54 protein-coding genes and 1 riboswitch (1 of these 55 running past the window's edge) are annotated in these 57,671 nt (G+C 44.1%); of the genes, 11 read left to right on the top strand and 43 right to left on the bottom strand.

Annotation, left to right across the window (positions count from 1 at the left end; all coding sequences use genetic code 11):
- From cbiQ (ADA01nite_RS08405) to ADA01nite_RS08360, 10 genes are all read right to left on the bottom strand, one after another.
- Positions 1 to 701, bottom strand: the 5' portion of a protein-coding gene (gene cbiQ / locus ADA01nite_RS08405) for a cobalt ECF transporter T component CbiQ (RefSeq protein ID WP_146809502.1). It extends 82 nt beyond the left edge of the window; the window shows 701 of its 783 coding nt (coding positions 1-701); the start codon lies at positions 699 to 701; the stop codon falls past the left edge of the window.
- On the bottom strand, positions 685 to 996 hold the full coding sequence (locus ADA01nite_RS08400; RefSeq protein WP_146809501.1) for an energy-coupling factor ABC transporter substrate-binding protein: 312 nt from the start codon (positions 994 to 996) through the stop codon (positions 685 to 687). The genes cbiQ (ADA01nite_RS08405) and ADA01nite_RS08400 overlap by 17 nt, the downstream gene beginning before the upstream one ends.
- A gap of 2 nt (positions 997 to 998) precedes the next feature.
- On the bottom strand, positions 999 to 1,757 hold the full coding sequence (locus ADA01nite_RS08395; protein WP_146809500.1) for an energy-coupling factor ABC transporter permease: 759 nt from the start codon (positions 1,755 to 1,757) through the stop codon (positions 999 to 1,001).
- 109 nt (positions 1,758 to 1,866) lie between these two features.
- Complete coding sequence (locus ADA01nite_RS08390; protein WP_146809499.1) at positions 1,867 to 3,030, bottom strand: AAA family ATPase; 1,164 nt, start codon at positions 3,028 to 3,030, stop codon at positions 1,867 to 1,869.
- Positions 3,031 to 3,100: 70 nt separating this feature from the next.
- The gene (locus ADA01nite_RS08385) at positions 3,101 to 4,150 is read right to left on the bottom strand and encodes an aliphatic amidase (RefSeq protein WP_146809498.1); all 1,050 of its coding nucleotides are present in this window, start codon (positions 4,148 to 4,150) and stop codon (positions 3,101 to 3,103) included.
- Positions 4,151 to 4,228: 78 nt separating this feature from the next.
- A complete protein-coding gene (locus ADA01nite_RS08380; RefSeq protein ID WP_146809497.1) occupies positions 4,229 to 4,603 on the bottom strand; it encodes a nitrile hydratase accessory protein in 375 nt (124 codons plus the stop codon).
- 10 nt (positions 4,604 to 4,613) lie between these two features.
- A complete protein-coding gene (gene nthA / locus ADA01nite_RS08375; protein WP_146809496.1) occupies positions 4,614 to 5,240 on the bottom strand; it encodes a nitrile hydratase subunit alpha in 627 nt (208 codons plus the stop codon).
- Positions 5,241 to 5,264: 24 nt separating this feature from the next.
- Positions 5,265 to 5,942 (bottom strand): nitrile hydratase subunit beta, encoded by a 678-nt coding sequence (gene nthB, locus ADA01nite_RS08370; protein WP_146809495.1) that lies wholly within the window; start codon positions 5,940 to 5,942, stop codon positions 5,265 to 5,267.
- 82 nt (positions 5,943 to 6,024) lie between these two features.
- The gene (locus tag ADA01nite_RS08365) at positions 6,025 to 7,455 is read right to left on the bottom strand and encodes an amidase (RefSeq protein WP_146809494.1); all 1,431 of its coding nucleotides are present in this window, start codon (positions 7,453 to 7,455) and stop codon (positions 6,025 to 6,027) included.
- Complete coding sequence (locus ADA01nite_RS08360) at positions 7,445 to 7,633, bottom strand: hypothetical protein (RefSeq protein WP_146809493.1); 189 nt, start codon at positions 7,631 to 7,633, stop codon at positions 7,445 to 7,447. Before ADA01nite_RS08360 ends, ADA01nite_RS08365 begins: the two co-directional genes overlap by 11 nt.
- Before the next feature lie 446 nt (positions 7,634 to 8,079).
- Between ADA01nite_RS08360 and ADA01nite_RS08355 the strand changes: the two genes are divergently transcribed.
- A complete protein-coding gene (locus tag ADA01nite_RS08355) occupies positions 8,080 to 10,965 on the top strand; it encodes a transporter substrate-binding protein (protein ID WP_146809492.1) in 2,886 nt (961 codons plus the stop codon).
- 404 nt (positions 10,966 to 11,369) lie between these two features.
- Here ADA01nite_RS08355 and ADA01nite_RS08350 read toward each other — a convergent pair whose 3' ends face one another.
- Positions 11,370 to 12,137, bottom strand: coding sequence for a serine/threonine-protein kinase (locus ADA01nite_RS08350; RefSeq protein ID WP_146809491.1), 768 nt, complete (start codon positions 12,135 to 12,137; stop codon positions 11,370 to 11,372).
- A gap of 402 nt (positions 12,138 to 12,539) precedes the next feature.
- Here ADA01nite_RS08350 and ADA01nite_RS08345 point away from each other — a divergent pair, with 402 nt between their 5' ends.
- Together ADA01nite_RS08345 and ADA01nite_RS08340 are read left to right on the top strand one after the other, a co-directional pair.
- Positions 12,540 to 12,833: a hypothetical protein gene (locus ADA01nite_RS08345; RefSeq protein ID WP_146809490.1), complete on the top strand. Its 294-nt coding sequence runs from the start codon at positions 12,540 to 12,542 to the stop codon at positions 12,831 to 12,833.
- A complete protein-coding gene (locus ADA01nite_RS08340) occupies positions 12,830 to 13,492 on the top strand; it encodes a PspA/IM30 family protein (RefSeq protein WP_146809489.1) in 663 nt (220 codons plus the stop codon). The genes ADA01nite_RS08345 and ADA01nite_RS08340 overlap by 4 nt, the downstream gene beginning before the upstream one ends.
- 93 nt (positions 13,493 to 13,585) lie before the next feature.
- Here the strand turns inward: ADA01nite_RS08340 and hbs are convergent, their stop codons facing one another.
- A complete protein-coding gene (gene hbs / locus ADA01nite_RS08335; protein ID WP_146809488.1) occupies positions 13,586 to 13,864 on the bottom strand; it encodes a non-specific DNA-binding protein Hbs in 279 nt (92 codons plus the stop codon).
- 382 nt (positions 13,865 to 14,246) lie between these two features.
- Here hbs and ADA01nite_RS08330 point away from each other — a divergent pair, with 382 nt between their 5' ends.
- Positions 14,247 to 14,465, top strand: coding sequence for a hypothetical protein (locus tag ADA01nite_RS08330; protein ID WP_146809487.1), 219 nt, complete (start codon positions 14,247 to 14,249; stop codon positions 14,463 to 14,465).
- A 55-nt stretch (positions 14,466 to 14,520) separates the two neighbouring features.
- Here the strand turns inward: ADA01nite_RS08330 and cobA are convergent, their stop codons facing one another.
- From cobA to ADA01nite_RS08250, 16 genes are all read right to left on the bottom strand, one after another.
- The gene (gene cobA / locus ADA01nite_RS08325) at positions 14,521 to 15,996 is read right to left on the bottom strand and encodes a uroporphyrinogen-III C-methyltransferase (RefSeq protein ID WP_146809486.1); all 1,476 of its coding nucleotides are present in this window, start codon (positions 15,994 to 15,996) and stop codon (positions 14,521 to 14,523) included.
- Positions 15,993 to 17,414, bottom strand: coding sequence for a cobyrinic acid a,c-diamide synthase CobB (locus ADA01nite_RS08320; protein WP_246147265.1), 1,422 nt, complete (start codon positions 17,412 to 17,414; stop codon positions 15,993 to 15,995). The genes cobA and ADA01nite_RS08320 overlap by 4 nt, the downstream gene beginning before the upstream one ends.
- 22 nt (positions 17,415 to 17,436) lie before the next feature.
- Entirely contained in the window at positions 17,437 to 18,567 is a 1,131-nt protein-coding gene (locus ADA01nite_RS08315) for a cobalt-precorrin 5A hydrolase (protein WP_246147268.1), read from the bottom strand.
- An 11-nt stretch (positions 18,568 to 18,578) separates the two neighbouring features.
- Positions 18,579 to 19,355 carry a precorrin-4 C(11)-methyltransferase gene (gene cobM, locus ADA01nite_RS08310; protein WP_146809484.1) on the bottom strand — a complete coding sequence of 259 codons (777 nt, stop codon included), beginning with the start codon at positions 19,353 to 19,355 and terminating at the stop codon, positions 18,579 to 18,581.
- Complete coding sequence (gene cobI, locus ADA01nite_RS08305) at positions 19,352 to 20,059, bottom strand: precorrin-2 C(20)-methyltransferase (RefSeq protein ID WP_146809483.1); 708 nt, start codon at positions 20,057 to 20,059, stop codon at positions 19,352 to 19,354. The genes cobM and cobI overlap by 4 nt, the downstream gene beginning before the upstream one ends.
- Entirely contained in the window at positions 20,060 to 21,268 is a 1,209-nt protein-coding gene (gene cbiE, locus ADA01nite_RS08300) for a precorrin-6y C5,15-methyltransferase (decarboxylating) subunit CbiE (RefSeq protein WP_146809482.1), read from the bottom strand.
- The gene (locus tag ADA01nite_RS08295) at positions 21,247 to 22,353 is read right to left on the bottom strand and encodes a cobalt-precorrin-5B (C(1))-methyltransferase (protein WP_146809481.1); all 1,107 of its coding nucleotides are present in this window, start codon (positions 22,351 to 22,353) and stop codon (positions 21,247 to 21,249) included. The genes cbiE and ADA01nite_RS08295 overlap by 22 nt, the downstream gene beginning before the upstream one ends.
- A 6-nt stretch (positions 22,354 to 22,359) precedes the next feature.
- Positions 22,360 to 23,010 carry a precorrin-8X methylmutase gene (locus ADA01nite_RS08290; protein WP_146809480.1) on the bottom strand — a complete coding sequence of 217 codons (651 nt, stop codon included), beginning with the start codon at positions 23,008 to 23,010 and terminating at the stop codon, positions 22,360 to 22,362.
- On the bottom strand, positions 22,994 to 23,788 hold the full coding sequence (gene cobK, locus ADA01nite_RS08285; RefSeq protein ID WP_146809479.1) for a precorrin-6A reductase: 795 nt from the start codon (positions 23,786 to 23,788) through the stop codon (positions 22,994 to 22,996). Before cobK ends, ADA01nite_RS08290 begins: the two co-directional genes overlap by 17 nt.
- 1 nt (position 23,789) lies before the next feature.
- Complete coding sequence (locus ADA01nite_RS08280) at positions 23,790 to 24,728, bottom strand: sirohydrochlorin chelatase (RefSeq protein WP_146809478.1); 939 nt, start codon at positions 24,726 to 24,728, stop codon at positions 23,790 to 23,792.
- A 67-nt stretch (positions 24,729 to 24,795) separates the two neighbouring features.
- Positions 24,796 to 26,442: a precorrin-3B C(17)-methyltransferase gene (gene cobJ, locus ADA01nite_RS08275; RefSeq protein WP_146809477.1), complete on the bottom strand. Its 1,647-nt coding sequence runs from the start codon at positions 26,440 to 26,442 to the stop codon at positions 24,796 to 24,798.
- Positions 26,443 to 26,447: 5 nt separating this feature from the next.
- Positions 26,448 to 27,311, bottom strand: coding sequence for an energy-coupling factor ABC transporter ATP-binding protein (locus ADA01nite_RS08270; RefSeq protein ID WP_246147264.1), 864 nt, complete (start codon positions 27,309 to 27,311; stop codon positions 26,448 to 26,450).
- A gap of 5 nt (positions 27,312 to 27,316) precedes the next feature.
- Positions 27,317 to 28,099, bottom strand: a complete 783-nt coding sequence (gene cbiQ, locus ADA01nite_RS08265; protein WP_146809476.1) for a cobalt ECF transporter T component CbiQ — start codon at positions 28,097 to 28,099, stop codon at positions 27,317 to 27,319.
- Entirely contained in the window at positions 28,083 to 28,394 is a 312-nt protein-coding gene (locus tag ADA01nite_RS08260) for an energy-coupling factor ABC transporter substrate-binding protein (protein ID WP_146809475.1), read from the bottom strand. Before ADA01nite_RS08260 ends, cbiQ (ADA01nite_RS08265) begins: the two co-directional genes overlap by 17 nt.
- A 2-nt stretch (positions 28,395 to 28,396) precedes the next feature.
- A complete protein-coding gene (locus ADA01nite_RS08255) occupies positions 28,397 to 29,155 on the bottom strand; it encodes an energy-coupling factor ABC transporter permease (protein ID WP_146809474.1) in 759 nt (252 codons plus the stop codon).
- Positions 29,156 to 29,311: 156 nt separating this feature from the next.
- Positions 29,312 to 29,530: riboswitch (cobalamin riboswitch) on the bottom strand.
- A gap of 90 nt (positions 29,531 to 29,620) precedes the next feature.
- Positions 29,621 to 30,754, bottom strand: coding sequence for a zinc-dependent alcohol dehydrogenase (locus tag ADA01nite_RS08250; protein ID WP_146809473.1), 1,134 nt, complete (start codon positions 30,752 to 30,754; stop codon positions 29,621 to 29,623).
- 545 nt (positions 30,755 to 31,299) lie between these two features.
- Here ADA01nite_RS08250 and ADA01nite_RS08245 point away from each other — a divergent pair.
- The 3 genes from ADA01nite_RS08245 (at position 31,300) to ADA01nite_RS08235 (ending at position 35,195) form a co-directional block, all read left to right on the top strand.
- On the top strand, positions 31,300 to 31,971 hold the full coding sequence (locus ADA01nite_RS08245) for a response regulator transcription factor (RefSeq protein WP_146809472.1): 672 nt from the start codon (positions 31,300 to 31,302) through the stop codon (positions 31,969 to 31,971).
- Between the two features lie 37 nt (positions 31,972 to 32,008).
- Positions 32,009 to 33,964, top strand: coding sequence for a 7TM diverse intracellular signaling domain-containing protein (locus ADA01nite_RS08240; protein WP_146809471.1), 1,956 nt, complete (start codon positions 32,009 to 32,011; stop codon positions 33,962 to 33,964).
- A gap of 136 nt (positions 33,965 to 34,100) precedes the next feature.
- Positions 34,101 to 35,195, top strand: a complete 1,095-nt coding sequence (locus tag ADA01nite_RS08235) for an HD-GYP domain-containing protein (RefSeq protein WP_170230200.1) — start codon at positions 34,101 to 34,103, stop codon at positions 35,193 to 35,195.
- A 248-nt stretch (positions 35,196 to 35,443) separates the two neighbouring features.
- Here the strand turns inward: ADA01nite_RS08235 and ADA01nite_RS08230 are convergent, their stop codons facing one another.
- The 11 genes from ADA01nite_RS08230 to ADA01nite_RS08180 form a co-directional block, all read right to left on the bottom strand.
- Positions 35,444 to 36,112: a YdcF family protein gene (locus tag ADA01nite_RS08230; protein WP_146809469.1), complete on the bottom strand. Its 669-nt coding sequence runs from the start codon at positions 36,110 to 36,112 to the stop codon at positions 35,444 to 35,446.
- 61 nt (positions 36,113 to 36,173) lie between these two features.
- Positions 36,174 to 36,947, bottom strand: coding sequence for an acyltransferase (locus tag ADA01nite_RS08225; RefSeq protein ID WP_146809468.1), 774 nt, complete (start codon positions 36,945 to 36,947; stop codon positions 36,174 to 36,176).
- Positions 36,947 to 38,209 carry a glycosyltransferase family 4 protein gene (locus ADA01nite_RS08220; RefSeq protein ID WP_146809467.1) on the bottom strand — a complete coding sequence of 421 codons (1,263 nt, stop codon included), beginning with the start codon at positions 38,207 to 38,209 and terminating at the stop codon, positions 36,947 to 36,949. Before ADA01nite_RS08220 ends, ADA01nite_RS08225 begins: the two co-directional genes overlap by 1 nt.
- Positions 38,206 to 39,432, bottom strand: a complete 1,227-nt coding sequence (locus tag ADA01nite_RS08215; RefSeq protein ID WP_146809466.1) for a glycosyltransferase family 4 protein — start codon at positions 39,430 to 39,432, stop codon at positions 38,206 to 38,208. Before ADA01nite_RS08215 ends, ADA01nite_RS08220 begins: the two co-directional genes overlap by 4 nt.
- On the bottom strand, positions 39,392 to 40,732 hold the full coding sequence (locus ADA01nite_RS08210) for an O-antigen ligase family protein (protein WP_146809465.1): 1,341 nt from the start codon (positions 40,730 to 40,732) through the stop codon (positions 39,392 to 39,394). The genes ADA01nite_RS08215 and ADA01nite_RS08210 overlap by 41 nt, the downstream gene beginning before the upstream one ends.
- 6 nt (positions 40,733 to 40,738) lie before the next feature.
- Positions 40,739 to 41,995 (bottom strand): oligosaccharide flippase family protein, encoded by a 1,257-nt coding sequence (locus ADA01nite_RS08205; protein WP_146809464.1) that lies wholly within the window; start codon positions 41,993 to 41,995, stop codon positions 40,739 to 40,741.
- Between the two features lie 20 nt (positions 41,996 to 42,015).
- A complete protein-coding gene (locus ADA01nite_RS08200; RefSeq protein WP_146809463.1) occupies positions 42,016 to 43,359 on the bottom strand; it encodes a nucleotide sugar dehydrogenase in 1,344 nt (447 codons plus the stop codon).
- 5 nt (positions 43,360 to 43,364) lie between these two features.
- A complete protein-coding gene (locus tag ADA01nite_RS08195; RefSeq protein ID WP_146809512.1) occupies positions 43,365 to 44,423 on the bottom strand; it encodes a DegT/DnrJ/EryC1/StrS family aminotransferase in 1,059 nt (352 codons plus the stop codon).
- Positions 44,424 to 44,513: 90 nt separating this feature from the next.
- Positions 44,514 to 45,542, bottom strand: coding sequence for a Gfo/Idh/MocA family protein (locus tag ADA01nite_RS08190; RefSeq protein WP_146809462.1), 1,029 nt, complete (start codon positions 45,540 to 45,542; stop codon positions 44,514 to 44,516).
- 9 nt (positions 45,543 to 45,551) lie between these two features.
- Positions 45,552 to 47,000, bottom strand: a complete 1,449-nt coding sequence (locus ADA01nite_RS08185; RefSeq protein ID WP_146809461.1) for a tyrosine-protein kinase domain-containing protein — start codon at positions 46,998 to 47,000, stop codon at positions 45,552 to 45,554.
- A gap of 9 nt (positions 47,001 to 47,009) precedes the next feature.
- Positions 47,010 to 48,143, bottom strand: a complete 1,134-nt coding sequence (locus tag ADA01nite_RS08180) for a glycosyltransferase family 4 protein (RefSeq protein WP_246147263.1) — start codon at positions 48,141 to 48,143, stop codon at positions 47,010 to 47,012.
- Positions 48,144 to 48,878: 735 nt separating this feature from the next.
- Between ADA01nite_RS08180 and ADA01nite_RS08175 the strand changes: the two genes are divergently transcribed.
- The 4 genes from ADA01nite_RS08175 to ADA01nite_RS08160 all read left to right on the top strand — a co-directional run bounded on the left by ADA01nite_RS08175 (position 48,879) and on the right by ADA01nite_RS08160 (position 53,209).
- The gene (locus ADA01nite_RS08175) at positions 48,879 to 50,774 is read left to right on the top strand and encodes a polysaccharide biosynthesis protein (RefSeq protein ID WP_146809459.1); all 1,896 of its coding nucleotides are present in this window, start codon (positions 48,879 to 48,881) and stop codon (positions 50,772 to 50,774) included.
- 17 nt (positions 50,775 to 50,791) lie between these two features.
- Positions 50,792 to 51,946, top strand: coding sequence for a DegT/DnrJ/EryC1/StrS family aminotransferase (locus ADA01nite_RS08170; protein WP_146809458.1), 1,155 nt, complete (start codon positions 50,792 to 50,794; stop codon positions 51,944 to 51,946).
- Between the two features lie 91 nt (positions 51,947 to 52,037).
- Positions 52,038 to 52,658, top strand: a complete 621-nt coding sequence (locus tag ADA01nite_RS08165) for a sugar transferase (protein ID WP_146809457.1) — start codon at positions 52,038 to 52,040, stop codon at positions 52,656 to 52,658.
- Between the two features lie 80 nt (positions 52,659 to 52,738).
- Entirely contained in the window at positions 52,739 to 53,209 is a 471-nt protein-coding gene (locus ADA01nite_RS08160; RefSeq protein WP_146809456.1) for a type II secretion system protein, read from the top strand.
- Positions 53,210 to 53,548: 339 nt separating this feature from the next.
- On the opposite strand, the gene ADA01nite_RS08155 is transcribed toward ADA01nite_RS08160, so the two are convergent.
- From ADA01nite_RS08155 to ADA01nite_RS08140, 4 genes are all read right to left on the bottom strand, one after another.
- Complete coding sequence (locus ADA01nite_RS08155; protein ID WP_146809455.1) at positions 53,549 to 54,589, bottom strand: phage tailspike polysaccharide lyase family protein; 1,041 nt, start codon at positions 54,587 to 54,589, stop codon at positions 53,549 to 53,551.
- On the bottom strand, positions 54,516 to 55,286 hold the full coding sequence (locus ADA01nite_RS08150) for a glycosyl hydrolase family 28-related protein (protein WP_170230199.1): 771 nt from the start codon (positions 55,284 to 55,286) through the stop codon (positions 54,516 to 54,518). The genes ADA01nite_RS08155 and ADA01nite_RS08150 overlap by 74 nt, the downstream gene beginning before the upstream one ends.
- 291 nt (positions 55,287 to 55,577) lie before the next feature.
- Complete coding sequence (locus ADA01nite_RS08145; protein WP_371863546.1) at positions 55,578 to 55,967, bottom strand: carboxymuconolactone decarboxylase family protein; 390 nt, start codon at positions 55,965 to 55,967, stop codon at positions 55,578 to 55,580.
- A gap of 37 nt (positions 55,968 to 56,004) precedes the next feature.
- Positions 56,005 to 57,645, bottom strand: coding sequence for a thiamine pyrophosphate-binding protein (locus ADA01nite_RS08140; RefSeq protein WP_146809453.1), 1,641 nt, complete (start codon positions 57,643 to 57,645; stop codon positions 56,005 to 56,007).
- Between the last annotated feature and the right edge of the window lie 26 nt (positions 57,646 to 57,671).

Here is a 57,671-nt window from a genome sequence, read left to right as displayed (position 1 = left end):
AACGTTCCAACGGAGATAACCCGCAGCTCACCGTCAAATCCACGGGCCGTAAGACCAATGGACAGCTGCTGGTAACGCTGCATCGTCCGGGTAAACAATCGGGTAACCAACCAGCCGGCATTTCGCATCTTCCACTTAAATCCATGTCCACCGCCTCGTGCCTGCTGGGCAATCCACAACTGCTCTACCGTCTCCAAAAACACGAAAATAAAGCGGTACATCACCAGCAGCAAATCCGTTACAAGCGATGGAATCCCGATTCTTCGCAATATCGCCAGCATCTCGGTAAACGGTACAGTCAACAATATGAAATACAGACAGGATACGGACGCAAGCGAACGAAACAGCAGCACACCCGCCGCCTTCACCCCTTCTTCGCTTGCATACACATGCCAGGATACAATGGAAAATTGAAACAACATTGGCTCTCCGGGTGGAAAAGATGAGATCTCCAGCACAAGTGGCGGTAATCCGAACAGCAGAAATAACGCGACTGCCCCCATCATTCCTGCATATGCCCGGGCTGAAATCCCTGCGTAGCCGATAATCCATACACTCATCCATACCAATACAGTGACATGCACCGACGTATGTGCCAGCAGCACAAAACATAAGAGTCCGAACCCAAACCATAATTTCTGCGCGGGAGAAATATGGCGTAGCCGGTTCATATAAGCAAGCGTATCAAGCTGAATCTTCATCTGAACATTCCTGCCTTATAGATCGGCCTTTGTAATACCCAATCCCGTAACCGATAATACCGGCCCCCAGTGCAGCCTGTAGTGCAAACAGCAGGCTTTCTGTCTCACTGCCTGGTAGTTCGATGAGCGGCTGGCTCCAAGGTTTATACTCGGGAGCCACCTCAGAAATTGCTTCTTCTGCCACCCCATCCGCACCACCAAAATCCGAATTCTTCACAAGCAGAAGCGGAAGTACGATAAGCACCACAACTGCCAGTATGAGAAAAATATTCAACCATCCTTTTGATTTGTTCATCGCTACACTCCCCGTTTGATAGATTGCAGTTGTGCTAATTCCCTTCCGTTATAGGTGACAAGAAAATTCCATACCAGTACGGTTAACAGCCCTTCACTGATAGCCAATGGCACCTGAGTCACGGCAAAAATACCAGCAAATTTCATGAAAGAAGCTGCTATACCACCGCTTGCTGCAGGAAATGCAAGGGCAAGCTGGATAGATGTGACAAGATAGGTAGTCATATCTGCCAGGGCAGCAGCCGTAAAAATCGCCAGACGCGGCTTTCCTGTCGAACGATCCATTGCTCGATACACGAAATATGCCACAACCGGACCTACCACCGCCATCGAAAACGCATTCGCTCCAAGCGTAGTCAGTCCCCCATGTGCCAGCAGCAGTGCCTGAAACAACAGTACAAGCGTACCCAGGACCGTCATTACTAGAGGACCAAATAGCGCCGCACCTAATCCGGTTCCGGTCGGATGCGAACTGCTTCCTGTTACTGAAGGAATTTTTAACGCGGATAAAACGAATGCAAACGCACCCACAAGGCCTAACAGCAGCTTCGTCTCCGGTCTTTCTTTCGTCAACTTCGTCAGCGAACGAAGTCCCAGCAAGAAGAAGGGCAAAAACACCGCCCACCAAAACAATGCCCATTTCACCGGCAGAAAGCCTTCCATGATGTGCATCGCATACACAGTCTGCGGCTCGTTCGATACAAAATACAGCACGAGACCCACAACCGCACCGATACCGGAAAGCATACGCTTGTTTTTCATCTTTGTACCCTCCCTATCTCCTGTAGACTTCTGACCGCGTTGTTTTTTATGGCAGGTCTCCTGACCTCGAGTCATCGCACTATCACTTCCTTCCATCCTCTCTCCTCTTTTATAAGTCAATGAATTCATTTGTTGCTTCTGATGGTATTTTCCCGCTTATAGGGTTCTCCTTTTTCTCCGCGGCAAAGTGTAGCTTGCCATCCTGCATCCTCACAATAAATACAACAGATACCTCCCCCTGCATTCGTTGACTAATTTGGGCTGCTAAGGGAATCTCGATATGTCTTCGGATGGCTCTTTTGAGGAATCTGGCTCCGTATTGTTTATTAAATCCCTCTTCAATCAGAAATTTTCGAGCTGATTCCTTAAGATGTAGTTGACATCCATGCTTTTGGATCCGATGATTGAGGGATTGAATGTTCCTATCAAGAATTTGTCCTAACACCTCCTGATGCAGCCATTGAAAGACAAAAATATCATCAAATCGATTAATAAATTCAGGACTAAATCGTTTCTCTAGCTTCTTAAGTACAAAATCGCGAAGAAAATCCTGCTCATTCCTCCCCCAATTAGAAGGCCGGAAGAACCACAGCAGCTTTCTAAGGGAGTTCTTCAAACTTCCATGAGCATAGTCCATAATTTCCCGGGCACCAAGGTTGCTGGTCATAAAAATTAGAGTATTACGAAAATTAATTACTTTATCCCCGGAGGTCATGGCCATCAGCCCATTATCCATTACGTTCAGGAGAGAATAAATGACTTGATCATTTGCTTTCTCTAACTCATCAAAGAGAACGATACCAGGCTTACTATATGAACCTTCAATTTTCTCTATTTGAAAAAGTGAAGCTCCTTCCTTACTTCCTATATAACCTGGAGGGGCTCCAGTCAGAGAAGCAGCATAATGCTCTTGTGTTAACGTATTCATATCGATTCGGCATAAGGCCTCTGGATTTCCGTAGATAGCCTCACTCAAGGCTCTAACCATTTCAGTTTTTCCAACACCTGTAGGTCCGAGAAATAAGGCGACATATAATGGTCGATCCGATTCCGTTATATCCGACCAGATAATTCTCAACATTTCTTCCAGTCGATGAAGTGTCTCCTCTTGCCCAAAGATTTTTGAGCGAACATGCCGCATCACTTGGTCGACGTCAAATCGAAAGCGGGTTACCAGACGGCTTCCCTCTGATGGTTCTTTGATTTCAAGTTCCGGAGTATGTTGATGCTGACGTTCGTTCAGGGCCTTTAACTTAGTTGTAATAAAGGACATATACTCCTCCTCTGGTTACAGAGGAGGTCAGGCAACTGTGCCTGCCTGACCTTATCCCCCATTTTTTACGTTACTTCGCACCGGCGGTCTTTTCTATTCCTTCATGAGGAATTCCCGATATTGGACATTCGGCTGTTCCCACGGTAGAACGGGTCAATTTCTCCACATTCTCGCGCGCTTTCTCTGCATCGAGTACCCATGTGCGATAGAAATCAAATGGACACTCAGCTACGCCACGATCACCTTCTCCAGAATTAATCAGCCCGGTATAGCCGCGATGAAGCAGCTTGAATAGATGGTTTTGCGACTGCGCGTTACGGCGGAAATCGCGGATTTGCGAAACAGAAATCTCAGCATATTGAACACCGTTCTCCTCTGTTCCGCATTCCCCGAGTGTACGACCGTCAAAACCGATAATTGCGGAGTGACCAAAGTAGGAATATACGCCGTCAAAACCGCTCGCATTAGCTACAGCCACATACGTATTGTTCGCCCATGCCATAGCTTTGGCCATCATAATTTGTTGTTCTTTGGCTGGATACATGTAGCCCTGACATCTAACAATAAGCTCCGCGCCTTTCATCGCGCAATCGCGCCAGATTTCAGGATAGTTCCCGTCATCGCAAACGATGAGGCTCACCTTAATGCCCTTCGGTCCTTCGGCTACATACGTACAGTCGCCTGGATACCATCCCTCAATGGGGCACCAGGGAATGATTTTACGGTATTTCTGAACAATTTCCCCTTCATTGTTCATCAGAATCAGGGTGTTATAAGGGGCTTTGTTCGGGTGCTCCTCGTGTCTTTCTCCAGTTAAAGAGAATACTCCCCATGTATTGGCTTTTCGGCAAGCCTCCGCGAAAATGGCCGTTTCCTCACCCGGAATCGCGGAAGCTGTTTCGTACATTTCTTGTTCGTCGTACATAATGCCGTGCGTGCTATACTCAGGAAAAACAATGAGATCCATACCCGGTAATCCCTGCTTAATCCCTACAATCATATCCGCAATTTTCCGGCAATTATCCAGCACCTCCGCTCTGGTATGCAGACGTGGCATTTTGTAATTAACCACCGCTACGCCTACTGTGTCATGACTGCTAGAAATGTCTCCATGTCTCATTCTAAAAACTCCTTTCTTCTTTGTTTGTGTAATAAATAGGACAACGTAATGTTGTCCTATTTATTACATACTTTTTTGTTAATAAAAAACCTCATCACGTTTCCCAGCGAGAAATTCGTTGGCACGGATATCGACGTCACGCTTGTCTACCATTCCTGTTTCCACCACGAGTCGCTCCAAGGCTGCCAGCCAGTGCTCATAGTAGTTCCAGGCAGGGTTATCCTTATGATCAGTGTTCTCCGTCTCCCATACAGCGATCTGCTGGATCAAGCGACTTCGGAAATCTTCCCATGAGGTAAAATGCTTTTCCTCATACAAAGCAAGAGCCATACCAAAAGAGCGACTTTCCCATGGTTCTTGGAATTCTAATTCTCCGTTTTTTCTGGGCGGTGCGACTGCCTCGGGCATATACGCAATCATGGAATCAACAGAATTACTCTCACAATTTTTCATAGGGTTCCTCCTATCTCACAGTAGCCGTAGGCGGCTGTACTGTGGCGACACCAATCATGGAATCTCGCGTAACGATTTCTGCAAGTTCCTCCTCCGTCATTCCTTCCGTACCTGCAGGTCTTTGCGGTAATACCATAAACCGTACTTCTGAACTGCTGTCCCATACCCGGATTTCTACTGTATCGGGCAAGTCTACACCAAATTCCCGCAGTACCTCTCTTGGCTCTTTGACAACCCGAGACCGGTAGGCCGGTTCTTTGTACCACGCAGGCGGTAAACCAAGCAAGGGCCAGGGATAGCATGAACATAGGGTGCAGACCACCACATTGTGTACAGTATCCGTATTTTCCACTACCTTGATATGTTCTCCCTGCAGACCAAAATATCCGAGTTCCTGTAATACAGCCTCTGAATCCTCTAGCAATCTTTGTTTGAAAGCGGGATCTGTCCAAGCCTTAGCGACGACCTTGGCTCCGTGCATCGGTCCAAGTTCATGTTCGTAATGTTGGACAACCCTGTCGATCGCGTCAGAGGAAAGGAGTCCCTTCTCGATAAGTAGTGATTCGAGAGCTTTTGCCCGTGCCGACCAAAACGATTCCGGATGTGGATGGTGATGCCCTTTGTGATCAGTAGTCATAATAAACTCCTCCTTTACAAACTATTAGTGTGAAGCAGGTTCCAAATAACTTTCCCAAAGATCGACATAGACTGCATCCTTCTGCTTTACTCCCCATAATTCTTCGGCCTCAAAACGTACGCGATAAAGATATTGCGGGTTTTCTCCTCTTCCATGAGCGCTATCATCAGGGAAAACATGGGCCCCATACACCGTATCGATGACACCATACTTATCACGGACATAACGAGGGAATCTTGTATGACCGGATGGGTGAAAGTTTCTTGTCTTTATTCTCTCTCCCACCTCAAACCGGGGAGGAGATGATATGTCGCGGACCGGAGACACGCCAACTCTCATGACTTGTTCTACAAGGTTCACTAATTTCGGATCCTCACGGCGTGGTACTTTTGTATCCGGTTCCATAAGGAAAGTTTGTGTTCGAGCTTCGAGTTCTTCGGCGTCCAATACTCCCTTTTCTACTAAATTTGTTGCGATGGTTGCAATCCAATGACCATAATATCCTGAAGTCAGATAGTCCGCTGGATGCATTCGTTCAATGCCATGCCTGAATTCATCAAGGTTCAATAATCCTTGTCCTGCCGTTCCAACCAGAAGCCCGAAAGCAATCCTTTCCCAATCCTTATAGAAGTAAGGCTCGTTTTCCACACGAACAATTTCCCCTAATCCATCCATACCTCCAACATCGTGAATACCGTTCATTTGTATTTCATCTCCCTTCAGTTATATGTAGACATAAGAGCAGGTACTCTCTTGTTGCTTAGTGATTAAAGCAAAATCGATGTTACATAGATGTATTTTCAGTTTTACTTAAGTCAGGTTTCTTGCTTTTCATCAGATTTGTTTGTTCAATTGCATAAGCCACGTTTAAAATAACATCTTCTTTAAATGCCGGACCAATAATTTGTAGTCCAACTGGCATTCCATTACTAAATCCACATGGAATACTAATCGCAGGTAATCCAGTAATATTTTCAGGGCCCGTAAACCGGATAACATGATCTAAAAAGTTAACTTCTTTCCCATTAAGTGTCAGTGTATCCTGTCCAATAGACGGAGGAGTAAACGGAAGTGTAGGTGTAATCAAGACATCGACACTTTGGAATGCCTTTCTGAAATCAAGATCTAATTGGTGTCGGATTTGTTGAGCTTGTAGATAGTCTACAGCTGAAAAAAGCTCCCCGAATTCAAGTAAAACTCGCACATCATCTCCAAAATCTTGCGATCGCTCAATTAAATTTTGATGATGAATAGCGCTGGCCTCTGATGTGATGGTTATCATTTCTGCTAGTTCTGCATATTCGAGTGCAGGAATGTCTACAGTTACCACTCTAGCGCCCATTTCTTCTAATAATCGAATTCCTTGACGAACATTTTTTTCAACATCTAAATCTACATCACGGAAGAAATAGCTTTCATTAATACCAATAACAAGTTTGCTCACATCGCCATTTAATGCGGATGTATAGGAGGTAGTAGGGATATTTATGCAAGTCGGATCTTTATCGTCGTATCCTGCAATAATCTCTAACATAATAGCTGCATCTCTTACGGTTTTTGTCATCGGACCAATGTGATCCAATGACCACGCCAATGGGAAGCAACCATATTTACTAACCCGTCCATGTGTAGGTTTAAGTCCTATAATTCCACATGCGGAAGCAGGAATTCGGATTGATCCTCCTGTATCAGTACCAAGGGAAGCGATTGTCATATCAGCTGCTACAGCAGCACCAGAACCACCGCTTGATCCGCCTGGGATTTTTTCTAAATTCCACGGATTACGGCATGGACCAAAATGCGGATTATTCGTTGTTGCTCCCCAGGCGTATTCATGCATATTTAACTTCCCTGTGAAGACAACTCCTGCTTCCTTTAATTTTTCAACAACTGTTGCATCATACGACGGAACGAAGTCTTTGTGAATTTTCGATCCCATTGTTGCAACTTCATTTTTAAAATAAAAAATATCTTTAAGCGCCATCGGAATGCCGTGAAGTGGACCACGGTATTTACCATCCATAATTTCTTTCTCAGCATTTTTAGCAGCTACCATAGCTGCATCTGCATCTATCTTGATGTACGCATTAATTTGTTTGTTATAGGTTTCCGTTTGATGAATAACAGCTTCTGTGATTTCTACAGGAGAAACTTCCCTGTCACGAAGGAGTGGTGCCAGTTCTTCTATTGATTTAGCTGCTAGTTCACGCTTCATTCAACGTACCTCCTTTAAGTGAATGGCATAATGCGATATCAAAATCTCTTAACTTTGCCTTCGTTGCATGTTGTTTCATAACAAGAATTGATTCCCATTGTGCTACAAGAATAGGATAATCTTGTGCAGGTACCTGAATACCTTTCTTCTCTAAAACGGTACGAATCATTTGTTCCAAAATTGCTCACTCCCTTGGAATTAATAATTGTAGATTGTCTAATTTGATAATCTGAACGTATCCGTTATGGTTCCCCGACATTGCTGGCCAAAATTTGTGCATGAATACCTGCCCGTTTATTTCACCTCCTTTCACTATGCTCATCGATAATTACAATTTAAGAAGGAGCGCCCCATCGCCATCAAGATAAAATAACATTCTGAATATTTAGTAAAGCAAGAGTTGTGCCAACCAAAAAACCAGCCAAAAATTTTACTGGAAGAAAGATCATACCAGCTAAATAAGCATTCTTAGTAAAAATTATTTAAATATTGTGTATAATAACAAATATCATAATTTACAATTGTATTAGAATGGTGTAAACAAATTGTAACATCAAGTGCAGCATCGTTTTACAGTTTTTTAACACTTTTTAATTTTCATAAAATATGGGAAGGGGATAGAATATGTACAAGAACAACCTTAAGGATATTAAGATAGGCATTTTATTCTCCCTGACCGGAACAACGGGAATAACAGAACGAGGACAATATCAGGCGTGTCTTTTGGCCATTAAACAAATTAATGATACAGGAGGGATAAACGGGAAACGTCTGGTACCAATTGTGGAAGATATTGCATCTGATCCTTATTTAGCCGCTAAAAAATCAGAAAAGCTAATTCTATCCGATCAAGTAGTAACGTTAGTTGGCCTCTACACTTCAGCCTGTCGAAAGATGGTTATACCCGTACTGGAGAAATACGATTCATTATTACTTTATCCAACTCAATATGAAGGAGAAGAGCAACACCGAAATATCGTTTATTGTGGCTCCACGCCTAACCAGCAGCTTTCTCACTTTATTCCCTGGATAATTGAAAACCTGGGAAAATCCTTTTACCTAATTGGATCAGACTATGTTTATCCACGTGAAATAAACAGATACATTCGTTATTTACTAGAGTCACATAATGGAATGATTGCAGGTGAAAATTATTCGAGTTTAGGTAATCAAAGATATCACAAGTACTTAAAAGAAATCCAACAGCTCAATCCCGATGTGATTTTCTCCACACTTGTTGGAGATAGTGCAGTCGCATTTTACCAACAATTTCATCAGTATGGATTGAAACAACCGATAGCAAGTTCAATAACTGCCGAAACAGAAATTACAGCTATACAAACTCCCTATGCTAGAGGGCATTATTCTTGCTTCCCCTACTTTAACACCATAAAGTCAAAAGCAAATCAAGAATTTATAACACAATATCGTCGAACATACGGAACGGATAATATTAGTTCTGCAATGGAAAACGCCTATAATAGCATAATTTTGCTAGCAGAAGCACTCAAAAAATCTAAAAAAATGGATACGGATTCATTGCGTTATCATCTGCCGGGCTTAACTTTTGAAGCACCTCAGGGGAAAATTAAGGTGGACCCTAAGAATCAGCATTTATGGTTACATTCGAGAATTGGACAAGTAAATCAGCATGGGCAGTTTGATATTATTTGGGAGTCAGAACATCCTATCCCCCCTATCCCTTTTTTAAAGAAAAACACTGTAGTAACCGATAGAAAAAACATTCTGACGGAAGAAGACTTACAAAAGAAGCTTGTTTATTTTGAACCGCTCATTTATGAATTAAAAAAAGCAACTCAATTTCTTCCTTGTTCATTTTTATTATTTGACTACGATGGGTTTTTACTTGATAAATTTTGCAATGATACTGTCATCTCACCAATGCTAGTGAATCAAATAAATAAAGGAGAAAATATAAAAAACCTGCCGAAAATGGATAATACAGGTGTCATTTTATCTTTTAAATCGCAGACCATTTCATTTGTTTCAGGGAAAGAACATAATGAAGATGAATTAGATGATTGGATTTCGATAGGGGTACCAATTAAGGGAGAGGGAATTCCGTTTCATGGCGTATTAGGGGTTTTTAGTAATCATGTTCATCTTTCGCATACCGATCTATTAATCGGGTACCTTTCTCAAATCGTAAAATATTGCGTTGATTTTTCTGAGAACCAAAAAAAATTAGAAGCCAGTAACCGTTTCATGCAAGATGTATCTCAATATATCGCGGATAGCCTATTTATTATACAAGATCAAAATATTATTTTTAAAAATGAGCGTGCCCATATATTATATAATCATCATCGTGATTTCATAGATACCATTATAGCTGATGCATTACGTATTAACGAAGAAGAAACCACCTCACTGCTGAAAAGAGGGTACTCAGGGGAACTATATGAAATAAGAATTATACATTCCAAACCTTACACATATCTGTATATAAAACAACTAAGCCATAAAAGTTCCACTATCAGTATCAGGAACAAAAATAAATTATTAACTTCAGATCTCGTTGGAGCTAATGAAAAATTTCTTAAAGTCGTTTCTCTTGCTAAATCTGCATCCAAAACAAGCGCGAACGTTTTAATATTAGGTGAAAGCGGAACGGGCAAAGAATTGTTCGCTAGAGCCATTCATAACGAAAGTGAGCGTCATAATAAACCATTTGTTGCTGTAAATTGTGCAGCTATTTCTCGTGATTTAATCAATGCGGAATTATTCGGATACGAAGAGGGTGCTTTTACAGGGGCAAAAAAAGGGGGCAATCCGGGTAAGTTTGAGGTAGCAAACGGAGGTACATTATTCTTAGACGAAATTGGAGATATGCCTATCGAATTGCAAGCGACTCTTTTGCGTGTTCTTCAAGAAAAAGAGGTCATTCGCGTTGGGGGGCACAAAGCCATCCCCATAGACGTTCGAATCATTGCAGCGACGAATAAGGATCTAAACCAAGAAATTGCATATAAAGGTTCATTTCGCAGTGATTTATTTTACAGACTCAATGTTTTCACTATAGAATTGATGCCTTTACGAGAGCGAACTGATGATATTCCCCTATTAGTTTCCCACTTTTTAAAAGACCTATCTTATAATAGTCAATCGGCAACTAAAAACTTAACTGTAGAAGCGTTAGAAGTTCTTATGAATCACAATTGGAAAGGAAATATTCGTGAATTAAATAATGTAATAGAAAGAGCGTTTTATATTGCAGATAATTCTCCTACAATTACAGTTGAACACTTACCTCAATACGTGTTACAAAAAATAACAGGAAGTACTGAAGTTGAACATGAGCTAAGTATTTCAAATGCATTACCGGATAATGTTAAACAAATTAAACAAAATAATAAAATCTTAAATCGAAATTATCTATTACAAGAACTAATAAAGAGAAAGGGCAATATTAGTAAGACCGCTAAAGAATTAGGTATTTCTCGCCCCACACTCTATCGCAAACTAAAAGAATATAACATTAACATCTGAAATACTTCCCTATAACTTAAGGCCTTCTTTGTCAAAAGTCGGTGATACTTACCTTACCTGTACGCATAAGCAGAAGAACAGTAACAGAAACAGAAAATTTAGAATTAAAAATCTATAAATTTCTTGAAAGTTTGTGCTAGACCGTCTTATATAATCTCACTATAATAAAATAGTGCAAATGATTGAGTAAGGCGGGGAATTAAGATGGATCGATGGAAATCAGCATTTACACTTTATATGACCATGTCACTTGTTATATCAGTCTATATTCTTATCTGTCTGGGAATCTCCCAGATTTAATCCCTGTAACAATAAATGCGGTGGCTTCCGTATATGGAAGCCACCTTTTTTATGCGCCCTGTTCGGGCTTAAGCCTTTATAGAATGCGATGTTTACGGTAAACATCATACCTGCTTCCGACACGTCCTCGACCCGAAGCGGCTCTGCAGCCGCTTCCCCATCCGAAAACCGGCACAGCATTTTCCTACTTCCCGTTCACTGATTAAATACCGGCCGCCTGTCTGAAGCAAAGAAAAGCCAAATGATTTGACCGTAAATCCGGCGCCTTTCTGCTTCTCATACCTCTTTTTAACGAATTCAATCACAGGACGCGGAATTTTCTTGTGAGAAATAAAACGGTAAAAGAGGCGATATCCTTCCTTCAAATGCTCCCAACGTCTGTCATTGCCTTCCCTTACGTATTCCGACACGTCGATTAACTTTATCTCTCCGTCCTGCAGAATAATATTTTTTAAATGGATATCCCGTGGATTCAATCCCCGCTCACGTGCATAGTCAATTGCCTCATCCACCTGTTTAACCACACTTCTTGGGATATATGTGCCGCTTATCAGGCAGTCGTATAAATTCATGCCCTGCTCATAGCTTAGTACGATAAAATTCTGTCCTTTACCGTAAAAATGGGGGAAATACGGATTTTCTCCCAACATGCGATACGCCCTTTCCTCGTCTTTCAACTTCTCTTCCCTGCCGACCGCGTATACTTTAAATGCATAGCGGGGATGATTCGCATGCACGAAAACAGCCGCATCCGTTCCCCGTCCCACACACGATAACTCTTCCGGCACGCTTGCAACACGAACCAGCTCATTTCCGCCATCCGTCGTGACCTTCAGCCGTTCGATAAGCGGAACTGCCTGCTCCCACGCCATAGCTCACAACCTCCCTTTCCATATATTTTAACATTATTAACAAAAAAAGACCTTCACACACTTCCAGAAAATCCAGAAGTATGCGAAGGTCTTGCTTACCCAAAGTGATACATACATACGGGCTCAGCATACCGAGCGGAACACGTGCCGCTGTATTGACGATATACCGACCGGACCTGCGTCCGGTAGCTACTCCCCTTATTTCGTTATTATTATATTATACTATTCCCCATAAAATGAAAAGATAATTGCCTCTATAGAAACATTTGGCTTAAGGCCGATTTTCCTCTCCGTCCCGGGACGTAGCGAAAATCAAACGGACGCCCGTTATGAGGAAGACGTCTGCCAGGTTAATATAAAGACAAGAAAATTACATGCAAAGAAAAACAAAAGGAGGCATATATGCGCAAAAAAGGTTCCTATTTTTTCGGAATGGGAATGATGGGCGTAGGTACCATTATGCTGTTCGGTGTCCTTAATCTCGGATTCCTCATTCCGATTTTTATTGCGGGATTCTTTATCTACATTGGATGGAACATCATTAAAAAGACGCGGGATGAGCATCCTATGTATCCCCCCACAAATCCTCTGCACGATATGATGCCGCATCATCCGTACGACAACAAGAGAATGCAGTATGCGGATGAGCTTGACATGTGGGAAAAAGAAATGAACCAAGGAGGGACAAGCAGATGAGCCTGTTCAAACGTGTACGAGACATTACGGTAGCAACCATGCATCAGATGTTAGATCATGTGGAAGATCCAGTAGCGATGCTGAACCAGTATATGCGGGACATGGAGAATGAAATCTCGCAGGCGGAACTCGCTATTGCACGCCAGATTGCTGTCGAGAAGAAATGGAAGATGATGCTCGAAGAGACGGAAGCCAGGATCGAGAGACGTGAACGTCAAGCGCGCCTTGCCGTGGAGGCGGGAGACGAAGCGATTGCCCGCCGCGCGTTAGAGGATAAGCTTATCTGTGAGAATAAAGCGCAGGAATACGGCGAACAATATGAAATATCACGCAAGCAGACGAATTTACTGCGTGAACAACTGCAAGAACTGAAAGATAAATTCTATGAAATGCGAAACAAGAAAGCCTCTTTGCTGGCCCGTGCCAATGCAGCGCGCGCAAGCAAGCAGATGCATCAAGCCCTGTATTCTGTTGACACGGAAAGCGCGGCCCGCGGATTCTCCCGCATAGAAGAGCGTGTTATGATGATGGAAACGGAGGCGGAAACCTACCGTCATATGCGTACGGCTTACCTCTCGCTAGAAAATTATGCACGCAATGAAGAACAGAACACAAAAGTAGAAGAGGCCCTGCAGAAGCTAAAAGCGGCCAAGCAATAGTCCGGCCAACCACAAATATATCTTCAATTCCCCCCATATTTAAAATAGAAAGACTGCCACAAAGTCACGCTCCGCGGCAGTCTTTCCTACTTATTATCGTCCGTTTACTGCATCTTTCAATGCTTTACCAGGAGAGAATGCAGGCACTTTTGTTGCTGCAATTTCAATCTCCTCTCCTGTTTGTGGGTTGCGGCCTTTACGGGCTGCACGCTCACGGCTCTCAAAATTACCGAAACCGATAAGCTGTACTTTCTCCCCGGCTTTAAGCGCTTCCGTGATAGAATTCAGAATCGCGTCAACTACCTGGGAAGCTTGCTTCTTCGTCATCTCTGTAGTTGATGCTACTTTCTCAATCAGCTCTGTCTTGTTCATATGTATCCTCCTTTAAACAATAGAATCTCTTAGTTATATACCCATTCTTCCAAAACAATAGGCATTTTAAACATTGTTTAGAAGATAAGAGCAAATTTTTTGCTATTTTCTTTCTGTCCGGACGAGCCGCGTCTGTGAACCAGCCTACCATATGAATATAATAGTCATTCCGCTCTGTCAAGACCATAAAGTCCGGACTCATAAATTTGTCCTATTTATTCCTCCGGTTCCGGAATCATAATCGTAGCGATATTACGCTGTTTTCGCCCTTCACCTGGCTTTTTGTCCAACACCTTTTTATATACAAAGGAATGGCAGAATAAACCCTTTTTTCATACACTGGCAGAGATGAAAGAACCCTGAGGAAGAGAGGAAGACAGACATGGCTAAATCGAATAAAAAAGCGACAAGCAAAAACAGGCACCAGGTGTCATCGGAGGAACGTAACCGTTTCAACATGAAGGTAGTTACTGTAGATAAATGTATCATATGCAAGCAACAATGCGACCGCGGGCTGGCCTATATCGAGAAGATGTCAAAACCCGGCACGATCGGCTATGGCGTACCGTGTATTTTAACCAAAGGAAAAGCCTACAAATGAAGGAAACCGCGGTTTAGAACAGGCAGCGCTTCTTCAGAACCGGGTTTCCCGCTTTTTACACATTTATTTTTTCAAAAGTTAAACAAGAGAGCAGCGATGCAAGGGTAGGAGATGCAGCCATCCGGTTAACCGTATAACCGGCTTCCTGGATGGCTTTCGCCGTTTTTTCGCCCATACAGATCAGGGAAGCAGCGGAGAGGACGGTACGCGGGTCAAAGCCGGCCTGCTCCAGAGAACGGACAAGCGTACCCACGGAGGCCGCACTTGGAAAAATAACCGTATCGACTCCTTCTTCCCGCAAAAGCCGCACCATATTCATATTATACTCCCGGCACTCTTCTTTCTTATATACTGCCATTACATCGCATGGCCCCCATTTGGTCTCATATTTCTCCCTATCATTTAGGATGGAAACTTCCCCGATAATCAGCCATTTGCCTTCAGCGGAGAAGGGTTCTGTTTGTTCGGACACGAACCCCATTTCCTGCAGTTTCCGCTTTGTCCTGCGAGATAACGTATAAAATGCCGGGGTGATCTCCCGAATGTCTTTCCCGCTTTGGCGATATGCCTCGAAGAAGAATGCTGCACTTTCAGGCGATGTAAAGAGGATACGTTCATATTCTCCGCTTCGTACCATCATTTCCTCTGTCGTTTTATTCTCTACTCCCCGCACTGAGAAATACGGATATTCAATGACATCGGCTCCCTGTTCAGCCAGTGCATTAGCCAGATTTCCTTGCTCTCCGCCTGTGCGGGCCACCAGGATACGGCGACCAAACAACGGTTTTTTCTCAAACCACTGGATTTGGTCACGCAGGCTAACAATATCGCCCACCAACGTAATGGCCGGATTCTTAAGACCCGCTTCCCGGACCCGCTGTACAATGGTTTCCAACGTGCCCTGTACGGTCTGCTGTCGGCCCATGGTACCCCAGCTGATTAGTGCAACCGGTGTCTTCGGATGGCGTCCGTGCGAAATAAGACTATCGCAGATATAGGGCAAATTTTTGACGCCCATATAGAACGCGAGTGTATCGACACCCCCGAGCGATGCCCAATCCACTATCGGTCTCCCGTTCTCTGTCTTCGTATGTCCGGTCACTACGGCAAAGCTGGTTCCGTATTCGCGGTGAGTGACCGGAATGCCTGCATACACAGATGCGGCTATTCCTGCCGTAATGCCGGGTACAATTTCATATTCGATCCCCTGTCCGGCAAGCTCCGCCGCTTCTTCTCCCACACGGCCGAATACGGATGGGTCTCCGCCTTTAAGGCGTACAACCGTCTTTCCTTCCTTCGCTTTCTGCACAAGAAGTTCATTGATGGCTTCCTGGCGAAGCGTATGGTGCTTCGGAAGCTTGCCGCAGAAAACAAATTCGGCTTCCGGCTTTGCAAACCGCAGCAAACGCGGATTGGCCAGCCGATCATATACGATTACGTCAGCCATCCGTAAGCATTCAAGTCCTCGTACCGTGATGAGCTTCTCGGCGCCCGGTCCGGCGCCGACCAGATAAACTTTACCCTGGCTCATCTACTCCCTCCTTTATCTGCAGCTGTTTCCATCTTTCGTTTCTCCCGGTAAGCAAGACAAGCCTCAACCCAGCGCTCTACCAGAGAAGGCACAGAAGCAAAGTGAAGATGGGTATAGCCCGCCACCATATTCTTAAGCAAGACGCCTTCTTTTTTGCTGCCAAACCGGCTCTGTGCTTCATAAGCGGGGGGTAACTCTGCCGATGGTTCAAATGTAGAGTAATGGAACTCGTGACCGCGTGCCGTCTCGCCTTCCGGCAGCAGGAAATTGCCTTCCATCCCTTCCACCTCCCGGTATCCAAGCGCGGCCCGTTTTGTCTGCATGTACGTACGGCCGGAAATAACGCCGACCATCGGATGGCTTTCTCCGTCCGTTGTCACAATCTCTTCAGTCAGATACATAAAGCCACCGCATTCAGCGAACGTCGGCATACCGTCCTCAATCGCCCGACGCACCGATACGCGGCTTCTCTCTTCACGGGCAAGCTCGGCGGCGAATTCTTCAGGAAAACCACCACCAATGTATAACCCGTCCGCTTCTTCAGGTACAGCTTCACCGGCCAGCGGGCTGAAGAATATGCACTCAGCCCCCGCTTCCTCCAGCATTTCAAGGTTTTCCGGATAATAGAAGTTAAATGCAGCATCCCTCGCTATGGCAATGCGGACGGTCGAGCCAGAACGTTTCTCCAGCGGAAACAGAAGAACCTCATTTTCTTCCGCCGAAATCAGCGGTGCTTCCGCCAACTCAAGCAGACGATCCAAGGCAATATGCTGCTCTACCATCTCTCCCAATCGGTCAAACAACGGTTCCAATTCTCCCCGTTCCACGGCTGGCAGAAGACCGAGGTGACGCTCCGGAATACGGACATCAGGCGTGCGGACGAGCGTGCCCAATAACGGTACCCCGCACTCTTTCTCCACTGCCTGTCCAACCAGCTTGCCGTGCCCCGCACTTCCGGCATGGTTGGCGATGACGCCTACGATGGACACGTTTGGATTGAGCATCTGGAATCCCTTTACGACCGCCGCCGCACTGCGGGCCATACTATGCACATTCACTACCAGTACGACCGGCGTTTTTGTCAGCAGACTGATCTCAGCCGTACTTCCTGTGTCTTCTGTCGGGCTTTTTCCATCATAAAGGCCCATGACGCCTTCAATGATAGAAATATCGGCATCCCGGCTGGCACGGACAAGGATACTGCTTACGATATCCTCTTTCAGCATCCAGCTATCCAGATTGCGTGAGGGACGTCCGGTAATCGCCGTGTGGTACGCCGGGTCGATATAATCAGGTCCGCATTTGAACCCCTGTACCGTCAGTCCTCTCCGCTTCAATGCAGCCATTAGACCGAGCGTGACGGTGGTTTTCCCGGCTCCACTTCCCGTTCCGGCTATGATAATGCGCTTGTTACCCACAGCTCTCCCCTCCTTCTGCATATTATGCAAGTACACCGACCGAAATGGTCACGTTCCCTGACTTTCGTTTCGTCAGCACAAGTTTCTCCTGTCCGCTGTACCGCTTGCAGGCCGGCTCGCTGACGCCGTATGCGCCGGTAAATTTATATACCGTATCGGATGGTTCTTCAATATTCATTTCATTTAATTCTTCCGGTGTGTAGTAGACGAATTCCCAGCCATGTTTACTGCACACGGCAAGCAGGCCTTCCTCGTCTTTCTTTAAGTCAATGGTACCAACTGCTTTTACACTTTGCATGGAAAATCCGAGATGATCCAGCGTTTCCCTAATCACGTTCTCGATCTCTTCTGCCGATGTTCCCCGATTGCATCCAATGCCAAGAATAATTACTTTTGGCCGGTAGAGAACACCGTTGTCCAAAATCGGTATTTCTTCCGGACGCAGTTGCCGGTGCGTAATGACAAGTGCCGCATCCGGTCCTGCAGCCAACGCTTCTTCGATAGAATCATAGATTTTCAGCGAGGGCGGCATAGGGGTATCGTGCATCCACCAGTCTTTTTCGCCCGATTCTTGAACAATCGCAACGTGCTCTTCATTGACCACGGAGGCACTGACCGGGGTCAGCTTCTTCTCGGATATCGGGTCCCATGTCCAGCCGAATCGGCGGCCGAACAGGTCAACCGGAATTGTTTTCTGCACGTCCGATGCGGTCGTAATGACCGGCTGCGCACCCAGCAGGGCGGCCACTTCCCTCGTTAATTCGTTGGCGCCGCCCAGATGCCCGGACAGTACGCTAATGGCGTGGCGTCCTTTATCATCGATCACGACAACCCCCGGATCCGTTTTCTTATCTTTCAGCACCGGCGCAATCATACGGACGACCGCACCGAGTGAAATAAACAGAATCAAGCCTTCATAAACGGGAAACAACGCCGGAAACAATAACCGCACCGAACCGGTAAACAGTTGAATGCCCTGTTGTTCTTCATCGCCGCGCGCAAATTTGCTCATATAGTAGAGGTCCGCATCCGGAAACTGTTTCGCAAGTGAGCGCGCCATCTCAACGCCGTGCCGTGTAATGGCAACAATGGCATAGCGGCCCGTCTGCCGAATTTCCGGTACAGTGCCCTCCGTTAATTCGATCGCATTCACTCCAGTTTGGTTCACGATGGAACACCTCTCCGGAAACGGTGCGTAAATTCCTTATCATACAGCTTGGAACGGAATTCATCTTTATCCGTAATACCCGGATCCAACGCCCACCCGGCAAGAATCATCGCTTGTGAACGAATACCATGCGACCGCATATCGTCCGCCAGGTTTTCCAGAGTGGAGCGGACAATGATTTGGTCCGGCCAGCTGGCCCGGTATACGACAGCCACCGGCGTATCCGGTGTCCATTCGGCTGCCAGGAATTCATCAACAACTTTTTTGATCAGCGTAGCACTTAAGAATAGCGCAACGGTACAGTGATGCGAAGCCAAATCGCGCAGTTTTTCCCGCTCTGGCACCGGTGTCCGGCCTTCGGCGCGTGTCAGAATCAATGTCTGCGTCAAATCGGGTACAGTCAATTCTGCACCTACCGCTGCTGCCGCTGCAAAAACGGAGCTGACACCGGGCACGATTTCGTATTCGATGCCGTTCTTTTTCAAAAGAACCATCTGTTCCAGAATAGCTCCGTACACCGCCGGGTCCCCTGTATGCACACGGACTACCTGTTTGCCCTGTTTTACACGGTCAACCATGATATCGACCATTTCTTCTAAGTTCATGCCTGCCGTTTTCAACACTTCGGCTCCCGGCTTTGCTCTCGCAATTAGTTCTTCATTAACCAGCGAGTCTGTCCATAATACTACATCCGCTTGCTGAAGAAGCTTAAGCCCTTTTACCGTAATTAAGTCCGGATCCCCCGGGCCTGCCCCGATAATGTAAACTTTCATTTTCTCACCACCATTAGCGTTAAGTATTCGAGCTCCAGTCCTTTCAAATCCGCAACATTTGGCCAGACGACTTCTTCACTAGATGTCACTTTTGTAACAACGGACGCTTTTGACAGAAGATCCAGCTCCCCTAAAACGTCCACCATCATATCGATGACCTTGGCGACTTTAAGAAACACGACGCAATCGTGATTTATGATTGCCTGCTTCATTTGTTCGCGGTTGTCCGTCGCCGGAATGACCGCCACATGCTCATCCCCGTCCGCCAGCGGCAAACCGAGGCGTGAGGCAACGCCGTTTACGGAGGAAATGCCAGGGATTGACACGACTTTAATCTCCGGGTGCTTCTCCTGCATGAGCCTCATCATATGGATGAACGTGCTGTACATCATCGGATCGCCTTCCGTGATAAATGCGACGTCCCGTCCCTGCGCCAGTCGTTCATATACCTCCGCTACGGTCTGATTCCATTCCCGCTCCAGAATTGCTTTATCTTTCGTCATCGGAAATACCAGGCCCAACATCTCTTTGTCCCGCTGATCGATATACTGCTCGGCAATTGCGTATGCATAGCTTTTGCTACCTTTGCGCTTGCGTGGATACGCGATAACCGGCGATTCTTTCATAATCCGGTAGGCTTTCACGGTCACAAGTTCCGGGTCCCCCGGCCCCACGCCTACGCCGTATAGAGTACCTGCTGTCATCTAGCTCTCCTCCTTATGCTTTGCTGTGATAATATAAATCGGGTTCAATCCTTCGAATCGGTTCATATGTAAAATTGGCTTGCTGCGCGAAATCTGAGCCAGCGTCACCGATGTATCGAATCCTTCCGCCGCGAAGGCCTGCATCGCTTCGTATAGCGTCTCGATCGTTGCCGCGTTCAGCACGATGCGTCCGCCAGGTTTCAATCGTGTGCAGCATACGTGCAGCAGGTCTTTCATCTCGCCGCCGCTGCCGCCGATAAACACGGCATCCGGGTCGGCAAACTCTTCAAGTCCGGAAGGGGCACGTCCGTGCACTACAGTAAAATCGGTGCGGAACTTTTTCATGTTCTGGCGGCAGTTCTCCAGGTCGCCCTCGTTTTTCTCGATGGCGAATACTTCCCCTTCCCGGCAGATGCGCGCCGCTTCGATTGCCATCGAGCCTGTACATGTACCGATGTCCCATACCGTACTGTCCGGCTTTAATTCCAGAGCAGCCAGACTCAGCACCCTTACTTCCCGCTTTGTAATAAGCCCTTTATCCGGTTTGCGCTGAGAAAATTCCTCGTCTGCGATGCCAAGCGGCCAGTAGGGTCCCTCTGTGCTGCGCTTCAGCACAATCAAATTAAGCGGTGAATACTCTGCTCCGGCCATTTCTTCCAGTGACATCCAGCGTGTTCGTTCGTCGGTTCCGCCCAGGTTCTCCGCCACAAACGCTCTATACTCCGTCATGCCGAAGGAAAGAAGGTAGCGGGCAATCACCGCCGGATTGTTCTCTTCGTCCGTCAGCAGGCATACTTTCTCCCGGCCGTCAATCTTCTGTGCCAGCCCTCTCATACTGCGTCCGTGAACGCTCAAGAATACAGCGTCCTGCCAGCTCTCTCTCATTTTTGCGAATGCCTGCTGGATGGAACTAAGTCCGGGATAGATTTCCACGGGCAGCTTTTTGGCAAGATAGGAGCCAATTCCATAAAATAGCGGATCGCCGGACGCCAATACGACCGTCTTCTTATTTGCTTCAGCAATGGCAGCTACCAATGCCGCGAGACCTCCCTTTACCGTCAGCGTCTCGCCCCTGTATTCGGGAAAGAAACCAAGATGCCGTTCACCCCCGACAAGCAGTTCGCTCTCTTCGATCCATTGCCGATAGAGCGGCAACAGGCTCTCCGCCCCGTTGTCTCCGATGCCGATTACTTTGACAGCACTCTGCAATCCACTCTCTCCCTTCCCAGAATCTCATTTTTCATCGTAATAATCGTTGTTTCTATCTCTGCGTCGCCGCCCATTTCCTTCAATCCTGAATAGCATACATGTCGGCAGAGCACTTCAAAGAAAGCGTCACAGCCATTCTCCCGCATAAGGTCGCCGACCTGGGAAGCAGTATTCGCCTCCCGAATTTGCGCTATTAGTTCCCCTGGAACACCCGCTTCTTCAGCAACACCGGCAAGAAATCCAAAGTCGACCGGCGCGCTCTTCGAATGCACCATCATTATGCCCTGAGCGACTTTGGAGAACTTACCCATCATGCCAACAAGCGCCACGCGTTTGACGCCGTATTTTTTGCACATTTTCAAGGTAAAACCGACGAAATCGCCCATCTCAATAAACGCTTCCTCCGGATAGCCGTCATACAGTTTCATAGCGAATTTTTCGCTGCGGCCTCCGGTCGTGGCAATGAGATGTTCGCATCCCCCTTCTACCGCCACGCTGATCGCCTGGGCAATGCTCGCTTTAAACGCCGCCGTAGAAAAAGGAACGACTGTGCCGCGCGTTCCTAGAATGGAAATCCCGCCTATGATACCCAAGCGGGCGTTGAGTGTCTTCTTGGCGATTTCTTCACCTTCCGGGACAGAAATGACGATGCGAATCCCCCGCTTTATGTTATAGGCGTCCAACACTTCTCGGGCCGTTTCCGTAATCATACGGCGCGGAACCGGATTGATAGCCGCTTCGCCAACCGGCACAGGAAGGCCGGGCTTGGTCACCCGGCCGACGCCCGTCCCTCCGTCTAATACAATTCCCGGCTCGCTTGTCCAGGTTACCGTCGAGACGATGAGCGCTTTGTGGGTGGCGTCCGGATCATCCCCTGCGTCCTTAATTACGCTCGCCTCTGCACTGTATTCATCAAAGGTCACATTTTGCATATGAAAAGCGACCCTGTCCCCGATAGGAAGCAGGATTTCCGCCTCCGTCACCGCTTCCTGCCGAATCAGCGAAAGCAAGGCGGCTTTCGTTGCCGCCGTCGCGTTTGAACCCGTGGTATACCCGTGGCGCATTGGTTTTCCTTCGTCCGCCATACCGACCTACCCCCGTTTCTCGGCCATAATCGACAGCGCATTCACTGCAGCCACGACGACCGTGCTTCCTCCTTTGCGTCCCACATTTGTAATGAATGGAATATCGAGCTTTGCGAGCTCTTCTTTCGACTCGGCAGCCGAAACGAATCCGACAGGCATACCGATGATAAGCCCCGGACGGGCGATGCCTTCCTTCACAAGCCGAATCAGCTCGAGCAGGGCGGTTGGTGCATTGCCGATAGCAAAGATGCCACCGTCCGCTTCCCTCACGGCTTTGCGTGTCGCCACAATGGCGCGTGTCGTATTCAACCGCTTTGCTTCTTCCATTACGTCCGGGTCTGATATGTAGACATGGACGCTCCCACCAAACTTTTCAATGCGCGGTTTGCTAATGCCAACCTGCACCATCTGCACATCCGCAACCAGTTTACGTCCTTCGCGAATCGCGCGAATACCGGCTTCGATTGCATCCGGATGAAACAGCATGCTGCGTCCAAGTTCAAAGTCGGCGGATGCGTGTATCACCCGCTGCACAACCGGATATTGCTCCTCCGTAAACGGATGCTCACCCAGCTCTTCCGTGATAATCTCAAAGCTCTTTCCCTCGATTTCCTGCGGCTGCACGGTCAACGGTTTAAACTCAGTGTGGAATTCCATCAGTTTTAGCCTCCTCCAATTTTTCTCTCAATGCATCTAGTACTTGATAAAACTCGGAAAATACGGTGCCATACTCGATTTTCGGACGGGCAATCATGATGGTCGGAATGCCGAGTTCCAGCGCCGCTTCCAACTTCTCGTCTACGGAGCCGACTTTTCCGCTCTCCTTCGTAATCATCAGCGTTACGCCATACTGCCTGTATAAGGCAACATTCAACTCTTTTGAGAACGGTCCCTGAATGGCGATAATATTTTTCTGTTCAATGCCTAACTGCTCACATTTCTCCATGTTGTCTTTGCGCGGCAGCATACGCGCCACCAGCCTTACTTCAGGCAAACCGACCAGCTTCTCAGCGAAAATTTGCAGTGTCTTGCTTCCGGTGGTCAGCATAACTACGCCTTTATGCCGGGCGGCCAGCTCAGCCGCTTCCGCATAGTCGCCCACCATTGTAATCAGCGGATGCGGCTTCTCTTCCACCGAAGCCCGCTCGTAGCGTATGTACGGCACGTCCGCCCTTTTGGCGCCTTCCAGCGCATTGCGGGACGCTTCTTCCGCAAACGGATGGCTTGCGTCGATAACCGCTTTGAAGCCTTCGCGTTGAATAAGCTCGCATATTTCTTCTGCATTCATCCGTCCGACACGCACGGGAAGCCCTGCCTCTTTCATGCTTTTCGCCGCACTATCCGTAACCACAGTTGTCAGCAGCGAATACCCCGCCTGTTTTACCAATAGCGCCAGCTCTCTCGCATCACTCGTTCCTGCAAGAATGAGAATCATATTAGACCATTTCCTTTTCTGTATGATGTTCATAGTTATGATGGTGATCGTGGTCATGCCGGTGCTCATGATGATGCCCGTGGTTATGCTCATGCGAATGGCCGTGATGATGGTGGTCATGGTCATGATGCAGATCCATATGCTCTACGGCAAACAACCGATACTGGCATGTATCGCAATTCATCTTCACTTCATCCTGCAGCGCTTCTGCTATCCGATCCAGGAAGATAGTGCGCAGGCCCGGATGGAAACCGATGTATTCCGTCATCCAAAACTCCTGATCAGGATACGCGCTACGGAACTGATCCAGCTTGTCTTCCATCCGCTTCATCAGGATACCGGTAAACAAGAGATACGGAATTAATACAACCTTTTTTGCTCCCAGGGTAAGGCAGCGTACAATCCCTTCTTCTACAGAAGGCTGCGTGACACCGATGAAACAAGTTTCCACCCATTTTACATGCAGGCGTTCCCACAGCATGCGGGAAAGCTTGTATACGTCACTGTTGGCATCCGGGTCACTGCTGCCCCGACCCACCAGCAGAACGGCCGTGTCTTCCGCTTCTTCTTCCACGTTTATTCCTGTCTCCGTCAGGCGGGAGCCAAGGATAGAGAATATTTCGTCATGAATGCCGATGGGACGTCCATAAATAAATTGAACGTTCGGATATTTCGCCCTGGCCTCGTCAATGGCCGCCGGAATGTGAATCTTCGAATGCCCTGCAGCAAACAGCATCATCGGGATAACGGCAACCTGCGTCGCTCCCCTTTCCACACAGGTGGTAAGCCCCTGCATCATATCCGGGTCCGCAAATTCGAGAAAGCACGTTTCGATAATGGGTGCCTTGATTTCGTCTTTCAGGCCATCCACGAACTGTAGGACTTCTTCGTTCCCCTGCGGGTCCCGGCTTCCGTGTCCTACAAACAATACCGCTTGCATATGATAGACGCCTCCTTTGCGTATATATCAAACTGGTTTTCGATTCGAAAAAATTTCTATAATCCTATCAATCTCCGCAAACGGAATCTACTAGAACTTGAATAGGCGCTTCCCGGTGTTCGAAGCCTTCAATCTCTTTGATACGCTTGAAGAATTTGTGGAAGCGTTCGTTCGGATGGCCTTCTTCTTTATATTTGTGCACGATACGCGCAAGCAGATCGACGATTTCTTCCGGTTCGATGCCTTCCGCTACCGGTTGGCCTACATGCGCATTGCGGCCGACCGTTTTGGCGCCAAGGAACAGGTCGAACTTTCCTTTTCTGAACACAAGCCCAATGTCTTCTGTTACTGCACCGTAGCATGCCATGCCACAGCCGTTGATGCCGATTTTCGTTTCCTTCGGCACATTCAGGCCGCCCAGCAATTCCTGAATACGTTCTGCGTATGGAATCGCATCTGTCTTTTCTCCGTCACAAAAGTCGCATGCCTTAATTGTCACTACATCACCTATCGGCTGCACCAGCATGCCGACTTCCGCAAGCTTTTGCGTAATTCGTTCCGGCTCAGTCGTCGGAACGCTGACGCGAATCTGATGATGCGGCGTATATTCCATTGTGCCTTCTTCACCGACAATCTCGGCAAGTACAAGCATTTGCTGCGCACTCAGCTTCTTATTAGCCACACCCGGCGAGACAGCAAATTCAAAAATCGACTTTTGAACAAAACCGGCGTCTGCCAGAGGAGAAGATTCAGAAGCCGTACCGTGCAGCCGTCCCAGTGCTTCCTCTGCTAAACTACGAGAAGACAATGACGCAGGTACAGTTGAGATTGAGGACGACGGCAGAGCTGTCTCCTTCTGTTTCTCCGGCATCACACTGTGCAGCGCCCATGGTTCATTCTCTTCCCGTAAACGCTGGTGCGGAGCAAGCGCTTGTTTCTCCGTATTTAATGTATATTTGCGTTGATAGCCTCGCGGTGTAATCATTTTCCCGTCATACAGCCGGGTCGAATTATTTCCGATAATGACCGTCGTCAACATGCCGATTTCATGCTCCAGCATATGGGCCAAATCGGTAATCACTACGGACTGGCGATCACGGTAGGCGCTTTTCACGAGTCCGACCGGCGTATCCGGCGAACGGTATTTCAATAAAATGCGCTGCGTTTCTTCAATCTGGCGCGTTCGCCGTCCGCTCTTCGGGTTATATAAGGCAATGACAAAATCGGCCTGTCCGGCCGCTTCTACGCGTTTTGCGATTAGCTCCCACGGGGTTAAATGGTCGCTTAAACTGATGGTGCAGGCATCGTGCATAACCGGAGCACCCAGCAGGGATGCACATGAGTTAATCGCCGAAATGCCGGGGATAACTTCTACACCGATCCCTTCTTTTTCTGTCCATCCCTGCTCTATCAACACTTCATATACGAGTCCGGCCATTCCGTACACACCGGCATCACCGCTGGAGATAACGCCGACAATCTTGCCTTTTTCCGCCTGGCGCACCGCTTCTTGTGCCCGTCCGACTTCCTCCGTCATGCCGGCCTGGATTACGGTCTGATCTTCCCGCAGAAGATCACGGATCAAATCAACATAAGTGGTATAGCCGAGAATGACTTCACACTCCTCAATCGCTTCGCGGGCCCGCTGGGTAATATGGTCGAAGCTTCCCGGACCAAATCCGATAATTAATACTTTTCCGCCTTTTTTATCCATGAGATTCACCCCATTTTTCGTTTATTTTCCGTAGCATACCGTTCCAGCTGATATCTTAGCTCGGCTGCGGTGCGAGGCCGTTTCAGTGTACCGTTGAAAAACGACAAGTCGAGCGCTTCCCACACATCAAACAACAGCGGTACACTGAGCTGCATTTCTTCTAGTACCTCCCGCCTCTTAAACACTTCCTCCGGCGTCCCTTCCAGTACCAGCCGCCCTTTATGCATAACGAACACCCAGTCCGCCCATTCATAAGCCAAATCGATGTCATGCGTCGCCATCAGCATCGTGGTGCCTTCGTCGCGGTGAATGGTCTCTAGTTCCTCAAGCAAAAGCTTCGTGTGCAAACGATCAAGATAAGCGGTTGGCTCATCCAATAGCAGCAATTCCGGTCGCAACACCATCACGCCTGCCAGCGCTACACGTTTTTTCTGTCCTAAACTTAAATGATGTACCGGTCTTTCCCGCAAATCGTCCAACCCAAAGCGCACTAACGCTTCATCCACTTTGCGCGCAACTTCCGCATCCGACATCCCGGCATTGCATAGTCCGTAAGAAATGTCTTCCGCTACCGTATTGGCGATTAACTGCTGTTCCGGATCCTGAAAAACCAGGCCTACCTTCCGCCGCAGTTCAGCCAGATATGAACGTCGGTATAAGTACGGCTCCCCATTCCATTTCAAATCACCATGCTCCGGCTGATAAATGCCGTTTATATGCAGAAATAAGGTCGACTTTCCGCAGCCGTTATGACCAAGTAATGCGCAGCGTTTTCTTCTCGGAATTCGCAGAGTAATGTGATCGAGTGCCGGTTCTATCCCCCCCGGATATGTATACGACACATCTTCCATCTCAAAAAGCCAAGCCAACCGTTTCACCTCCTTGTCCACAATTCGAGCACGAAGAGCAGTATCAAACCGACCGCGGCTTCTACTGCATATCGTCTCGATACGGAAAACGATGTTCTGGAAGCAACGCGCAGCTCTCCTTCAAAACCTCGCGCCGTAAGTCCAACCGACAGCTGTTGATAGCGCTGCAGCGTGCGGGTAAACAATCGGGTAACCAGCCGGCCCGCCGCCTGCATTTTATTCATAAAGCCTCGTCCACCGCCCCGTGCCTGCTGGGCAATCCACAGCTGCCCGGCCGTCTCTAAAAATACAAAAACAAACCGGTACATCACCAGCAGCAAATCCGTTATTAGAGCCGGAATTCCCACGCGCCGCAGAACCACCAGTAGCTCGGTGAACGGCACGGTCAACAAAATAAAGTACAGACAGGACACGGATGCGAGCGAACGAAACAGCAATACACCCGCCGCCTTCATCCCTTCTTCGCTTGCATACACATGCCAGGGACCCGCGGAAAATTGAAACAGTACCGGCTCCAAAACCGGTTGGAGTGAAATCTCCAATACCAGCGGAGGCAGGCCAAGGGCCAAAAATACCGCAAGCGCCATCAGTAAATTTACATACACCCGGGCTGCAATTCCCGCGTAGCCGACAATCCACACGCTCATCCAGGCAAATACAGCCACATGCACCTTCGTGTGCGCCACCAAAACGAAAAACAGCGTACTTAATCCGAAAGACAGCTTCTGTGCGGGAGAAACATGGCGCAGGCGATTCGTATATGCAAGCGTATCAAGCTGAATCTTCATTCGAATGGTCCTGCTTCACAGCACGGCCTTTGTAGTAGCCGATTCCATATCCGATGATACCGGCTCCCAGCGCAGCTTGCAGCGCAAACAGCAGACTTTCCGTCTCGCTGCCCGGCGGCTCGATAAATGGCTCACTCCACGGCTTATATTCAGGCGCCACCTCAGCTATTGCTTCCTCTGCTGCGCCGTCTGCGCCTCCAAAATCCGAATTCTGCACGAAGATAAGCGGGAACACAATCAGTGCAGCTACCGAAAGTACAATCAAAACATTCATCCAACTCTTTGATTTGTTCATCGCTACGCTCCCTGTTTCATAGATTGCAACTGTGCAAGCTCACGTCCGTTATAGGCGACCAGAAAGTTCCATACCAGTACTGTTAATAGCCCTTCGCTAATCGCCAGCGGCACCTGCGTTACGGCAAAGATGCCGGCGAATTTCATAAAAGAAGCTGCCACACCGCCGCTCGCTGCCGGAAAAGCAAGTGCCAGTTGCAGAGAGGTGACAAGATATGTAGCCATATCCGCAAGCGCCGCTGCCACAAAAATTGCCAATCTCTGTTTTCCCGTCGAGCGAGTGATTGCTCGATACACAATGTACGCTACGAATGGCCCAACTACCGCCATCGAGAACGCATTGGCGCCAAGCGTAGTCAGGCCGCCATGCGCCAGCAACAATGCCTGGAACAGAAGCACAAGCGTGCCCAGCACCGACATTACCAGCGGACCAAACAGTACCGCTCCGAGTCCGGTTCCGGTCGGATGCGAACTGCTTCCTGTCACCGAAGGAATTTTCAATGCGGACAGGACAAATGCAAAAGCCCCCGCAAGACCAAGCAGCAGCTTTGTTTCCGGTTTCTCCTTTGTTATTCTGGTCAATGACCGAAGTCCCAGCAGGAAAAAGGGCAGAAATACCACCCACCAGAACAGTGCCCACTTCACGGGCAAAAATCCCTCCATAATATGCATGGCATAGGCCGTCTGCGGCTCGTTCCATAAGAAATACAATATAAATCCCAGGACCATACTAATACCTGAAAGTATGCGTTTTCCTTTCATCCTCGTTTTCTCTCCTTTCCCTTATTTTTGTGTAGGCAAAATAAAAAGCACCCTTTCCCACGGAAAAGATGCTCAGGTAAACAAAAGCGCACAAATTGGTTAACAAAACTACGCCTGTATATATCCCTTTGAACACCTCCCCATCCTCGTGGTCCGACAGTGTTGCTCTTCACGGCAGGTCTCCTGGCTTCGAGTCAACAAACATACGCCCCCTTCCCGTTTTACAGGCAAAACAGTGGGTAATCCATCGGCGATGTTCTCCTCTTCACAGTGGCGGGACCGCGTCGGTTTTGCACCGAACTTCCCTTTTAAGCTCTTTATTCCGACGTGTTAGCAAGTGTCGGAATTTTAAGCACCGCAAAGCTTGCAATATGCAGTTGAAATTTGAGCCAATCATAACATGAAATGAAAAATAATGCTATACCTCACCACCGTCAATACAAGAAAAGAAGGATACTTGTTACTCTAGGGCTTTAAAACAACCTTGATGCAATCATCTTCATGGTCGTTAAAGATTCTGTACGCATGACTTGCGTCGTCAAGCGGTACTTTGTGCGTAATAATCTCCGTTGGATCAAACTCTTTATCCATAATTTTTTTTAATAGTTTAGGCATAAAAGGAATGACCGGTGCCTGTCCCATTTTAAGTGTGATATTTCTTACCCAAAAGGCACCCAATGGAAACATATTGTAGTTGCCACCGTACACACCGGTGATTTGAACCGTTCCGGCTTTCCTAACAGCTTTTGTGGAAATCTGTATAGGTCCAAGAGTTCCGCCCTGCAGCTTTAATTTTTGTTCGATAAACTCCAAAGTCGATCTCTTTCCGTCCATACCAACACAATCAATGACAACGTCCGCACCGCCATGCGTAATCTCTTTTAAATGTTCACCCATATCATCGTATTGAGTAAAATCGAATATCTCAACATTGTTCATTTTTTTTGCATGGTTTAACCGATAATCCAAGTAATCGACAGCAATCACTCGCTTTGCGCCTTTCATCCAGGCAAACTTTTGAGCCATCAACCCAACAGGTCCACAGCCAAGCACAATAACAGTATCCCCTGATTTTACCCCGGAATTTTCCACGCTCCAATAGGCAGTAGGCAGAACATCGCTTAAAAAGACGAGATATTCATCTTCCAGCTCAACTGATGCCGGGATTACAAATGGGGTGAAGTTTCCAAAAGGCACTTTTAAATATTCTGCCTGACCACCCGGATGGTTTCCGTACTTCTCTCCAAAACCGAAGTACCCTCCTGAATCATAATGAGGATTGGCATTATCGCATTGGCTGGTCATATCATTCTGGCAATAAACACAACGTCCGCATGCAACATTAAAAGGGATAATGACACGGTCCCCCTTTTTTACCTTTGTCACTTCAGGACCCACTTCTTCTACAATCCCCATTGGTTCATGACCGATAATGTATCCTTCTGGTACCGGGGAATTCCCCTGATATAAATGCAAATCAGATCCGCATATGGCAGTAGTGGTTATCCGTACAACAATATCATCTTTTTTTTCTAATTTTGCATCCTCTACCTGTTTTACCTCTACAGTATTCGGTCCCTGGTAAGTTACAGCCTTCATTGTTTACACTCCAATCAACGTTTATATATTCATCTTCCGTCAGACGATTTTTTAATCTTCGCCCTTACTCTAATTTTTGTCACTATAAGGCACACTATTCAGGGCATTTTTTTCTTTATTTTACGGAGTGAGCGCTTTTATTTATGACCTTTTATATGACAGCTATCAGTTATGTTGTGACTTACGCTTTCTTATAATAGGCTACAAATACCAATTTAAGTCAGGAGCCAAAACAGTATGCAGGAAATGTATGTAAAAGTTTCAGAATGCTCCCGTGTTATACGAGGCTATGTAGTAGCCAAAAAAGAACAACAGTATCTTCTTCTCATTCCATGCGGCCTTTTAGAAGTAAAAGGAAGTCTATGCCATATCTATGAACAAGATCAGACTCACCTCTGCCCCGCCTGTCCGGAATCACACCGTCAAAGAGACTAATAAGAAAAACGCGCAGGCGTTGCCGCTCGTCCTTTTTCCCTCCTTCCATCAGTAAAACAGTATTATAATGAATAATACAAACCATTTATCAAGGAGAGCGGAGCAGTCTTATGATTACAATCTTAATTGCAGACGACCAAACCCTCATGCGAGAAGGTCTAAAAACTATTCTTGATCTTGAAAACGACATGCGGGTAATTGGTACGGCGGAAAACGGACAGCAAGCCTACGAAATGGTACGTGAACACAAACCCGACATTGTATTAATGGATATCAAAATGCCGGTTATGGACGGCATTGAAAGCACCAAAAAAATCAAAAAGGATTTTCCACACACACTCATCCTCATTCTTACAACGTTTGCAGAAGACGAGTATATTGTAGAGGGGATGGCAAATGGTGCAAGCGGATTTCTATTGAAAGACATGCCTGGAGATAAATTAATCGCTTCTATCCGTGACGCCGTAAAAGGCCAGATGATGATGCCGGCCGTTATCGCAGCCAAACTTGCTGCCCGCCTCTCACATGTCTCTTTCCAGACGAGAAGTTCCATCCACGTCGAACGTCTTAAACAGCAGGGCATCGGACTATCCGAACGGGAGAGAGAAGTTGCCGTGTTGATGCTTCAGGGCATGAGCAACCGCCAGATCGCAAAGACGCTATTTATCAGTGAAGGAACGGTCAAAAATTACATCAGCATGATTTATGCTAAGATAGGAACCAACGAACGTTCTAAGGCCATTCTTTATTTAAAAGAATTAGGTGTGGAGCACCCGAAGTAACTTCCCTATCTACCACAAACAAAGGGGATATCACTGGATGAGAGAACGATTATTTTCCTTGTTTGCACTTACTATTTTATTTTTTAGTTTTGTACTTTCCGGCTGCGCGGTTCATTCTTCTTCTTTTCCTGCTGTAAAAAATGGCGTTCTTGATGCTTCACGCTGGAATTTTACAACGCAGGGCCCTATCAAGCTAAATGGAGAATGGAAATTTTACTGGAAACAGTTTACTATGGATATCCCAAACGCATCGCCTTCCCAAAACCAGGACCATACTATCATAGTCCCTTCCATATGGAACAGTAAAAAAATCAATGGCATACCCCTGCCCGGGCAGGGGTATGCTACTTATACAATCACCGTTCAATTCAATCCGGCAGAGAAAAACTCTACCAAGGCTCTCTATATTCCTACGATATCTTCTGCTTACAGGCTCTACATCAACGGTAAGCTAGCAGCTTCCGCCGGAACGATCGGAAAAACCGCACAGGAAATGAAACCGCAAAGCTTATCTCAGGTGGTATATTTTCAACCGAAAGAAGAGCGGGTTACATTAACCTTTCATATCGCCAACTTTGTGCATAAAAAAGGTGGGATATGGAAAGCTATTCTACTTGGGAACGACAAGCAGATTACCGACCTGAAACAAAAAAAGCTGATTTTTGACGCAGCGCTCTCTTCCTGCTTGCTGATTGCGGGGCTGTATCATTTCGTTCTCTATCTGCTGCGCCGTACGAACAAGTCGCCGCTGTATTTTGGCCTATTTTGTTTGTTTATTGGTATCCGCTCCGTCATTACCGGTCGCGATATACTTCTGACTACTCTATTTCCCAATTTCGACTGGGAGATATCATTAAAGGCTGAATATCTCGGTTTTTATCTTGCGCTTCCTATTTTTGTTATGTTTCTTCATTCTATGTATCCGGAAGACTTTCCTCATCCATTTATTCGTCTCACACAAATTTTAGGAGGAGCTTTTAGCTTACTTACTCTGACGACAACATCTGTATTCCACTCGACAGCGATTACATGGTTCTACCCTGTTATGCTTGCTTGCATTTCCTATATACTATTTCTTCTTTTTCTTGTTGCCCTGCGAAAGAGGGAGTTTGCTCTGTTAAATGTATCTGTTGCGGTGATTTTTTTTCTTACAGCCATCAACGATATTCTGTACTACAACCAAATAGTCAAAATCGGAAATCTAACCCCATTCGGGCTCTTTCTCTTTGTATTTGTTCAATCGTTCACCATATTGGTAAAGTCCGCACGCGCATTTGCCAATGTAGAACGAATGTCCATTCAATTGAAGAATTTGAATAATACACTTGAAGAAAAAGTAAGGGAACGAACACAAAAGCTTGAGCACTCCCTTCAAGAAATGGCAGCAGCCCGCTCCGAAATGTCCGCGCTTGCAGAACGAAATCGCATCGCCGGTGAAATTCACGACATTGTGGGCCATACCTTAACGCCCATTATCGTGCAAATCGAAGCCGGAAAACGCCTTATCGGAAAAAATCTTCCTCTGGCTATAGAAAAATTGGAACTGGCACAGGAACTTGTCCGCAACGGATTGAATGAGATTCGACGTACAGTCCGTATGATTAAGGAAGATACCCTTATTTTTGATTTACTAGCGGAGCTTAAAGAGCTTATTCATGTGACCGAGAAGCACGCGGGAATCGAGATTGAGTATACTATCTTTCCTCTGCCTGATTTGAATCTCTCCCAGAAAAAATTTCTTTACCATGCTCTGCAGGAAGGATTAACAAATGGCATCCGGCACGGCAAAAGTACGCATTTCACCTTTATTCTCAAAGAGGAAAACGAAACGATCGTATTCTTATTAAAAGACAACGGCCAGGGTTGTGAAAATATAACGTATGGTTTCGGTTTAAAGACAATGGAAAGCCGTGCTGCAGAAATAAATGGAACGCTATCCGTTATATCACAGCCCAACCAAGGCTGCCAGCTTACGATTTCTTTTCCATTATAGTTTAATCCACCCAATTCCAACGAAGAATTGGGTTGTTTTTTTGTATGACAATAGACATGACCGCTATCACTTATCATATGACTTGCATTATGAATATAATCGTTGGAGATTCAAGGAAAAGGAGAAAGGGAAAATTATGAGACTCGTTTCAACGTCCCGATGTGAACCGGGCATGGTGCTGGCGAAACCTGTATTGAATCAGAAAGGCGCCGTCATTCTGGGCACCCATTCAGAATTAACAGGGCAGACGATTAAACGTTTCAAGCAAATGGGAATTGATATGGTATATGTACGGGACAAGGCGACAGAGGATATTTATATCGATCAAGTTATCTCCGACGAAACACGATGTGAAGCTTTAAGCACCATCTATTCTACTTTTAATGAAATTCAAACAAGCTCTTCTATAAAATCCCAAACAAAAAAATCGGCTTCTCTTTACAGCACATTCAGTGCTTTATGCCAGCGGATTATCGATGAGATGAAGAGTCGCAAATCGGCTATTAATCTACTCGGCAACATTCACATCCATGATCATTATGTATACTCTCATTCCCTCAATACAACGCTGTATGCAATAGGAATCGGAATAAAAAAAGGGTATAGCGATAAAGAGTTAACGGAAATCGGACTCGGAGCGCTCTTGCATGATATCGGACAAATGAAAGTTCCGACGAGCATTATCCAGAAAGAAGGACAGCTCACCAGCAAAGAATTCGAAACAGTCAAAAAACATACGGAATACGGATTCGATCTGCTGCGGCAGGAATATGGCTTTCCCTTGCTTGCGGCCCACTGTGCATATCAGCATCATGAACGCCTAGACGGAAGCGGCTATCCACGCGGCCTGAAGAAAGATGAGATTCACAAGTATGCACGCCTGTTGGCGGTTGCAGACGTATTCGAAGCGCTGACCAGTCATCGGGTCCACCGGCGCGCTATGCTGCCGCATCTTGCTATCGAAATCCTCTACAGTCAATCCGGTACCCATTTTGATCAGGATTATGTTGAGTCTTTCCGCAACACTGTAGCCATTTATCCGATAGGCGTCAGCGTCAAATTGAATACCGGGGAAACTGCCATCGTTGCCGGGTACAAAGCCAATATGCTTACCCGTCCTATCGTCCGTATTATTAAAGACCCCGCAAATAACCCTCTACCGCATTATCATGAGGTTGACTTATCCAAGAACCTCTCTCTTATGATTGAGGAGTGCGATATTATGCGATAAAAATCGGTCTTAGTTTCTGTAAATTGCTTGTTCATGTTGTCTTCCAGTGTATCAATGTGTCGGCCAAGTTTCTGTAGATTTTCGTTAATCGGCGAAATTTTTTCGTCCAAAACAGCTCATAGCACTTTTTCGATTTCATTCACTGGCACTGCCTCCCTATTCCTGATACTGTTTATTTTACACTAATGCGGTATTTCGTTCCATTTATGACTCATCTCCTTTCATTAGGTCATTCTAACGGTGATTATTCAATAGATTAGTTTGTATGCAACCAGTTTTACATACTCTTCAATAACAAATGATCGTACCATTTTGTTTTTCCACCAGTTTTGAATATAAAAAGAACTCTCGGTAGTAGGACTTAAAACCCATTCCAACTTCACTCTGGATTCTTTCTCAATTTGTTTAAGAGTCCAGAGTGAGCGCTTCGTATGATAAGGGGATGTAACAAGGATACCGGTTGAGAAACCTTCTTTTCGAAAAATGTCAATTGTGTGAAGAGCATTGTCATAGGTGCTTTCAGCACGATCATCCACAATAAATACTCCCGCAGGAACACCTTTTCTCATACCATATTCCTTCATGCTTTTAGCCCAGTTAAAAGAATCGGGGGACTTGCTTATCCCTCCGCTTAAGACGATCTTCGGGGCATACCCTTGTTGATAAAGGGTGATTGCATGGTTAAGACGTTCAAGTTTTTCACCGCCTCCAAAAACAACAATAGCATCTGCTTTTTTTATCTGATTTTTTACTACCAGATTCCCCCCTATATAGGTCAGAATTTTCTCAGAATAAATAAAACACCCAACCACTACAATGATAAGTAAAAAGAAAAAGCTCGTAAGCAATCTCATCAACTTTTTACGCCGTGTTCTTTTCTTCAACCTATGTTTCTCAAGTCTGCTCTCTACGTTCAAATCACTACACTCGCTTCCTGCTGGCAATGTTCTTATCAGATGAATCCCCCGCTCCAAATAATTAATTTGAAATACTCATCCCAGTTTCATGTGGATAACAATGATATACCTCACTTCCTTTCCCATGGTTCTGATTCCGCAGAAGCTGGGACTGAGGAACCTCCCTTCTTTTTTTGGCAGGAGCTCCTATCACCAATTCCTCCCGTTTCACATCACGCGTAACTACACTTCCTGCTCCAACTGTCCCATCCTCTTCGATTAGAATTCCCGGCAGTACAGTCGCATTTGCACCAATACGCCCTCCGTCTGCTATCGTTATACCTTTCATTTTCAAAAAACGCTCTTCAGAGCGGGCCAGATAGTTATCATTTGTGGTTACTACACATGGAGCTATAAAAACATGATTCCCCAGCTGTGAAAATGCCGTAATGTAACAATTTGTCTCCAGCTTACAAAACGCTCCGATTTGGCAATCATTCTCGACCGCTACTCCTCTTCCGACAATCGTTCCCGTTCCTATCGTAACCCTTTCTCTTACAGTAGCCAAATCGGCGACAAAAACATCCCGCTCCAAAATCGCCCCTGCATAAATAATGGTTGAGGTACCGATTATACATCCATCACCAATAACCGTTGAAGACAGGGCAATCTCATTTTTTCGAGCAGAATTTTTTGCTCTTGTTGGCTGTTTCCCTATTACAGCATTATCCTGCACAACTACGTTGCTACCGATTTTTACACCGTCATAAATAATAACGTTATGCCCTAGCATTACATTATTACCAAATTCAACCTGATTACCAATGACGACATTCACGCCTTTTTCAACATTCATTATTTTAAACACTCCCGTTCTCGTTCTTTGCTCATCCAACTGTCTATTAACCGGTTACTTAATTCGTTCCACGAATGATGCTTTTCCACATATTCTCTCGCCTTTTCCCCCATTTTTGCACGTTCGTTATCCGAACGTGCAAGCCAGCGGATCGCCTCCGCCATCTCTTTGGAAGTGCTTACCTTAATCCCTATTCCCGCTTGATCAATCAGTGTCGTTTCCAGATGACATTGAATTACTACCGGGAGCGAAGCAGCAAGATAGTCATACAGTTTGTTTAGACTGAATCCCCATTTGTAAATATCTGCTTTAAGCATGGAAACTAAGGCAATATGAGTGCGTTCCAAGACAATTGGGACCCATTCTTTTGGAATAGCTGGACCAAAAATTACATTCGAAAGTCGTGCCTCATTCGCCTTCTTGATTAACCTATTTTTCTCCGTTCCATCACCAATAAAAAGGAACATTAGCTTATCTTTCCATTCATCATCCTGCTGCAACAAACTTGCCGCTTCGAGGATACTGTCCAGATTGTTCGCTACTCCGTGAGCACCGATATAAACAGCCACCAACCGATTTTGCAATCGGTTTAATAACTCTTCCAATTCCGACGGAACTTCCTGATGCGGGTAATTATAACGCGAAAGATCAACACCATTCGGAAGGTAAAGTACCTTTCCCCGGTCAATGCCGCGATTTGATACATAATCTACCGCTTTATCAAACAGAACGATAATTCGCTCCGCCTTTCTGTACAAAAACATTTCCAACTGACTTAACATCCAGACAATCGGATTCTTTCTGGAAAATTTACCTAAATGAACCAGAGTTTCCGGCCATAGATCTCTCTCTTCGAAATAGAATGCGCATTTTTTCTTTTTAGCTACAACATATCCCAATAAAGCTGCCAGTGGATGCATGAGAGAGCCAATCACAATATCCGGTTTTTCCTCCGTTCGCCTGCATTCCATAAATGCTCTGAATGTATAGCTTAAGATATTACATATGCGACGCCAATCATTTTTTTGATAGGGGATTGTTTTAATCCATACATACTGAACACCGTTATGGATTTCTTTCTGTACGTACTGAGAAGAAAAATATCTTATGCTCTCCTGTTTTGCTTGGTGGTTAAAAGAAGCTGCAAAAATGCGCACTTGATTCCCTTTTCTGCAAAGCTCCTTCCCCAAATCGTAATGACGAGTCCCTCCACTGGCTCCAGGTGCTATCGCATAATGATTAAAAATCCAAATTTTTTTCATGTTGAAGATGATCCCCCTCTTCCCCTCGCAATAATTTCAGAGTAAAGATTGCACATCTTCCCCACACTATTTTCCCAAGTAAAATGCTGACAAACAGTTTTTTTTGCCTTCATTCCCGTTTCAACTCTGGTTTTTTCATCCCTATACAAATGCATAATGCGTTCTGCCAATGCGTTGCTGTCCCTAGGGGGAACCAACCATCCTGTTTCGCCGTTAGAAACAATGTCTTCGATTCCCTCTCCCATGCATCCGATTACAGATTTTCCGCATGCCATGGCTTCCAGGTAAACAATTCCGAATGCTTCGTTCCAGCTTGGAAGAGTAAATAGATCGCACATCTTCATGTACCGCTTCACCTCTTCATTGGAAACTGCCCCTATGAAAGTAACGTGTTCTTCAATCCCTAATTCACGGGAAAGCTTTTCAAGCTCCGACTTTATTGGGCCGTCACCAATAATCAGGTAATGTATCGTTGGAATTTTCTTTACTACCATGGCAACTGCACGCAAGTTATATTCAATTCCTTTGTATGCGATTAAATTCGACACGCTCAGAAGCAGAAACCGATCTAAACATTCTGGTGGCCGCTCATTATTTTCCTCTTGTTGATCAACCAAAAAACGTCCGTTTACCCCATTCGGAATAATACAATAACGTGATGACAAATCAGGAAATAATTTTTCTCCTATGTTCTTTAATTTAGAGCTGACAAAAATGACTTGTGCTGCTGAGGCAAGTGTTTCGCGTACTACTCCCATGCATTTTGGATTTCGATAGATAGTTGTAGAAAAGTCTGCTCCATGTATGGTTACTACGAAAGGAACCCCAAGCATCTTCGAAAGGAGTTGTGCTGCTGAACCATCCGGAAGCACAACATGTGCATGAATCAAATCGTAAGGGAATCGCAACAGATTCCTACATTGGGTCTTAATGCTGCGAAACACACTTTTTCCACTTCTGTTCAAAAGAAAGCCTTTTGGGTAAGCTACGTATTTGGGATTATAGAAGGATATCTCTTCTCTCTTCATCAGCAGGGGAACCTGAGCATATCGCTTCCATTTTTGGCTTAAGTATGGCAACGGAAAAGGAGCAAACGGACTTGGGGAAATAACGGTAACTCTATGCCCGTTTTCTATCAGCGCCTTCACCTGATCATATACAAACAATCCGTAGTGAGAGTCACTAGTCTTGGGAAACATATGGGATATGACGAGAATGTTCATTAGCAAACTCCACCTTATCAATTCGAATCGTCAGGATTGCCAAAGCAACTATGCTCCATTGCATGGCAAAATGAATGGCACTGCTAGTAGAAGCAGCGGAAATAATATAAATTAGCAACGTAAATGCGTTGGCGCGTGCTACCGTGGAGCGAATCCCTTCGCTTCTCCAACTTATGATCACATTTTTTATAATTAGATAGGAATACATGGATACATAGAGAAGAAAGATAGGCAATCCAAAATTCACAAGTACCTCCAACCACCAATTATGTATGTTATGGACCGGAAAGCCATTCTGCGCATTGTATACCTCTACTTGCCCTGCACCAATACCTAGAAAAAAACTATTTTGCAAATAATCAAGGCCCGCATTCCACAATTCATCTCTCGTTCCAAAGCTAGAATCGCTTTCAACCGCTTGCGAAGGATCAAAAAACAATATCATTGAAGAAATTTTATTGTAAGCTCCCTCCGGCAGCACCATAGATAGCAGAATAAGAAGTCTATCTATATTAGCTATCAGCAACAATGGCAAACCAAACATAATTAAAATTTTCCCAAGCGTTGGTTTTCTGACCACTGAATAACAAGCTGAACATAGCAAAAAAATAATAAAGGCAAGTATATTAGCCCGTGAAGCGGTATAAAAAAGACAAAAAACACCACTTAATGAAACAACCATTACAAACAGTTTTCTTCCTATCTTCCTTTCATAGGAAAACGTATATAAAAATAACAACGGCAGATTCAATATTAGATAGGTAGCAAAATCATTTTGATTGTGAAAGACTGACGTAATACCCCAGTATCCATCTACTTCTAATTCATTTAGACTTGACCTTTTATAATGAACCCCGGTTATCATTTCATAGATACCCAGCACAATAATAATAAAGAATGTTCCGATGAACAGCTCTACTAGTAGGAATAATCCTTTGAGGGAGAGGAAAAAACGATTAATTGTCCAAATTAAAACGAACATAGATGTCAAAAGAAACAAATATTGTATACCTTCTCCTATATCCCTTCCCCACAATAATGAGCAAATCCCATACAGTAGCCATATTAAGAAAAAAGACGTGATCATAATGCTAAACAATGACGAAAACATGAGAACACGTTCTTTTTGTTGAAAAAATGCAAAAAGACTAACGACGATTAAACTAAAATAGGTTATGCGAAAGAACGTAGGCTCCAATAACGGAATCGGAATGGGTAATGAAAAGAATGGACCAAAAATAGAGAATATAACCGTAGCACAGGCCAGAAAAAATTGTAATCTCCTTATGTTGATAATCACTCCTGTTTACCTCTTCATCCTAGTCATGTTAAATAGCAAAAAGCCGTACCCCAATGTAAAGAAAAAACCTACACAAGACATGACTGTGATGGTCGTCCCCATATCATGGGAAATAGCGCTTGCCGCCATTACAAACACTATTATTGAGAAATTAAATAGGACACCATAGCGAAAGGCTGTTCTCTGCTGATCCAAAATACTGGGCAACTGCGAAACCGGGGAAACAATAAACTTAATAAACATATATGGAGCAAGTATTTGCGCATATATCCCTGCTTCCTTCCATTCCTCCCCGAATAAAAATCCAAAAAGAAAAGGGGAAACCAAAAAAATTCCTAAGAAGATGGGCAATCCAATAAAAAAGAGCCTACGCACTGAGTTCTTGACAAAATTCTGTAAGTCTTCATCATCTCTGTATACCTCAACCGCTTTTTGATAAAAGACTTGTGCAAACGCGGCACCAATGAGAGTAATCGGTGTTTGGACCACCCGCATTGTAAGCGAATACGCGCCTAATTCGGACGTGCCATGAAATGTTGAGATTAAAAACACGATACCATTTGCCTGCAAAACATCAGAAAATGCATGCGGCAAATTTAATTTAGGAAAGTTTCTGAAGCGGCTAGCATTTCTCATCATCCTACTTCTGGTAATCCATCTAAAACGAATGTGATCTTCTTTTAAGATCACCGTAAGATAAAGTAGCGTGCCAATCCCCTGACCAACGAGCGCACCTATAACTAACCCAAAGGGGAGAGCTGTGAAAAATCCGAATATAATAGAGAGTGCACCAGTAACAAGAGCTACCGTTACTTTAGCTAGCGCGAGACGCTGGAACTGTTTTTTTCGGTTCGACCAATACGTGAATGCTTGAAAGCTGCTGTAAAAGAAGATGTATATCCCAACAAGATACAAGCAATACCTTAGATTAGGATTTTGCAACAGTGATGCAATCTGTTCATCGAAGCTAAGCATCAAAATAGTTACTATAATACTGCAAAATAAAATCAATACTGTAGTTAGAGCAAGCACATTTAATGCATCTTTCTCTTTTTTTGGCAACATGATAGCCAATTCATACCGGCCCGTTGCTATCATGCCAAAAACAGCGACAAATGACATGAACGCCGCAAACAAACCAAAATCCTCCGGTGTATACATTCTTGTCAACACAGGAGAGATAGCAAGAGGGATGAGTTGAACAATGGCTGTCCCGGTCATCAATGTTAGCGCATTACAAAAAAATGACTTTTTTCTATCCATGTTTTTTTGCCTGTAAACATCTATAATTGATAATAATTATTAAGCTGAACATGATTTTTGATTGCATTTCTTGTATCAAAAAGGAGCTTCGCCGAACAACTGATAGTTTCATAGTCAAAAGCGGAATGATCTGTGGTAATGACCACGAGGTCTGCTTTGCTTAATATTTCAGGGGTTGGTTCTACTGAGTCGTACTGAATCCCCTTTATTTTGAATGACGGTATATAAGGATCGCTGCATACTACATACGCCCCTCGCCGCTCTAACATTTCAATGATTTTTAGGGTAGGCGACTCCCGATAGTCATCAATATCTTTTTTGTAGGCAACTCCCAGAAGGTGGATCATTGAACCTTTTATTGGCCGGGCTCTTTCATTCAGTATAGAGGAGATCCGCTCCACAACAAACTCAGGCATACTATTGTTAATTTCTCCAGCGATCTCAATCAATCGAGTATGATAATTAAATTTTCTCGCCTTCCATGTTAAATAAAATGGATCAATAGGAATACAATGTCCACCCAGACCAGGTCCAGGGTAAAAAGGCATAAACCCATATGGTTTCGACTTTGCCGCTTCAATCACTTCCCATACATTAATCCCCATTTTGTTACATAGGATTGCCATTTCGTTTGCTAATGCAATGTTAATATTTCGAAAGGTATTTTCATAAATTTTCTCCATCTCTGCAACCGCAGGACTAGAAACCTCGTGCACCTCACTCTCTAATACAGCACGATACATAGCTGAAGCTACCATGGTGCAGGATTTCGTAATACCCCCAACCACTTTGGGCGTATTTTTGGTGTTAAAGTGTTTGTTGCCAGGGTCTACCCGTTCAGGAGAATAGGCAAGAAAAAAGTCCTGACCGCAAACAAGTTTTGTTTCCTCCAAAATCGGCTTAACCAATTCTTCTGTAGTCCCGGGATACGTTGTACTTTCAAGTACGACGAGCATCCCTTTTTTTAGAAACCGTGCAATTTCCCTTGCTGATGACTCTACATAACTCGTATCCGGCTGACGGTATTCATCCAGAGGGGTCGGCACACAAATAGCAACCGCATCTACATTTTGAATAAACGAATAATCGGAGGTTGCCCGCAATTTTCCGCTATTTACAATTTCCCTCAAATCTTCGTCAACCACATCACCAATGTAGTTCACTCCCTGATTCACCATATCGACTTTTGCAGCCTGCACATCAAAACCGATTACATTAAAACCGGCTTTTGCTTTTTCCACAGCAAGAGGAAGACCAACATAGCCTAATCCAACAACGCCAATTGACGCATCTTTACACTTAAATTTTTCAATCAACCGTTCTGCAAAAATGGGCGGTGGAACAACGGTTTCGATATCACTCATCTGTTTCACCCTTTACTTTGAAAAAAATGTCTAATGACAGAAATAACATAATCTTGATCTTCTTCAGTCAGCTCTGGATACAGCGGAATTGCCATTGTTGTAATTGCTGCTTTTTCTGATTCAGGCAAACTCCCCGTCGTATAACACAGGTGATGGTATACCTTCTGAAGGTGAAGAGGAACAGGGTAATAAATACCTGTTGCAATTCCGTGCTCCCTCAAAAATGCCGTCAACTCATCACGATGCTCGGTTCCCACAACATATAAATGGTAGACAGAATAATAATCAGATTTTACGCCGGGCAGCTTTAATGGCAAATCCTTGAATGCTTCCGTATACACTTCCGCTTTCTTTCGTCTTTGCTTATTCCACTCATCAATATACGCAAGTTTCACAGTCAGCATCGCCGCTTGCAGTTCATCTAGTCTGCTATTGTAGCCGATTAATGAATGATGGTATTTGAGTACGCTGCCATGTACTCTTAATAGTCTAATTTTATTGGCGATGGTTTCGTCATCCGTTACCATCATGCCACCGTCACCGTAGCCACCCAGATTTTTCGTCGGAAAAAATGAAAAACATCCCGCTATGCCCATCGATCCGATTTTCTTGTCCTTGTATGCGGAACCAATGGCTTGACAGGCATCTTCGATTATGTAGAGTTCATATTGATCTGCTATTGCTCCTACTTCATCCATGTCCGCAGGCATTCCAAAAAGATGAACAGGTATAATTGCCTTTGTTTTCTTGGTTATCCGCTTCTCAATGAGAGAAGGATTTATATTGAACGTCTCTGGGTCAATATCAACAAACACCGGGGTTGCCCCTACCCGTGATATCGCTTCAGATGTAGAAAAAAATGTGAAAGGAGTGGTTATTACCTCATCACCAGGGCCAATTCCAAGCGAATCAAGCGTTAATACAAGTGCATCCGTACCGCTCGCTAAAGCAACAGCATATTTTGTCCCTACATATTCAGCGAATGCGCGCTCAAATAGCTGAACCTTCTGCCCCATCACATAGCTACCACTACTCATAACCTCTTCAATTGACTGATGCAGCATTTCTCTCAAATCAAAATATTGTTGTTTCAAATCCAGCAAGGGAATTTTTTTATCTATTTCATTCTTTACGCTCACCGCTATTCACCTTCATTAAGGATTCATTATGGCCCTGGAATCTCGTTCTGCTGCTTCATAGATGGACAAAACCAGTTGAACTACATTTTTTCCGTCTGCTCCTGATACAAGCGGCTGTCTGTCTTGCCTAATTGCCTCAATCATATCTGCAATAATTGCCTGATGTCCGGAAACTCCATACGGCTCCTCGTTAATACGTTTTACTAATTTACTTGATGCATCAGCGGTACATTCTTCAAAAGCCCAGTGTTTAATCCAGTTGGCTGTTGTCCCACCCACAATAGCTGTACCTTTTTCTCCAAAGATACTAATTGATTCCTCCAGACTGCGGGGATATACTGTCGTCGTTGCTTCAATCATGCCCAACGTCCCATCTTCAAATTGTAATAAAGCCAAAGCGACATCCTCTGTCTCAATATGCCGAATGCGTGTATCCATTAGCGCTTGCACTTTTTTAACAGGCCCTATCAACCAAAGTAACAGATCAAGGTTATGGATAGCCTGATTCATAAGAACTCCACCGTCAAGTGCTCTTGTTCCACGCCATGCTGCTTGATTGTAATAATTCTGATCACGATTCCAACGGACAGCAGCATGAACATAACTTAGTTTTCCAAACCATCCTGAATCCAGTGCTTTCTTCATTTCCTGTATGGCTGGACGAAACCGATTAGGGTGGACGACCGCCAGTTTTACATTATAGTGCTTGCATGCATTGATGATTTCATCCGCATCCGCTACCGTCATGGCAATCGGTTTTTCTACAATCACATGCTTTTTAGCCTGTGCTGCTCTCACTGCTGCTCCTTTATGTAGACCGCTAGGCGTACAGACATTAACTACGTCAATACAACTTTCCTTTGCCAGCAATTCCTCGAGTGAAGAATATCCCTTCACTCCGTAAATTGCCTGGAATTCCAAGAGACGGTCTGGATTCGTATCGCAAATTGCCGTTATTTCCGCATCCTTAATATTTCGGATACTTTCTATATGTTTTTTTGCAATATGTCCACATCCGATGATGGCAAAGTGGATATTACCCATGTAACCACCTCAATCATAATAATATCGGTCAATATTTGTTTTCGGGTCTACCAATATAACTCCTACTAACCTTGCTTCCACTTTTTCTAAAAGCTGCTTTGCTTTTAGAGCCGTGGCTTTACTCGTTATTCCGGCTACCACCACAAGTAATACGCCATCAACCTGTGCTGCCAATACTTGACCGTCTGTAACAGTACAAATAGGTGGAGTATCTATTAAAATGAATTCGTATTCTTTCTTTAAGTATTCTAATGTTGTAAGTAGGTGTTGAGAGCATAATAAGTCTGCCGGATTATGTGAAATCGGCCCCGATGCAAGCAAATCCAGACCACTTACAAAAGTCTTCTGTATCATCTGATCAATGTCTACCGGTATATGAAGAAGGTTGCTTAATCCAAAGGAATTATCCAATCGGAAAAATGTATGTGTATTTGGAGTACGCATATCCGCATCGATTAGTAATACCTTTTTTCCGGTTAATGCTAAGCTAATCGCCAAATTCGCACTGGTGGTCGGCTTACCTTTACCTGGACCGGAGTTTGTTATGATAAATGTTTTGCACTTTCTGTTTGTATTGCTAAGGATGATGTTAGTGCGTAATGTTCGGTAAGCCTCTGCTATAAAGGTGGCAGGTTCTATAATGGAATCCAACCTTTTAAAGCGAATCACTTCTTTTTTCCTTCTTTTTGCCGACTCCACACGGCTTACTGCAAATTCGTTCCCTGCAAGGACTACTTGATTGGCAAGATCTAGTGTAAAACTATCTTCATTATCGGATAATGCTGGTATTTTACCTAATACAGGCAACCCTAGAATTCTCTCAATTTCTTTTTCCCGGCGTAAAAATTTATTAAAACGGTCACAGAGAAACACGATTACCAGGCTTCCCAAAAAACCAACCATCATGGCAATGGCCGTGTTCATGAGTGGCTTAGGCTTGACAGGAATGGGGCTGGAGGGCACTTTTGCAACTGCCAGTATTTGTACATTGTCTACTTTCATAATGGAGGTAATCTCTGATTGAAAGACAACAGCAATAGTATTGGCGATTTCTACTGCTCTCTCTGGCCTCGTGTCAGAAACCTCTATAGAAATGACTTGTGAATTTTTCACCCGGCTTATGACCACTTGCTGATTTAAAGCAGCAGATGAGGGAAGCTTAATACGTTCCTTAACGATTTCCAAAATCCGTGGACTTTTTATAATAACACTGTAGGTTTCAACCAGCTTTAGGTCTCGATCAATGTCAGAGCTGATGTATCGACCGTTAAATGCGTTTTCCGAATTATTCACCAGTATTTGTGAAGAAGCTTTATATACTGGAACAGAATAGTATTTGCTGATGACGAACGCAACAATACCTGCAAAGACCGTCATGAAAAGAATCAACCAGAAGTGCCTGCGGATGCCAATAAGAAGTTCATTAATATCAATAGTTACTTGCTCCCCTATTCTCATCCTCCTCCCCTAAACATTTGTACGAAATGAATATTCTTGGTCAATTATCTCTGTATAAAGTCGAAGTAGCTTTTTCATATCCGCTTCCCAATTAAATTGTTTTTCCACCGCTTTCCTACCATTCTCCCCCATACGGGCAGCATGCAGAGGATTATTGATCATCCATATGATTGCATCTGCGATTTCTCTGGGGTCTTCTGGGTTAACACAAATCCCGCACTCATACTCCTCAATGACGGCCTTTAGTAAGGGGAGATTGGAAGCAATAACAGGTATTCCAGCAGACATATATTCAAATATTTTTGTCGGCATTGACACCAAATGATGCGGAACCGGCTGGAAAATTACCAACCCCGCAACCGCCTTTGCCAAAACTTGCTTGACCTCTTGTCGGTCAATTTGACCGAGCTCTTTCACTTGTTTCCATCCTGCTTGTAAGACAATCTCCCTCCGCAAATGCTGCGGGGAGAAACGTCCGGCAATGTAAAGCGTTGCATCGGTAAGTGAAATGGCTTCAATCATCTCATTAATACCTCTTGCCTGAGATATAGCGCCAATATAGCAGACTGCTTTTTCTTTCTCTCTTTCACTCTCGATCGTGATATGCAACTCTTTCAACAGCGGATAATTATTAACATTGATAGTTAAACAACCGATTTTACGCATTCTTTCCTCTACAGCTGGGTGGACAGCAATCACAGCACTCAAACGCTTAGCAATCAAATGTTCCACTTTCATGAATAACCAAGAGACTCCTCTTCGAAGAGGCCTGGGAATCCAATGCTTTTCCATAATTTGTTTCGGTACATCCTCATGACAGTCATAGATTACCGGTTTGCCTGATAACCGTAATAGAAGTCCGATAGGGAGAAGCTCAGGATCGTGAAAATGGTAGATATCGGCCTCGATTTTTCTGACTGTTTGATATGCCCTCCATGATGTCTGCATCATTCGCATTAGCCTGTTGCCTTTTGTTCCCCTAATCCCATGCAGGTAAACCCCGTTTAGAAGAGTGTCCGGCGCGTTTACCGCGGCTAAATGGGTTTCATATCCTGCTGCAGCCAGTGAACAGCATTCTTTTATAAAAATTCGCGTATCGGTGTATGGGTGAACAGTCGTAAAATGGCAAACCTTCATAATCATAACTCCCATTATCCAAGCGTTACTTTTGTATAGTAGATCAGACATGGATACCTTACTGGTTCCGCGATTCAATATTTTGAATGGCATGCAGCAAATCTTTATAGTTGATGGTATTTTTCATGCGGGTAAAAATTTCCGGGATGTCTGGGGCCATCTTGGGGGTTTTAATGATTCCTTATTTGCTATAATTGTAAATTACATGGTAATCAATTAAGTTCAGAATTATTTATAATATATGAATATTAAATCGGTTACCCGTTATTTTATTTAAGATAATATCTTCAAAACACTTCTCATATTTCCACATAAATGTTTTTAATTTCCATGAACATATGCAACATTATAGTTCAAATATCATTTGATTTCAATAAAAATAATCAATAATTACAGGTAAAAAGAATTAAAATAAATAACACAAAATAAATCTTTTTAACTAATAAAAACATGCTAAATAGGCTATATAAGAAGATATTCTGATATATCCTCTAAAATTTTATCTTAATTTTGTTTTAGCAACTTTTAATCGATTATTCACCTTGACTAGATACTTTTTACTATATCAATACATTTTATAGTTTTTTTATACAAACATTTTTAAAAAAAGAAAAATATGGTATAATAATTTAGTATAAAAGACATAGGTATTCAATATTTCTGATTTTGAACTTGTATTTTCTGCATTTTTAACCCAGGACTATTTTCTCAGGAGGAGATAAAATATGCGGGAGGAGTAAGATGAATTTGTTGCATCGTCAAATCTCTAAGATTTTTTTAATTTTTGGGGATTGTATATTAATTACGGGAAGTATATTAGTAGCTTATGCCCTGCGTTTTGAGTTTCAAATTCCGTCAGAACATTGGACTACGGTTCTTTATATGATTGGCGGTATGATTATTTTCCAATGGGTTTCTTTTGCATATTTTAATATTTATCGTCGGGTATGGCGCTATGCCAGCATCGGCGAATTGTATTCTATATTTAAATCTATTTTTATAGGCACAATTTGTTTTGTATTAATGAATGAGATTTTTATTAAAAAAAATATATCGATTTCTTCATATATATTGTCATTTATGCTGTGTTTACTTACTTTTGGCGCATCACGTTTTATGGGGAGAATGTATGGAGATGCATACGTTCCCTCGAAAAAAAGGGAGCCTGCGGCTAACCGAGCCCTTATTGTTGGGGCGGGAAGTGCGGGAAGATTTGTACTTCAAGAATTAAAACAAGCAGCGAACAGTGATATCTATCCAGTTGCTTTTATTGATGATGATCCATTCAAAAAGAATTTGCAGATTAATGGTCTAACAATACTAGGAGGAAGAGAAAAAATTAAGGAATCTGTGGAGAAATATAATATTTCCACTCTTATTATCGCAATGCCTTCGGTTCCTAAATCCGAAATTAAAAAAATTATAGATATTTGTAAGGAAACTGCATGCTATGTTAAAATTCTCCCCAGTATCTCTGATATGGTTAGCGGAAAAATATCAATACAGACCATTCGAGACATTGATGTAGAAGACTTATTGGGACGGGAACCGGTCTCCATAGATTTGGGCGGAATTGCCAGCTATATTTCGGACAGAGTCATTCTGGTAACAGGGGCAGGAGGCTCCATCGGTTCAGAACTTTGTAGACAAATTGTTCAATTTAAACCAAGTAAACTGTTACTGCTCGGTCATGGCGAAAATAGCATTTATAAGATTTATCAAGACTTGTTAGAAAGAAAATGCAACATACATTTGGTACCTATTATTGCAGACATTCAGGATAAGAAGTGTATGGAAAAACTATTTGCTTCCTATTCTCCGCAGGTCGTATTTCATGCTGCTGCTCACAAACATGTTCCCCTAATGGAGCTTTATCCTGCTGAAGCGATTAAGAACAATGTGTTCGGTACAAAAAATATAGCGGAAATGGCTGATAAATATAAAGTTGAACGATTTGTTATGGTGTCCTCTGATAAAGCCGTAAATCCTACTAGTATTATGGGAGTGACAAAACGGGTGGCGGAAATGGTTATTCAGGGCATTAATAATCAGAGTGAAACAAATTTTTCCATTGTACGATTTGGAAATGTACTGGGAAGCAGGGGAAGTGTAATCCCCCTCTTTAAAAGACAAATCGCTAACGGAGGACCTGTAACGGTAACACATCCGGAAATGGTTCGATATTTCATGACAATTCCAGAAGCTGCCCAACTTGTTATTCAAGCCGGAGCGTTTTCAAAAAGCGGCGAACTCTTCTTGCTTGATATGGGTTCACCAGTAAAAATAGATCAATTAGCAAGGGACTTGATTCGTTTATCCGGTTTTGAACCTGATAAAGACATTGAGATTGTATATACAGGTATTCGTCCAGGGGAGAAATTGTATGAAGAACTTCTTACTTCACAAGAAGGGACCAGAGCAACCCAGCATAACCGGATTTTTATCGCTCAACCCGAATTGTTTTTAAAACAAGAAATTGATTTTTATATAAAACAATTAGAGGAAGCAATAAGTTCCAATTCCGAAGAAATACGAATGACTTTAAAGACGATTGTTCCAAATTTTCAGTGGAAAGTAAACGAAAAAGAACAGAAGGATGTTCAGTGTGTTCAGAAATATCAATTAATTAACAAATAAACTAGAGGAAAAGAGATATGAGAAAAAAGATTTATCTTTCACCTCCACACATGGGGAACTATGAATTACATTACATAAAGCAGGCATTTGATGAAAACTGGATTGCTCCGGTAGGCCCCCATATTACTGCGTTTGAAAACGAGTTAGCTGAATACGTAGGGGCAAATGGAGCGGTTGCACTGAGTTCAGGTACTGCAGCTATACATCTAGCTCTTCGATTGTTAGACGTCAAAGCAGGAGACATTATATTTTGCTCTTCTCTTACTTTTATTGCCAGCGTAAGCCCTGTGATATATCAGGGGGCTACTCCTGTTTTCATAGATTCTGAGCCACAAAGCTGGAACATGTCACCTAGGGCTCTTCAATATGCATTGGAAGAAGCAGAAAAGAAAGGAAAGCTACCCAAAGCGGTAATTGTGGTAAATCTTTACGGCCAGAGCGCGGATATGGATCCAATTCTTGAATTATGTGATCACTATGATATTCCAATTATTGAAGATGCAGCCGAATCATTAGGAGCTATATATAAAGGACGCTCAAGTGGAACGTTCGGCGAATTTGGAATTTACTCTTTCAATGGAAATAAAATTATTACAACCTCGGGTGGTGGAATGCTTGTATCCAAGAATTTAGAGGCCTTAGAACAAGCAAGATTTTTGGCTACACAAGCACGCGATCCAGCTTTGCATTATCAGCACAGCGTATTAGGATATAATTACCGTATGAGTAATATATTAGCTGGTATTGGTAGAGGCCAATTGCTCGTATTGAATGAGTATATATCCAAAAGAAGAAAGATTTTTGAGCGTTATTACGAAGCCTTATACTCAATTGAAGGTATATCTTTTATGCCTGAAGTTGATGGAGGACGTTCAACACGTTGGTTAACCGCGATGACAATTGACCCGGATATAAGTCCGGTATCCGCAGCCCAACTTGTAGAAGAACTCAACAACAATGGTATTGAATCAAGACCTATATGGAAGCCGCTTCATATGCAGCCGATATTCCGGGATAAAACTTTTTATCCCCATAGCGAGAAAGAAAAAATATCTGAGTCTTTATTTGCCACCGGTCTTTGTCTTCCGTCTGGTTCAAATTTGTCGTACGAGGATCAAGGGTACATTATTAATTGCATAAAGAAGAGATTGGCTCAAAAAAGGAAAATATAAAAGGAAAGATTTTTGTTTCACGTGCACTGGTTCATTATGCGAAAGAATATTTCCAACGAGGGGAAGAAGGAGTGTAGGGGAGAGGAGTAGCATGTTGCAAATAAAAGCTAAATATGCAACCGATCGTGCGATAGCCTGTATTTTACTGATTGTCTTAATGCCGTTATTTCTCATCATCGCCCTGCTTATAAAAATCGATTCGCCAGGTCCCATTATTTTCAAACAGGAAAGGGTAGGATATAAAAAGAAATTATTTACCATTTATAAATTTAGGACGATGATACATAATGTCAGACATAATAGTGAATCTGACTTTAATGTATATGAAGGGGATACAAGGATTACGAATATAGGTAAAATATTAAGGAAATGGAGTTTGGATGAAATTCCTCAATTCTTCAATATTGTTAAAGGGGATATGAGTTTTATCGGCCCAAGGCCTACTTTGTTATATCAAGTTGAAAAATACACTGATGAACAAATACGCAGACTGAATATGAAACCCGGTATTACAGGATATGCACAGGTTCACGGGAGGAATTCCATTAATTGGGATGAACGGATACGACTAGATATTTACTATATAGAAAATTATTCAATATGGCTAGATTTCATTATTACTTTAAAAACAATATGGCTGCTTGCTTTTCCTCAGGGTATCTATACAAAAAATTATTCGGATAATACATTAAGTAGCGAACAGAAAGATTGAAACTTCATATTACGTTGTACTTGCTGTTAAATATCAACAAGATATACAAATTAATACTAAAATGGTCTTGGTGATCTTTTATGGGAATATTAAAAAATCAAAAGGGACTTACCCTAATTGAACTCCTTACCACAATCGTAATTTTAGGAATCATTTTTGCAATTGCTATTCCAGTAGTCGGAAATATTATCGACAATGCAAAAAAGGATGCCATAATCGCGAGTGCTAAACAAGTGGCCGCTGCAGCAAAACAATATATAGCAACTGAAAATCCTAAATTTGAAGTAGCATGGCCTACAGTACAAAAGTGTCAACTAAACTTAGATGATCTTACTTCTGCTGGTTATCTAGACAAATTAATTTCTCCCTCCAATAAAAATCCTTATCATTCAACGTCCTACATTACAATTTACAAATATAATGATGGAAGATATGTATACTGTGTACAGCTTATCTCATCTAGAAGTAATGGAACGAGTGGATATCGATATTTTGCTACTGCAAAAAATGTAGATACTTATACAAGAGATGATGTTTTATTAAAAGAGTAAATTATCTTGAAGCTGGTATTCTCACAAATAGACCCAGGATCATCTAATCAGATCTTGGAAACAAACACCCTTATTCATCGCGGAATAAAAAAGGCCTGGCAAATCTATTCGCATCGAAACCATTCGCGTGATTTTAGAGGAAGCCAACATTACCTACCAGCACACAAAAACCTGGAAAGAATCGAACGATCCAAATTTTACAGCTAAAAAACGAATCCAGCAACTTTGGAGTTGTAATGAATATATTCAGTGAGCTTGGCATTAAGCATAGGTAAAATAAAGAGAGGCCGGATGAGAATATATCATCTGGCCTGTAGTATTCTTGGATAAAATCAAACATTATGAAGGAGTATTTATGTAAGCGTTATTCTCCAACTGTACACGAGGAACATTATAGGTCCGAACCCCATTCTTATAACCCCAGTTGCCGAGAGTGCTATTCCTAACTATTACGCTATCCGCATACTGAAAGCAATTATAGGAACCCAGATTTGCAGGACCCTGAAGGTTAGAACCGTCAATAGCAATCTGGCTGAAATTAATCAGCAGCATACCATACTCAGCCGCTTTCTCCGTGCTGATCTTAGTATTAGAAATCGTAACGCTTCCCGAGAAAGGGGATACCTGAGAGAAAATCCCTTTGTTATAGAGGGACTTATACGTTCCCTCGTCAATCTCCATATTCTCGACTGCAATGGTCGTTCCCTCCTGAGCACGTATGGAGATGGCGCTGTCTTTAGTAGACACGACATCGTTATTCTTAATGGTTACATTTTTAATTTTAGTATTTACTGCTGTTTTCATGCGGGGTTTAATACCTATTCCCGCCAAATCGGAACAAATTGTGTTTCCTTCGATAATGAACTCTTTCACTTCGAGGGAAGACAGGTATGTCTCAAGTAAACTTCCGTAACTGGGTGATGTAATCCTGTTATTACGAAACACCAGATGCTCTAAATGCCAGTTTTGCTTCACGATGATTCCCGGATAATCGGTTCTTAATTCAATGTCGTTATCCTCATAAACAAGATGGTCTCCGACGGTAGAAACGCCATTAAGAATACGATTTTCAGACACTGTGATATATTCCACGTTTTCGTGCGTGTTAAAAGCACCCACCCGGGAGTCGGTATAGTTATCGATAACATTATTTGTAATTAAAATGTCTCGTACCGGTTCCTGACCTCCGAGAGAAATTCCGTGTCTTCCGCCGTGCAGCCAGCTATTCCGGACGGTTAGGTGCTGGGAGGAAGCGATAGATAGTCCGTAGCTTGTTCCTCTTCCCTCGTACCAACAATCACTGGCTTCAATGTTTTCGATCGTCCCGCCGTATATAAGATACTCCGATGCCTCTCTCACGTGCTCCGAATACTTCGACATTGCTGAGATATACATTCCTGGCGTAATTTATGGTAAGTCCGGCATGGTTGGAATCGCGTATAATTTTCAGCCCTGTTATGCTTATCTTTGGCATATTCAGTTTGTAGATGACGGTAGATGAGGAGCGGTAAGCGTCAAACAATCCGTTTTTAAAAGTCATCTCACTTCCGGATACAGATTCTACTTCTGCCATTTCCCCGCGGTAATAGTAGTTACGCACGGGATTGAACAGCTCGTTCGAACGAAACAAAACAATATCCCCGGGTTTTACGGAAAGCGCTGCCTGAATCGTTTTCTTATTCTTAACTGCGTCAGCAAGCAGTGGTGCTGATTTCTCTCTAGTTCCCTCAATATTAAATAAATATTGTTTTGTAGACTGTTTCCCGTCAAGCACGGTGCCCTGCTCGCCTGTGATTGAAATTGGGTGAGTTACAGCCACGTTGACAGAAGTAAGCTTATAGGTGCCTTCCGGAATATGGACGATACCGCCTCCTGCATTATCCACTGTTCGTATCGCATCCATAATTGCCTGAGAGTCGTCGATTTCATCATCCGCTTTAGCTCCAAATTTGCTGATATCTACGTATTTTTCCTTCATATCTACAGTATTCCGCACATCCGACTCTAACTCCTTTTGAAGAAAAATGACAGTAACCACAAAAAGTGCGGTGAGCGTGAAAAATAATAGCCTCTTCATGAGGTTCCCCCTAAGACTCTGCATACCTATTGTCCTATCTATCGGTATGACAAAATAAAATTTCTTAAGATAACAAGCTCTCCATGTAACCGTGTATATTTTGCTCTTGATTTTAGCTCAGCTAAAACTAGCATAAGGTGATGTTTGTCTACTTTTACTGTAAATATCTTTAGCTGTTTTTGCTCATTTATAGCTTATTACCCATTTTTTTGTAATTATTCAGATAAATGATTTTTTATTAAAAAATAAAAACAGGCCGGATGACATCTCATCATCCAGCCTGTCTTTATTTTATCTATGCTTAATGCCAAGCTCATTGAATATATTCATCACAACTCCCAAAGCACCCAGGGCTTTTGGAAATCCAGCGTAAGGTACACAATGCATGACGGCTTCCACAATCTCTTTTGGTGTAAGGCCTGCTTTAAGAGCGCCATGAATATGAAACGACAGTTGGGATTCCGCTCCCTGCGTAATAAGAGAAGCGATTGTGATAAGCTCCCGCTGTTTAAGATCAAGCCCGGGGCGGGAATAAATATCACCGAAAGCAAATTCCACAATCATATTAGAAAAATCCGGATCGAATTTCTTAACGTGCTCTACTGTCTGAGAAAGGATTTCCTCACTTACCATCTTTCTCAGTGTTTCCATACCAGCTTCATAACGTGCAGAAGACATCATTGATTTACCTCTCATTTCCTTAATAGAATGCGGCAGGTTAGGCCATCGTTAGCAATCTTGTCAAAATTGGCGGGACTTCCATTGGATTCACCATAATCTCAATCACAGTCGGACCGTTCGCTTTCAAAGCCGAAGCGATCGCTTCCCGAATATCGTTTTCTGTATGGCAGCAAGCAGCGTAAGCGCCCATAGATTGAGCAAACTTGCTTACATTCAAAGGAACATCATAGACGGCTCCCACCGAGCGGCCCGTATTGTACGACATCCCTTTATCCACCATATCAAGCCGGCCGTTATTCAATACAATAAATAAAACAGGAATCCGATGGTTCACCGCTGTAGAAATCTCCGTTCCATGCATCATCATGCATCCATCGCCCGTTATACAAGCAATCACTTTCTCTGGCGCTGCCATTTTTGCCCCAATGGCATAGCCAATGGCATGTCCCATTGCCAGGAACACCTCATCCAAATAAAACGTTCCCGGTTTATAGATATCGTAGTGGCGCACCGCGTAGAACGTATGACTGCCGGCGTCCCCAAACAAAACCGCGTCTTCCGGCAATGAAGAGCGAAGCGATTTTATCGCCTGAACAGCAGACAATAAACCGGCACTCTTTGCATTCATGTTCTCTATTTCTATTACAGGAACATCATCGTCATCGCGGGAAGAAGCCCCCGCCTTCTCTATTACTTGCCGCAAGTTTTGTCGAATATCACCAAGCACAGGATAGGTAGGAACGGGAATTGATTTTCCTATAAACGTAAGGTCCTGTTCAAACTGCACCACTTTCTCGGGATACATTTCCTTATCAAATCCCGATAAGTCCATATCACATAATCTCGAACCGACAACAACCATTACATCGACACCGGAGCGCAAGTAGTTGGACGCCTTTTCCGTACCGCCAAGCCCAAATCCCCCCAGGCACAGAGGATGGAATGTTGGAAAGGCCCCTTTTCCTCCGGGCGCCGTAATCACAGGAATTCGCCAATGCTCAGCCAAAATACGTACTTCTTCATAAGCTTCCGCTGCCACGGTCCCTTTCCCAATAAAAAGCACAGGCTTCCTTGCTTCATTTAACAGGGAAATCACCTGTTCCAGTCCGGAAGATATCACGGAAGAAACGTGATTAGGTAAAGGGAGTAAAAAAGTTTCAATCTCTTCCATCAATACATCAAAAGGGATGCACAGATGAACAGGTCCCTTTGTGCCTGTCCACGCTTTCTCTAAGGCATGGTGAAGATAACTGTGCAGAAGATCGCCACGCGACACAAATCCGCTGAAATTTGTAACCGGTTCAAACATTTTCACAAGATCCACTCCGAAATGACTCGAATCCTGGCCTAATGCCTGGCCTGTCTCCTGCATGGAAGGATGCCCTGTAATGAATAATACCGGAATCTCATGCTCTTTCGCCTGGGCGGCGGCAGTGAGAAAATTCGTTCCACCAGGCCCTGACGTTCCAATCGCGATACCTACCGTTTTTTTCATTAGCGCATACCCTGCCGCCTCGAAACCTGCCCCCGCTTCATGTCGACTCAGCACATATTCAATGCCCTTACTGTTGACTTCCAGCATAAGCGGAGAAATCGACTTTCCCGGGATTCCAAAAACATGCTCTACGCCCCACTCTCTAAAATTCTCTACCAGGACAGTGTATACTTTCTTTTTCATGCTACTCTTCCCCTTTTTGTATTAAC

Source organism: Aneurinibacillus danicus (assembly GCF_007991215.1).
Taxonomy (GTDB): Bacteria; Bacillota; Bacilli; order Aneurinibacillales; family Aneurinibacillaceae; genus Aneurinibacillus; species Aneurinibacillus danicus.
Note: the sequence above shows the minus strand (reverse complement) of the source record. Positions and strands in the feature narration are given on the sequence as shown.

What these genes read in the sequence shown, in the direction of transcription:
- ADA01nite_RS08400 (WP_146809501.1), bottom strand. Translation starts at nt 996, where the DNA reads ATGAACAAATCAAAAGGATGGTTGAATATTTTTCTCATACTGGCAGTT.
- ADA01nite_RS08395 (WP_146809500.1), bottom strand. Translation starts at nt 1,757, where the DNA reads ATGAAAAACAAGCGTATGCTTTCCGGTATCGGTGCGGTTGTGGGTCTC.
- ADA01nite_RS08390 (WP_146809499.1), bottom strand. Translation starts at nt 3,030, where the DNA reads ATGTCCTTTATTACAACTAAGTTAAAGGCCCTGAACGAACGTCAGCAT.
- ADA01nite_RS08385 (WP_146809498.1), bottom strand. Translation starts at nt 4,150, where the DNA reads ATGAGACATGGAGACATTTCTAGCAGTCATGACACAGTAGGCGTAGCG.
- ADA01nite_RS08380 (WP_146809497.1), bottom strand. Translation starts at nt 4,603, where the DNA reads ATGAAAAATTGTGAGAGTAATTCTGTTGATTCCATGATTGCGTATATG.
- nthA (WP_146809496.1), bottom strand. Translation starts at nt 5,240, where the DNA reads ATGACTACTGATCACAAAGGGCATCACCATCCACATCCGGAATCGTTT.
- nthB (WP_146809495.1), bottom strand. Translation starts at nt 5,942, where the DNA reads ATGAACGGTATTCACGATGTTGGAGGTATGGATGGATTAGGGGAAATT.
- ADA01nite_RS08365 (WP_146809494.1), bottom strand. Translation starts at nt 7,455, where the DNA reads ATGAAGCGTGAACTAGCAGCTAAATCAATAGAAGAACTGGCACCACTC.
- ADA01nite_RS08355 (WP_146809492.1), top strand. Translation starts at nt 8,080, where the DNA reads ATGTACAAGAACAACCTTAAGGATATTAAGATAGGCATTTTATTCTCC.
- ADA01nite_RS08350 (WP_146809491.1), bottom strand. Translation starts at nt 12,137, where the DNA reads ATGGCGTGGGAGCAGGCAGTTCCGCTTATCGAACGGCTGAAGGTCACG.
- ADA01nite_RS08345 (WP_146809490.1), top strand. Translation starts at nt 12,540, where the DNA reads ATGCGCAAAAAAGGTTCCTATTTTTTCGGAATGGGAATGATGGGCGTA.
- ADA01nite_RS08340 (WP_146809489.1), top strand. Translation starts at nt 12,830, where the DNA reads ATGAGCCTGTTCAAACGTGTACGAGACATTACGGTAGCAACCATGCAT.
- hbs (WP_146809488.1), bottom strand. Translation starts at nt 13,864, where the DNA reads ATGAACAAGACAGAGCTGATTGAGAAAGTAGCATCAACTACAGAGATG.
- ADA01nite_RS08330 (WP_146809487.1), top strand. Translation starts at nt 14,247, where the DNA reads ATGGCTAAATCGAATAAAAAAGCGACAAGCAAAAACAGGCACCAGGTG.
- cobA (WP_146809486.1), bottom strand. Translation starts at nt 15,996, where the DNA reads ATGAGCCAGGGTAAAGTTTATCTGGTCGGCGCCGGACCGGGCGCCGAG.
- cobM (WP_146809484.1), bottom strand. Translation starts at nt 19,355, where the DNA reads ATGAAAGTTTACATTATCGGGGCAGGCCCGGGGGATCCGGACTTAATT.
- cobI (WP_146809483.1), bottom strand. Translation starts at nt 20,059, where the DNA reads ATGACAGCAGGTACTCTATACGGCGTAGGCGTGGGGCCGGGGGACCCG.
- ADA01nite_RS08295 (WP_146809481.1), bottom strand. Translation starts at nt 22,353, where the DNA reads ATGGCGGACGAAGGAAAACCAATGCGCCACGGGTATACCACGGGTTCA.
- ADA01nite_RS08290 (WP_146809480.1), bottom strand. Translation starts at nt 23,010, where the DNA reads ATGGAATTCCACACTGAGTTTAAACCGTTGACCGTGCAGCCGCAGGAA.
- cobK (WP_146809479.1), bottom strand. Translation starts at nt 23,788, where the DNA reads ATGATTCTCATTCTTGCAGGAACGAGTGATGCGAGAGAGCTGGCGCTA.
- ADA01nite_RS08280 (WP_146809478.1), bottom strand. Translation starts at nt 24,728, where the DNA reads ATGCAAGCGGTATTGTTTGTAGGACACGGAAGCCGGGACCCGCAGGGG.
- cobJ (WP_146809477.1), bottom strand. Translation starts at nt 26,442, where the DNA reads ATGGATAAAAAAGGCGGAAAAGTATTAATTATCGGATTTGGTCCGGGA.
- cbiQ (WP_146809476.1), bottom strand. Translation starts at nt 28,099, where the DNA reads ATGAAGATTCAGCTTGATACGCTTGCATATACGAATCGCCTGCGCCAT.
- ADA01nite_RS08260 (WP_146809475.1), bottom strand. Translation starts at nt 28,394, where the DNA reads ATGAACAAATCAAAGAGTTGGATGAATGTTTTGATTGTACTTTCGGTA.
- ADA01nite_RS08255 (WP_146809474.1), bottom strand. Translation starts at nt 29,155, where the DNA reads ATGAAAGGAAAACGCATACTTTCAGGTATTAGTATGGTCCTGGGATTT.
- ADA01nite_RS08250 (WP_146809473.1), bottom strand. Translation starts at nt 30,754, where the DNA reads ATGAAGGCTGTAACTTACCAGGGACCGAATACTGTAGAGGTAAAACAG.
- ADA01nite_RS08245 (WP_146809472.1), top strand. Translation starts at nt 31,300, where the DNA reads ATGATTACAATCTTAATTGCAGACGACCAAACCCTCATGCGAGAAGGT.
- ADA01nite_RS08240 (WP_146809471.1), top strand. Translation starts at nt 32,009, where the DNA reads ATGAGAGAACGATTATTTTCCTTGTTTGCACTTACTATTTTATTTTTT.
- ADA01nite_RS08235 (WP_170230200.1), top strand. Translation starts at nt 34,101, where the DNA reads ATGAGACTCGTTTCAACGTCCCGATGTGAACCGGGCATGGTGCTGGCG.
- ADA01nite_RS08225 (WP_146809468.1), bottom strand. Translation starts at nt 36,947, where the DNA reads ATGAATGTTGAAAAAGGCGTGAATGTCGTCATTGGTAATCAGGTTGAA.
- ADA01nite_RS08220 (WP_146809467.1), bottom strand. Translation starts at nt 38,209, where the DNA reads ATGAAAAAAATTTGGATTTTTAATCATTATGCGATAGCACCTGGAGCC.
- ADA01nite_RS08215 (WP_146809466.1), bottom strand. Translation starts at nt 39,432, where the DNA reads ATGAACATTCTCGTCATATCCCATATGTTTCCCAAGACTAGTGACTCT.
- ADA01nite_RS08205 (WP_146809464.1), bottom strand. Translation starts at nt 41,995, where the DNA reads ATGGATAGAAAAAAGTCATTTTTTTGTAATGCGCTAACATTGATGACC.
- ADA01nite_RS08200 (WP_146809463.1), bottom strand. Translation starts at nt 43,359, where the DNA reads ATGAGTGATATCGAAACCGTTGTTCCACCGCCCATTTTTGCAGAACGG.
- ADA01nite_RS08195 (WP_146809512.1), bottom strand. Translation starts at nt 44,423, where the DNA reads ATGCTGCATCAGTCAATTGAAGAGGTTATGAGTAGTGGTAGCTATGTG.
- ADA01nite_RS08190 (WP_146809462.1), bottom strand. Translation starts at nt 45,542, where the DNA reads ATGGGTAATATCCACTTTGCCATCATCGGATGTGGACATATTGCAAAA.
- ADA01nite_RS08185 (WP_146809461.1), bottom strand. Translation starts at nt 47,000, where the DNA reads ATGAGAATAGGGGAGCAAGTAACTATTGATATTAATGAACTTCTTATT.
- ADA01nite_RS08180 (WP_246147263.1), bottom strand. Translation starts at nt 48,143, where the DNA reads ATGATTATGAAGGTTTGCCATTTTACGACTGTTCACCCATACACCGAT.
- ADA01nite_RS08175 (WP_146809459.1), top strand. Translation starts at nt 48,879, where the DNA reads ATGAATTTGTTGCATCGTCAAATCTCTAAGATTTTTTTAATTTTTGGG.
- ADA01nite_RS08170 (WP_146809458.1), top strand. Translation starts at nt 50,792, where the DNA reads ATGAGAAAAAAGATTTATCTTTCACCTCCACACATGGGGAACTATGAA.
- ADA01nite_RS08165 (WP_146809457.1), top strand. Translation starts at nt 52,038, where the DNA reads ATGTTGCAAATAAAAGCTAAATATGCAACCGATCGTGCGATAGCCTGT.
- ADA01nite_RS08160 (WP_146809456.1), top strand. Translation starts at nt 52,739, where the DNA reads ATGGGAATATTAAAAAATCAAAAGGGACTTACCCTAATTGAACTCCTT.
- ADA01nite_RS08155 (WP_146809455.1), bottom strand. Translation starts at nt 54,589, where the DNA reads ATGTCGAAGTATTCGGAGCACGTGAGAGAGGCATCGGAGTATCTTATA.
- ADA01nite_RS08150 (WP_170230199.1), bottom strand. Translation starts at nt 55,286, where the DNA reads ATGAAGAGGCTATTATTTTTCACGCTCACCGCACTTTTTGTGGTTACT.
- ADA01nite_RS08145 (WP_371863546.1), bottom strand. Translation starts at nt 55,967, where the DNA reads ATGATGTCTTCTGCACGTTATGAAGCTGGTATGGAAACACTGAGAAAG.
- ADA01nite_RS08140 (WP_146809453.1), bottom strand. Translation starts at nt 57,645, where the DNA reads ATGAAAAAGAAAGTATACACTGTCCTGGTAGAGAATTTTAGAGAGTGG.